Below are 57,318 nucleotides of genomic sequence, written 5' to 3' on the forward strand. Positions count from 1 at the left end.
GGGATTGCCCGCAGTTAACCCTCACTACTAGCCAATCACTTGACTAGCAGGGCTTACTGATATATTTAATTAACTTTGGTTATAATTGGTTAAATAAATCGTAACAGTTAGTTACCCTTTTTATTTTGTTTGAAAAAAGTGAGTCGGTAGTCATTTCGCTCCTAAGGAAATGTTGAGGAGAAGAGAAATAACTACCTACTCAAATGGTGGGCATATTCCTTCTGATTTTTTATATCTTGCGTATTGCCTCTTGAGGGAAGGAGGAGAGACGATGTACGCATGATATAAGTAAGGCACTTCTTTCAATATGAATGATGGAGTTTCATGTTGAGAGAAGTTTTTATTTTTTATTGCCTTTGTGAGTATATTATGAGGGAATGCTGAGAGGGTGTTTGTCCTGTTGAAAAAATGTTGAGAATTTCTCAACGGTAAAAAGAATTAGTGTTGACATGAAACTAAAAGGTGTTATATCATTCAAATACAACTAAAAGGTGTTATGTTTTAATGCCGGATAAAGGAGCTAAAAAAATGACTCAACAAAATACATTAAACGATATTAAACAAACAATCGTTTTTAACGCGTCTATTCAAAAAGTATGGAATGTAGTGTCAACTGCAGAAGGAATTGCATCATGGTTTATGCCGAATGATTTTGAATTAGAGGTAGGACATGAGTTTCATGTTCAATCACCATTTGGACCGTCACCATGTAAAGTGTTAGAAATTGATGAACCAAACCATTTATCTTTCTCATGGGACACAGATGGCTGGGTTGTTTCATTCCATTTGAGAGACTTAGGAGAGAATAAAACAGAATTTACATTAATTCACGGCGGTTGGAAACATCCTGATGAAATTCTGCCGAAAGCGAATGCGAAGAGCTCTATTATTCGCGATAGAATGAATGGCGGCTGGGTAGCGATTGTAAATGAAAAACTGAAAAAGGTTGTTGAAGGATAAATGTCTTCGTCAGCAGCGAAATATGATGTATTTCAAGCAATTGCTGATCCGACCCGCCGAGAAGTGTTACGGTTATTAAGTGATAAAGAGTTACCAATTTCAAAAATAACGGATCATTTTCCGATGAGTCGTACGGCTGTTGTGAAGCATCTTCATATTCTTTCAGAAGCGAATTTAGTAAGTGGAAGAAAGAGTGGAAGAGAGAAGATATATTGTTTGCAGCCGGAGCCGTTAGAAGAATTAAAGCAGTGGCTCTCATATTATGAACGATTTTGGGATAATAAATTGTCCGTGCTTAAACATATTGTGGAGAATGAAGAATAAAAGAGGATGACCATTTGGGTCATCCTCTTTATTATTGCTCACTTGTTTGTGTAGCTGGTTTTAATAAGAGCCAAGCAATAATTAATGTAAATACTGCTAATACGAAAGTACTCATATAAATAACGTGTACACTTGCTGCTAATGCAGATTGTGATTCAGTTGCTACGTTTGCTGTAGTTCCGCCGTGTCCGCCAGATACAAGATCAAGGTTTTTAATACCACGTGCGTGAATCATCGTATTGAAGATTGTACCGAATATTGCAGCACCTAACGTTTGACTAAATGTGTTAATAAATGTGTTTAAACCAACGGCTGTTCCGCGTGTATGAGCTGGTACGGCTGCTTGAATTGTTACCATGTAAATAGGTGTCACAAGCCCCATGCCTAAGCCGAATAATCCGACTGCAACATAAATAAGGAATGATGGTGAATTTGTTGACAATGTAAATAATAAGAAGGTGGCAACTGATAAAATGCTAGCTCCAAGTAAAATAATTTGTTTCGTTTGTAATTTGCCAACTAAGTTACCGGAGAACATAGCACCGAATGTCCACATAACAGGAATTGGCATTAAAATGAGTCCAGCTTCTGTCGCATTTTTTCCTAATACACCTTGGCTCCAAATTGGAAGGTACATTGTAATACTAATAATCATCGCACCGGCAATAAGAGTTAATATGTTTATCGTAGATAATGTACGGTTAGAGAAAAGTGCTAGCGGAATTAATGGTTCCGGAGATTTTTTCTCGATGTATAAGAAAATAATGAATGACACAGCCGCAAAGATTAATAGACCGATGATTGTAATGTCTCCCCAGTTTTGCTTACTGCTACCTGTTAATAATGCGTATAGTAAAGCAATTGTACTTAATGAGAAGACTGTCGCACCAAGATAGTCGATATGCTGCTTGGCGGCAGACTTAACAGATTCCTTATAAGAAGTGGCAAACATTAAGCAAGCGATAATTCCGAAAGGAACGTTTAAGAAGAAAATATAGCGCCAAGAAAGAGAATCAACTAAAAAACCACCTACTAACGGCCCGACAACACCAGATACACCCCAAACGGCACTCATCCAGCCCTGTGCTTTCGCGCGGTCTTTCGCTTCGCTATATAAGTCTCCAATAATCGTCATTGTGATTGGCATAACAGCGCCAGCGCCTATACCTTGAAGAGCACGGAAGAAGATTAATTGTTCCATCGATGTAACGACACCGCAAAGTGCAGAGCCGATTAAAAAGATTGTAGCTCCGATAAGCAGAACTTTTTTACGACCGAATAAATCAGCCAATTTTCCGTATATTGGAGTCGAAACCGCTGTGGCAAGCATATAAATTGCGTAAACCCAGCTAACAAGTTCGACGCCTGACAAATCACTCGTTATACGAGGGATTGCTGTACTAACAATCGTTCCTTCTACGGCAGAAAGAAACGTCATTAGCATTAAAGACACCATGACTTTTTTTCTCATATGTTTTCCCCTTACCCTTTTTTAAATATTCAACAATATAAAATATAAAGGTACTAAGGTATATAAAGCAACAAATAAGTAATGGGAAGTTAGGAGGAGTGTATATTTGTCGCTTATTGTCGGTAAGTCGATATATTTGAGAAATCGCCGATATAAGTTGCAGAATCGCTGATATTTTTGAAACATCGCTGATATAAGTCGTGGAATCGCTGATATAATTTCGTGTACCTATAAAAAAAGAAACAGGAATCCTGTTTCTTTTTTAATATTGCATTTTCGCATTTTCTCCAGCTGTAGTTCCAGCAATTCTACCAGTAACGAGAGCAGATGTAATGTTATAACCGCCCGTATAACCGTGAATATCAAGAACTTCTCCGCAGAAATATAAGCCATTCGTGAATTTAGAAGACATTTCTTTCGGATTAATTTCTTTAACAGATACGCCTCCGCCAGTAACGAATGCTTTTTCAATTGACTGCGTACCATTTACATTCACAGTAAATTCTTTAAAGTCTTTCACAAGTGCACGAATCTTTTCATGAGAAACTTGTCCAGCTTGTTCGCTACCGTCAATTTCATTTTTTTCTAATAAGAATAGGAAGTAACGCTCGGGAACGTATCCTTTTAACACATTTTTAATTCCTTTTTTCGGATCTTCTTTCATTTGTTTCAGCATGCGCTGGAATAGTTGTTCACTATTTTCTTCTGGTAATGCATCAATACTCATTTGTATTGTATTCGTTTTAAACTTTTTCAGTGCTTTCACGACGAATTGACTACAGCGAAGAGCAGCAGGACCAGATAGGCCGAAATGAGTGAAGAGCATGTCCATTTTGTGAGAAATGATAGCTTTTCCTTTCGGGTTTAATACGCTTAAGTTTATATCACGTAAAGCAAGACCTTGTAATGAGCGATCACGTATAAACGGCTCGTTTGAAAGGATTGGTACTTCTGTTGGAAATAATTCTGTAATTGTATGACCACCTTTTTCAGCCCAAGCGTATCCGTCTCCAGTAGAACCAGTTTGAGGAACAGATTTTCCGCCAACAGCGATAACGACGTGATTCGTTTCTAACACTTCGCCTGTTTGTAATACAACTGCTTTCGTTTGACCATTTTCATATTCAATCGTTTCAACAGGTGTATTCGTACGGATTTTTACACCTAAATCTTTTAATCGTGTTAAAAGTGCGTCTACTACCGATTGCGCTTTGTTTGATACAGGGAACATACGGCCATGATCTTCTTCTTTCAATTTTACCCCGAGATTTTCGAAGAATGTAATAATATCTTCATTATTAAAAATAGAAAAAGCGCTGTATAAGAAGCGGCCATTTCCTGGTATATGTTTAACGATTTCATCAAGTGGTAGACGGTTCGTTACGTTACAACGACCACCACCAGAAATCGCAAGTTTGCGCCCTAGTTTATTTCCTTTATCAAGAAGTAAGACATTTGCGCCTTCTTCTGCAGCACCGATTGCAGCCATTAGCCCAGAAGGCCCGCCACCGATTACAATAACATCATAATGCATAATATATCGACCTCATTTTCTACATTTCCTGCCTAAAAGAATAGCATGTTTTCCCTTAAAAGAAAAATAGAGTGAAGTACTGCTTGAGGGGAGAATTGTGGTACAATACAAAAGTTAGAGTTCAGCGTTATATAGGAAGTAGGAGGATTTTCGTATGTCCGATTCAAAATTTCTGCGCGGAACGCTTATTGTGACGTTAGGGACATTTTTAGTAAAGTTCTTAGGCATGATTTACGTCTTTCCGTTTCATGCATTAGTAGGCACAGAAGGCGGAACGCTCTATACATATGGATATATTCCATATACGATATTTTTAAGTATTGCAACGGCAGGGGTGCCGCTTGCTGTTTCAAAGTTTGTTTCCAAATATAATGCACTTGGAGATTATAAAACGAGCCGAAGAATGTTCCGCTCGGGAATGGTTATGATGATAGTAACAGGAGTTCTTTCCTTCTTAGTACTGTACATGACCGCACCATTATTTGCAGAAGCAATGCTTGGTAAACAAAGTTTACAAAATAAGGTAGAAGAAGTTACGACGATTATTCGCCTCGTAAGTTTCGCACTTATTGTTGTACCGGCAGCAAGTTTGATTCGTGGTTATTTCCAAGGTCACCAATCGATGGGGCCGACTACGGTGTCACAAATTATTGAACAAATTATTCGTATCGTCTTTTTATTAGCGGGTAGTTTCATCGTTATTAAAATACTTGGCGGTACAGTAGCAACAGCAGTCGGAGTTGCGACATTCGCTGCATTCGTTTCAGCAGTTGGAGCACTCGGCGTATTAATTTGGTACTGGTTAAAACGTAAAAAATATTTGGATCAATATTTAATTGAACAAACTGTACCAGAATCGACAGTAAGTACCGTTCAATTGTTTAAAGAGTTATTTGCGTATGCAATTCCTTACGTTGTAATTGGGTTAACAATTCCTTTATATCAACAAATTGATACATTGACATTTAACTCTATTATGCAGGCAATTGGTCAAGGTGATATCGCAGAGCGAGCGCTCGGTATTTTCACAATGTGGACGCATAAATTAATTATGATTCCAGTATCGCTTGCAACAGCGTTTAGTTTAACGCTTGTACCAGCGATTACAAAATCATTTACGGAAAAACAATATCGCTATTTAAAATTACAAATTACACAAACATTCCAGGCGAATATGTTTTTAACATTGCCAGCAGTTGTCGGTATTTCAACACTGGCTTATCCAATTTACACTGCGTTTTACGATTCAGATCCATTAGGTGGACAAGTGTTAATGTGGTATGCACCAGTTGCATTGTTATTTGCTTTATTTACGGTAACAGCCGCGATTCTGCAAGGGATTAATCAACAAAAACATGCGATTGTCGCACTTGTTATGGGTGTTATTTTGAAATTTGTATGTAACGTAATCTTTATTCGATATTTCGGTACAGTAGGAGCGATTTTAGCTACTGCAGTCGGTTTCTTAGCGTCCGTATGGTATACGAATAGACAAATCCAAAAACATGCACACTATTCATTTGGTGTTGTATATAAGAGAACATTCCAAATTGCGGTATTAACACTTGTAATGGTCGTGGCGGTAAAACTATCACAGTGGATTCTATCCTTCATGATTTCGCCAGATGGCCGTATTGGTGCTTTAATTACAGTTGCGATTTGTGCAGGTGTTGGTGGTCTTGTTTACGGTCTGTTAGCAATTCGCACAGGAGTACTTGAAAGAGTATTTGGCGGAGAAGCGTTAGAGAAAATCCAGCGTAAACTTGGCAGTAGATTCAAAATAAAGTTGAAATCAAAAGGGGCGTAAATACGTCCCCTTTTCTATGATAAATAAAGAAGGTGAAAAACGTGAGATTAGATAAATTATTAGCGAATATGGGATACGGAAGTAGAAAAGAAGTAAAGAAATTATTGAAAGACGGCGTTGTGAAGATTGATGGAACGCCGGTGAAAGATGCAAAGGTTCATGTAAATGTAGAAGAGCAAGAAGTTATGATTCACGGTGAAGTTGTAGAATATAAAGAGTTTGTTTATTTAATGCTGCATAAACCACAAGGTGTAATTTCAGCTACAGAAGATGATAATCACGAAACAGTAATAGATTTATTAGAACTAGAAGATGCAATCTTTGATCCGTTCCCAGTTGGACGACTTGATATCGATACGGAAGGTTTCTTATTGATAACAAATGACGGGAAGTTATCACATCAATTATTATCTCCGAAAAAGCATGTGCCGAAAAAATACTATGCACACGTTGCAGGAGTTGTAACGGAAGAGGATGTAAAAGAGTTTGCTAAAGGTGTTATTTTAGACGATGGTTATGAAACGAAACCAGGCGCACTTACAATATTAAAAAGCGATGATATTTCTGAAATTGAGCTTGTGATTACAGAAGGAAAATTCCATCAAGTGAAGCGCATGTTTGAAGCAGTAGGGAAAAAGGTTGTTTACCTAAAGAGAACAGAGATGGGTCCGTTAGTATTAGATGAAGAACTAGAACTTGGAGAATACCGAGAGCTAACAGATGAAGAAGTAGAAATGTTAAAAACATATCAAGTAGATACTGAGAAGTAGTCCTGTTTTTAGGCGCAGAAAAGACCCCTTTCTAATGAGTTAGAAAGGGGTATGTATTTATTTACATACAATTATTTTTTCGTTATGAGGTCATTCTCACTTTCTTTCCTGTTGTTGTCCACTTACCGCGGCAAGGGCTATACACGAGTTCATTAAACTGCAACACATTTAGATCACGTTGTATCGTTCGCGGTGTGATCCCGAACTCATCTACAAGGTCTTTCGTCGTTACCGTTCCGTTTTCATTGATGTACATATAAATTGATTTAATGCGTGTTAGCATACGAGTAGTTGTAGGTTTCAAGAGAAAACCACTCCTCTACTAGTTTTTTTGACCCCATTCAGGAAAGAAGGTCGTTACTACCATTGTACTCTACATGATAAAATTCATGCTTTAATCTACTTAAATTTTACAAAAGTTTAACAAAATTTCATATAGAAAAATATTGGTAGTTGACATTGTATATATGATCAGTCAACTAACACATAAAATTCTACGTAAAACGCCAAATTCCTGCAAAATTTTTTGAAAAAATAAAAGAAAAACTAATGGGAAATATCTGAAATATTACAATTGTTCGGTATTTGACTTTCGTGTATGGCATAAGGGATTTCGGTTTGCTATGATGAAAGAGATAATATAGCGAAGGATGGATGCGTGATGTCAGCGATTAATTGGACAGAAGAAGTTGCAAAACGAAAAGATGATTTAATTCGTGATACACAACAATTTTTGCAAATTAAAAGTGTGTGGGAAGAAGAGTCGGCGAAAGAGGGCGCACCGTTCGGTGAAGGTGTAGAAAAAGCTTTATCTTTCATGTTACATAAAGGAGAATTAGAAGGTTTTGCTTCTAAAAATTTAGAAGGTTATGCAGGTCATCTTGAAATGGGACAAGGAGAAGAACTAGTAGGTATTCTTTGTCATGTTGATGTTGTACCAGAAGGAGATGGCTGGACGACTCCTGCATATAGTGCAGATATTCGCGAAGGAAAGATTTTTGCACGTGGTGCAATTGATGATAAAGGCCCAACGATGGCAGCTTATTATGCGATGAAAATTGTGAAAGAATTAGGGTTGCCTCTTTCAAAACGCGTTCGTATGATTTTAGGAACAGATGAAGAAAGTAACTGGAAATGTGTAGATCACTACTTTAAAAACGAAGAAATGCCAACAATAGGTTTTGCGCCAGACGCGGACTTTCCAATTATTAATGCAGAAAAAGGAATTTCTGATATACAAGTTGTGCAAAATGGTAGTGAAGAGAAAAAAGGTGTATATGAACTCGTTTCATTTGAGTCAGGCCGCCGTTTAAACATGGTTCCTGATTTTGCAAAAGCGGTTATTACAGGAGAAGATGTAAATGCACTTACAGTAGCATATGAAGAGTATTTACAAACGGCTAAAAAAATAGGGAACTCAACTATAGAAGGAAATACAGTGACGTTGCAAATAGAAGGAATTTCAGCGCACGGATCTACTCCAGAAAAAGGAGAAAATGCAGGTTTACTATTAGCAAACTTCTTAACTACAGTTTCACTTGATGGAAAAGCAAATGCATTTGCGACATTTGCAGCAAAAACATTTACTGGTGATATTTTTGGTGAGAAAGCTACTATTGCTTATAAAGACGAAGTTAGCGGTCCGTTAACAGTGAATGTCGGTCGCCTTTCTTATACGAAAGAAAACGGTGGTAACTTAGGGTTAAACGTACGTTACCCAGTTACGACTAACTTTGAAGAAATGATTGCGAAGTTAAAAGAATACGTTAGTATTCATGGATTTGAAGTAGCGGATTATTCTAACTCTCGTCCGCATCACGTCGATAAAGACCACGTATTAATTCGTACGCTGCAGCGCGTGTATGAAGAACAAACAGGAGAAAAAGCAGAGCTATTAGCAATCGGCGGTGGTACTTACGCCCGTTCATTGAAAGCTGGCGTTGCATTTGGCCCGCTATTCCCTGGAAAAGAAGAACTTGCGCATCAAAAAGATGAGTACATTGAAATTGAAGACTTATTAAAAGCAACAGCAATTTACGCGCAAGCAATTCATGAATTAGCGAAATAAAGGATATATGAATAATGACCGCTCTCTACTTTAGAGGGCGGCTTCTTTTTAACTGAATGAGATAAGAAAGAAAAGCAACAATAAAAAGAAGGAGATGATGTAAATGGAGCCGCATTATTTTGTCGCAATTACTTTACCAAATTATATAAAAGAAGTGCTCTCTAATTATAAAGAGGATATGGAGGAGGAATTACCATTTCGCTCGTGGGTACATAAGGAAGACTATCATATTACCCTTTCCTTTTTAGGAAGTGCGACAGAGGAACAATTAGAAGGAATAAAGAATGGATTACAAACACTTATAGAAAAAAAGGAACTACCTTTCACATTACAAGGATTTTCAACATTTGGCATGGAAGACAGGCCACGTATTTTTTGGGCGAAGGTAAGTGAAAATCATGAGTTGTTTCAGTTACAAAAGCAAGTGCATGCGATTTGTGAAGGGAATGGGTTTTCTTTAGAAACACGTCCGTATCATCCACATATTACTGTTGCTCGTAAATGGATGGGAGAAAAAAAGTTTCATTTGGAAAATATAAAAGAAGTGCCTGAAATATCATTTCAAGCGGATACAATTACTTTATACGAATCTCACGTGAAGGAAACGCCGAAATATAAATCGATTGCTGAAATAAAACTACAAAAATAGAATGTATGAAAACGTTTTTTATACAGGTGAATATACTATAGAGAATAATGGAGTTACTGTATAGAGTCTTGCTAATAAGAAAAGTTTTATTATTTGCAGCTCGTATACTCACACAAAGGCCCGATTGGTGGGGGCTAATAATCAGCAGGGGATACTCCGAATTGATTAAATATTCACTTTATTTTAATTTTGAGAATGATGGTGATTTTTTTATGTTGAAAGTAAAACGTCCATTTGATGCCTATTTAGATGAAATGAATAAAATTACAATTTTGCTCCCACATGCGTATGGAACAAGTCGGACATTTCGTTTGCAAGAAGGAAATAATGTGAAAGATTTACCGATTGCTCATACTATTGCGCTTCCGGATGCAACAAAGTATGAGTGCTTTATAGAAGAGTCACTAGATGTGGGGAAGTATTATACAGTACGAGATGAACGGAACGAAGAAACGGATTTACAAATAGGCGCTGTTATTCGAACGGCAATTTTTGATGAGAAGTATTATTACGAAGGCACAGATCTAGGTGCTGTATACAAAAAAGAAGCAACAACATTTAAAGTGTGGGCTCCAACTGCGAGGCTTGCAAAAGTAAGATTTTATAAAAGTGATAAAGAATATACCGATTATGACATGCATAGAGAAGAAAATGGTGTTTGGGTTCATGCATTACAAGGGGATCATGATGGGGCTCGATATACCTTCCTCGTCTGTATTAATTTAATATGGAATGAAGCGGTGGATCCATACACAAAGTCAACGACTGCAAATGGGAAATACGGTGTTGTTATCGATTTGGAAAAGACGAATGTAACGAGACGAGAGGAATTACCACCATTACAGTCAATGACAGATGCTATATTGTATGAACTGCATATTCGTGATGCGACTATTCACCCAAATAGTGGAGTGAATAAAAAAGGAACATATAGAGGGTTGATGGAAGAGGGAACGACGGGACGGAATGGGACGTTAACAGGATTGTCTCATATAAAAGATTTAGGTGTTACACATGTTGAATTATTACCGTTATCTTGTTTCGGTGGTGTAGATGAGGCAAATCCTTCCGGCGCATATAATTGGGGTTACAATCCATTATATTACAATACGCCAACGGGGTTTTATGCTACAAACCTTTCTGATCCGTATAACAGGATAGTAGAGTGTAAGCAATTGATTGAAACATTTCATGAGAACGGTATCCGAGTAGTTATAGATGTTGTATATAATCACGTTTATGAAAGAGAACTATCATCATTTGAAAAGCTTGTTCCAGGTTATTATTTTCGCCATGGCGAAGATGGTATGCCTTCTAATGGGACGGGAGTTGGAAATGATATAGCGTCTGAACGAAAAATGATGAGGAAATTCATTATAGAGTCTATTTTATATTGGCTGACGGAATACAATGTTGATGGATTCCGATTCGACTTAATGGGGATTTTAGATGTTGATACAATGAACATAATAGAAAAAGAAGTGCGAAACATAAAGCGAGACGCATTGTTATTAGGAGAAGGATGGGATTTACAAACACCGCTTCCTCTTGAGGAAAAAGCAACGTTAAATAATGCAAGAAAAATGCCACATATCGCGCAGTTTAATGATCAATTTCGTGATGGAATAAAAGGTAGCACATTTAATGTAAATAAACGTGGTTTTGCGTTTGGTGGGCATGTAGACTGTCAGCATTTACAGTATATAGCATCAGGTAGTTTATTAAGTGTGAAAGAAACAGGATTATTTCTAGAACCGGTACAAAGTATTAACTATGTAGAATGTCATGACAACATGACGATGTGGGATAAACTAGTGCACAGTAATGAAGAACCGGAAGAGATTTTGAAAAAACGGCACCTTCTAGCAAGCGCAATAGTTATTCTTTCGCAAGGAATTCCTTTCTTACACGCAGGACAAGAGTTTTATCGTACGAAGAATGGAAATGAAAATAGTTATAATGCAAATGATGAAATAAATCGATTAGACTGGGATCAAAAAGAGAAAGAGATGGAGACAGTTAACTATATAAAAGGGTTAATTGCGATTCGCAAAGAGCACGGGGCATTCCGATTACAAAACGCAGATCTTATAAAAAAGCATATGACTTTTTTGCAAACATCTACAGAAGTACTTGCATACCACCTAGAGCATGTAGAATTGTTTGGGCCGTGGAAAGAAATTGTCGTTTTATTTAATAGCGGTTTGGAAGCTAAAACGGTGCAGCTTCCAAAAGAAGGAACGTGGCATGTGTTAGTAAACGAAAAGCAAGCGAAAATAGAGCCAATTTCTTCATTTAGAGGAAAGGAGCTTCAATTGGCTCCCATTAGCACGTATATATTGACGATAATGTGACAAATCGCTACTTGACGATGAGAATGTAATAAATGTAGAATTGACAAAGGTGACGATTTTGATAAGTTGTCATTCTATGAGTGGTTTTGTAAAATAAAATAGAGAGTTTTTGGCTTATGCCAAGTTTTCTTTTCATTTACAGTAAAATATATATGAATCCACAACATGTGTAGAAATGTTGCGGTTTTTCTTTTCATAACTATAAAAGATAAGGATTTGTTAACGGGTAATGAATATGGAATGGTTGGAACAATTATTAGGAAAAGAGTGGAGTCTTGTACCGGCTGGTGGAGTAACGGGCGATGCATATATTGCGCAAAACGGACAACAGAAGTTATTTTTAAAGCGGAATACATCGCCCTTTTTAGCGGTATTGTCAGCAGAAGGAATTGTTCCAAAATTACTTTGGACAAGAAGGGTAACGAACGGTGATGTGATTTCTGCTCAAAAATGGCTTCCGGGACAGAAGCTAGAGCCAGAGGATATGAAACTAGAACGTGTTGCGAAACTTTTGAAGAAAATACACTCCTCTAAAGCGCTTGTGCAGATGATTCAAAGACTTGGGAAGCAGCCGCTTCACGCCCAAGAGTTATTACAACAATTGCAACTTGTTTTAAGGGGAGATATAAGGGTAGATGAAACAATTCAGCAAGGCCTTCAATATTTAACGGATTCATTAAAAAGTATTGAATACAATGAATTCGTTGTATGCCATTGTGATGTAAACCATAACAACTGGATATTGTCGGACGAAGATGAGTTGTTTTTAATTGATTGGGATGGAGCTGTCATTGCTGACCCAGCTCTAGACCTCGGTATGTTATTATACTGGTACATTCCGCGTCATGAATGGAGTGAGTGGCTCGGGTATTATGATATTGAAATGGATGAATCATTGCTTAGGCGTATGAGATGGTATGTAATAGCACAAACGATTTTATCTATTCAATGGCACACAACAAAAAAACAGCAAGCAGAAGCTGAATATTGGCATCAATATTTACAGCAACTACTTGCTTCAGAATAATACTTAAGAAAAATTGTCCATTCCAGCAATCCACTGAGTAAGTTGTTCTTGATTATTGGAAATATGGTTGTCCAAATTAGAGGAAGATTTACCCGATTGACTATAAGAATATACATCGTTTAGCATTGTTTTAGCGTCATTACTTATATTATCGTTTGCGAGTAACGATTGAATGAGGCGCTCTAATTGCTCGCATTCAGAAACTGTCCCGCAGCAATCGCTTTGGTGATTGACTAAAATATCTTTCAGCACTTCTAATTGATGTTGTTGACTAATTGGCATGAACGGATCATCCTTTCGATTGTTTTTCTCTTCTCGGAATGTAAGAGAAAAAGCTACGTCGTCATGGAATGTTTAATGCTGTATGTAGTTTTTATCAAAATGGTACATCTTATACTTGAAAGAAACGGACCGAGTGCTCGTACGTACTTGGTTTTTTGTTTGGTAGATTGATTAAAACAGAAAAAAGGAATCATTCCTTTAAAATAGCTTTGTAAAGAGAGGGAGACATCTATGCGTTTAAGACATAAACCATATGCATTAGATCGAATTAATGAGTATTCACATATCGTAATTGGAAATCCAGAAGAGCGCGCGGGTAATTGGAAAGAAGTATTTGGAAATGAACAACCCATTCACATTGAAGTAGGTACAGGTCGTGGCCGCTTTATGTACGATATGGCAAAAGCAAATCCACATATTAATTATATTGGAATTGAAAAATTTACGAGTGTTGTTGTAGATGCACTTGATAAATTAATTGAAGAAGAATTACCGAACTTAAAGTTAATAAATAAAGATGCTGAAGATTTAACAGTTTTCTTTGCAAAAGGTGAAATTGATCGTGTTTATTTAAACTTCTCAGATCCATGGCCGAAGAATCGTCACACGAAGCGTCGTTTAACGTATAAAACGTTTTTACGCAATTATGAAGAAGTGTTAGTAGAGGGCGGAGAAATTCATTTCAAAACAGATAACCAAGGGTTATTTGAATACTCTCTAATGAGTATGGCTGAGTATGGTATGTTACTAACTTACTTAAGCCTAGATCTTCATAACAGTGATTTTGAAGGTAATATTATGACTGAGTACGAAGAGAAGTTCTCTAGTAAAGGTCATCGTATTTATCGAGTTGAAGCGAAGTATCGCACAGAGCCTATGCAGTAATGCATAGGTTTTTTTATAACTAAAATAATCAGAATTTTATGTTAAAATTAATGTAAAAGGGGGATGTGTGATGGAAGAATTACGAATTGGAGATATAAAAGTGACGTGGTTAAAAGGTGGGAACACACATTTAGATGGCGGGGCAATGTTTGGCGTTGTGCCGAAAGTACTTTGGTCACGAAAATATAAACATAACGATACAAATCATATATATTTACGAACAGATCCGTTACTTTTGCAAACGAAAGATGGAAATATGCTTATTGATTCTGGAATAGGAAACGGTAAATTGAATGAGAAAATGAAGAGAAATCAAGGAGTAACGGAAGAGTCATCGGTTTATGAATCTTTAGAAAAACTGGGATTAAAGCCTGAAAATATTCACTACGTCTTAATGACGCACCTTCATTTTGATCATGCATCTGGTTTAACGAAATGGGAAGGGGATCACCTTGTACCGGCGTTTCCGAATGCGAAAGTTTATGTAAGTGAGACAGAATGGAATGAAATGAGGAACCCAAATATTAGATCACGTAATACATATTGGAAGGAAAATTGGGAGCCAATTGCAGATACAGTTGTTACGTTTAGGCAAGAAATAGACATTACGGATGAAATAAAAATGGCACATACAGGCGGTCATAGTGATGGGCATGCGGTTGTGATCCTTGAAAGTCAGGGGGAAACGATGCTTCATTTAGCGGACCTATTGCCGACGCATGCGCATCAAAATGTATTATGGGTAATGGCTTATGATGATTATCCGATGACATCGATTGAAAATAAGCAAAAGTGGATGAAATATGGTGCTGAAAACGATGCGTGGTTTTCATTTTATCATGACGCATATTATCGTGCAGTGAAGTGGAATGAGGAAGGACATATTGTAGAAAAAATTGAGAGAAAAACGAGTATAGAAGCTTAAAAAAGGAGGTTGTTCCATCATATTTATTGGAGCAGCCTCTTTTTTATTGTCGGGTTTTGTCAGTAAGTCGATATATTTAAACAAACGCTGATATAATTTGAATTGCGCCGATATAATTGGGAAATCGCTGATATAATTTTAATCACTATCCGCAATTTTTCAAAAAAAAGAGGTTCACCTAATGGGAAACCTCTTTTTATGCTGCTATTACCTCTAAAACAGTACCTGTTTTAGCATCAACTAAAAATTCAAATCGTTCTTGTATATCATCTAACATTGTTGTAAGACCGCCGCGATAAACTTCATACGCAACATCATATTTTTCAAATGTCTCTGGAACCATATGTACCCAAGAGCCAGTAATTTCACCTTTATGATTTAATGCTTGTTTCACCATTTTCAATGCTTTTTCTGAAGAAATATGGGATTGTTCTTGTACTTTGTTTGCAACGAAATAACCAGCTGCAAATCCAACGCCAAGACCTGCTACTAAACCTTTCCAGCTCATATATTCACCTCAATTCTATAAAATAAAAATAGTGTACCGATAATAATTATAAAGCAAATGCAGCTAAAAAAGAAGAAACTAGAAACATTTCGAAAATTTCGTTACAATAAAAAAGGTATTCTACTAAGGTTTGAAAGAAGGGGACTTCGTGAATAAAGAGACATTACAATTATTTCGTGCGTTAACAGAATTACAAGGTGCGTCAGGTTTTGAACATGATGTACGCCGTTTTATGAAGCAAGAATTAAGCAAATATGCTGATGAAATTGTGCAAGACGGTTTAGGTAGCGTATTTGGTCTGAAAAAAGGGGACGAAACTGGCCCACGTGTTCTTGTAGCAGGTCATATGGATGAAGTAGGTTTCATGGTTACGCAAATTACGAAAAACGGAATGCTTCGTTTTCAAACGTTAGGCGGCTGGTGGAGCCAAGTGCTATTAGCGCAGCGCGTACAAGTGATGACGAAGAAAGGTCCTGTTATAGGTGTTGTTGGTTCTATCCCTCCTCATTTATTAAGTGATGCGCAACGTGCAAAAACGATGGATATAAAAAATATGCTAATCGATATAGGTGCAGATAGTTATGAAGATGCGATTGAAATTGGTGTAAAACCAGGACAACAAATCGTGCCAATCTGCCCGTTCACACCGATGGCAAATGAGAAGAAAATTATGGCGAAAGCTTGGGACAACCGTTATGGATGTGGCCTGGCAATCGAGTTATTAAAAGAATTAAAAGATGAAACATTACCGAATACATTATACTCTGGTGCTACTGTACAAGAAGAAGTAGGTCTTCGCGGAGCACAAACAGCTGCTAATATGATTCAACCAGACATTTTCTATGCGCTTGATGCAAGTCCAGCAAACGATGCTTCTGGTGATAAAACGCAGTTCGGTCAATTAGGAAAAGGTGCTCTTCTTCGTATTTACGATCGTACGATGGTAACTCATCGAGGAATGCGCGAATTCATTTTAGATACAGCAGAAACAAATAATATTCCGTACCAATACTTTATTTCACAAGGTGGGACAGATGCGGGCCGTGTACATACAAGTAACTCAGGTATCCCATCAGCAGTAATTGGTGTTTGTGCTCGCTACATTCATACGCATGCTTCTATTTTACATGTTGATGATTATGCAGCAGCAAAAGAACTTATTACAAAGCTTGTAAGAACAACGGACAAAACGACGTTAGAAACAATTAAGAATAACGCGTAAAGAGGAAGGGCTGCAGAGCTCTTTCTTTTTTTAGGTAGGAGAGATGACCCAGCGATGTGTAGTAGCGGTCAGTGCTTAATTAGTGCTCGAATAATGCATGAAGACCGCGGAAGAATGTTTTTGTGTTCGGGACCAAAAATATTGTGGGAAGTCACCTTCTACTATAGGTAGAAGGGGTTCCTTGGTGGTGTGTGGTAGTGGTTGGCACTTCATTTGTGCTGAAGTGGATATTAGAACAGAATAATGAATTCTTATAGAGGTGAATGAAATGAAGGTAGTAGTTGGATCGAAGAATAAAACGAAGGTTGGGGCTGTGGAGAAGGTATGGAAAGATGCTGAAATTACATCTCTTTCTGTCCCATCGGGAGTATCGGCACAGCCATTTTCAGATGAAGAGACGATGCAAGGAGCAATTAATAGAGCGAAGCGAGCATTGCAAGAAGGAGAAGCTCAAATTGGTATTGGGTTAGAAGGCGGCGTGATGAAAACGGATCACGGTTTATTTATGTGTAACTGGGGCGCACTCGCAACGAGTGACGATAAGATATTCGTTGCCGGAGGAGCACGTATTAAGTTACCAGACGATTTTTTAACGCCTCTTGAAGATGGTAAAGAGTTAAGTGAAGTGATGGAAGAGTTTGTAGAGCGGAAAGATATTCGTAGTCACGAAGGTGCTATCGGTATTTTTACAGACGATTATGTCGATCGAACGGAATTATTTGTACACGTTGTTAAGTTACTCGTTGGACAATATAAGTATGATAAAAAGCAAGCATAAACCTTGCACCGTGTACGATGTATGGTAGTATAAAGAAAAGATTATAGTGTGAAAAAAGTGCACGCATTAGAGGAGGAAATATAGATGAAATCATTAGAAAGCATGGAACAATTCCAAGAATTAAAAAATGAAGAGAATGTAGTCTTCATGTTCTCAGCAGAATGGTGCCCAGATTGCCGTTTCGTTGATCCATTTATGCCAGAAGTAGAAGAGAAGTATAGTGATTTCTCATTTTACTATGTAGATCGTGATGAGTTTATTGATCTATGCGTAAAATTAGACGTATTTGGCATTCCGAGCTTTGTAGCGTACAATAAAGGTGAAGAAACTGGACGCTATGTAAACAAAGATCGTAAAACACAAGAGCAAATCGAAGAGTTTATTGAAGGTTTAAAATAAAACAATTAGCCAATTGAATTGTAAAAACAACCTCTACCTTCGCGGGGGAGGTTATTTTTTTGGAAGGGAGGAAAAAGAGATGAAAATGACAAGTAAAAAGATGAAAGACGAGTTAATGAAGAAATTATCTCGACCAGAATGGGATTTTCATTATGATAGCGAGAAAGAAGTTCTTCGTATTGAACAAATAAACTCGAAAAAAGGTATTAACGTATCACTTCCAGGAGTAGTAGCGAAATGGGAAGTGAACAAAGAAAAGGCGATTGAAGAGGTTGCTTATTATGTACAAGAAGCGTTAATTGCAATGCATAGAGAAGAAAATAGCACGGCGAAAATTTTACCTGTTATTCGCTCTACTTCTTTCCCAAAACAATCAGAAGAAGGAAATCCGTTTATTATGACGGATCATACGGCGGAAACACGTATTTATTACGCGCTAGATTCTAATAAAACGTATCGCCTAATTGATGAGCGCTTATTACAAAAATTAGAGCTTACAGAGCAGCAAGTGCGCGAAATGGCATTATTTAATGCTCGCTCATTAGGTTATGAATTTAAGCAGGACACAGTAGCGGATAATACATTCTACTTTTTAAACACAAATGATGGGTATGATGCGAGTCGTATTTTAAACGAAACGTTACTACAATCGATGCGTGAAAAGATCTCTGGTGACATGGTTGTTGCTGTTCCTCACCAAGACGTATTAATTATTGCTGATATCGTCAACGAAATCGGTTATGATATTATTGCACAAATGACAATGAAATTTTTTGCCGAAGGGCATGTTCCGATTACATCACTTTCATTCGTTTATGAAGATGGGGACTTTGAACCAATCTTTATTTTAGCGAAGAATCGGAAGAAGACAGATGGAAAAGAGAAAGGATGAACGAAGTGAACGTTTTTTATAACCTTGAAGGAATTGGTGACACTTTAATTGTTGCCTTACAAGATATTACTTTAGAGAACCGTACTTTTGATCGCAAAGGAGATGTTGCACGCGTATACGATCGTGAAAGCAATGTAACAGCAGGATTCAACATCTTTAATGCATCTTCTTACTTAGAAGTAAAAGAAACAGGTAACCTGACATTAACGAAAGAGCTTGTAGAAACAATCAACGAAATTTTAGCGAAGAACGGCTTTGAAGAAAAAGTAGAAGCGGATCTTTCTCCAAAATTTGTTGTAGGTTATGTAGCTGAAAAAGAAAAGCACCCAAATGCTGATAAATTAAACATTTGTACAGTAGAAATCGGTACAGAAACATTACAAATCGTATGTGGTGCACCAAACGTTGATGCAGGACAAAAAGTTGTCGTTGCAAAAATCGGCGCTGTTATGCCAAGTGGTATGTTAATTAAGCCAGCTGAGCTTCGCGGTGTTCCTTCTTCTGGAATGATCTGCTCTGCACGTGAATTAGAGCTTCCAGACGCTCCACAAGAAAAAGGTATTCTTGTATTAGAAGATAGCTTTGAAGTTGGACAAGAGTTTAAATTTTAATTGATATAAGAAAAGAGAGGTTGTCCTTTTGGACAGCCTCTCTTTTCTTTTTATCATTCTTTGTCGGTAAGTCGAAATTTCGTATTGAATCGTTGATATATTGAGAGTTGTGATAGATATATTTAAAAAATCGTTGATATATTGAGAGTTGTGATAGATATACTCAAAAAATCGTTAATATGATAAGGGTGTCACCTTTTTTAAAAAAATCTATATTGTATTTTATAAACAATCTAGTTAAAATTTAGAAAAATAGAAGGGGATAAACGTATGAAACAACAACCAAAAATCGCAGAACTTCTAAAACGAATTGAAACTTCACAACAGCAAGATGTTGAGCTAGGTACTTATGAAATATATGTATTTAGTGAAGATGAACTGGAAAAAGGACAGATCGGTTATCGATATGATAAACATAAAAATTCATTAAGAAGCAATGAAAGTGGAAAATGGCAAGAAAAATGGATTGTTATTGGATATGAAACAGATATGGGTGATCCAGTTTTCGTGAATGTGGATGATGACGCTTATCCAGTCTATACGGCAGAGCGTGGTACAGAAACGTGGCAGCCTGTTTATATTGGAAGTATGGATGAGGTTATAAAACAATTATAAGAAAAACTTTGAGTCCGGTGCAAAGTGATGGGAGAGAAGCATGAAGTATATAAAAATAATGGTCATGACTGCATTCATTGGAATATATATGGGAGGTTGTTCACAAGAACAGTCGAAAAAAGAAACATTATCTTCTACACAAGAAAATAGTAAAGATGATAAGAAAGAAGCACCGGTAGAAAAGCAGCAAGAAGAACAAGAAAAAAAAGAAGAATCGCAAACAATTCAAACGAATGAACAAGCAGAAACTAAGCGGGAGGAAGTATCGGCCGAGGAAAAGAAAGAGGAAAATACGCCGGTGAAGCCAACTGAGCAACTTATGCAAAATAATGAACAAAAAGTAGAGAGTAATGAAAAACAAGGAAAGTTTCTCGTCGTTATTGATCCAGGGCATCAACAAAAAGCAAATTTAAATTTAGAACCGATTGGACCAGGGGCAACGACTCAAAAATATAAAGTGACAGATGGTACAACGGGTGTTGTGACGAAAAAGAGAGAGGCTGTACTTGTATTAGAAATGTCTTTTTTATTAAAAGAAAAGCTTGAAGCAAAAGGGATACAAGTAGTAATGACGAGAACGTCACAAGATGTTGATATAAGCAATAAAGAACGTGCGACATTCGCAAACGATCATAAGGCAGATTTATTTTTACGCCTTCATGCAGATGGCTCTGAAAATCCAAATCAAAGTGGGTTTGCTGTATTGACGCCAGCAGAAGGAAGTCCCTATACGAAAGAGATTTATGCAGAAAGTCTTCAAATCTCGCAAAAGATAGTAAATAAAATGAGAGAAAACAATCAGGTGAAAGTAAATGGGATTAAATTTAGGGATGACCTTTCTGGATTTAATTGGGCGAAAGTTCCTGGCGTACTATTAGAGCTCGGGTTTATGTCCAATCAGGATGAAGATAAAAAATTATCTGACCCGCAGTATGTAAATTCTTTACTGCAAAGTGTAACAGATAGTGTAGATGAATATCGGAAGAGTAAAGCTTAAAAGCAGTCTTACATGGAAGGCTGCTTTTTTCTATATGAAAACAATCGTAAATTAGAATGTTATGGATAAATATGACATGCTTAATTTTACCTGCACTTTTTGCCGAATGCTGATACAATAAAGGATGTTACTATTTAGTAGAAAGAGTGGTAAGCATGTTAGATTGGATGAAAAAGCTGTTTAACAAAGAGGAAGAACAAACAGCGATGAATAAAGAAGCAATGAAACAAATTGAAAGTCAGCCGAAAATTCCTCGTGTAAACCACTACACTGAAGCAAGAGAAGCACAGATGGCAAGCAGAAATGCAGGTAAATGCCGTTTTCCATTAATACCAGATGATGGATTTGATGAGGATGACGTAAGAGAATTACCTCACTTTGAAGAACAACCTGTTCAAAGAGGTATATACGAAGAGCAGCCTACTCAAAGAGGAATAAAAGTGGAGAGAAGTAGACGGCAGTATGTGGAGAATGCAGTTTCTACATACGAAGAGCCGGAAGTGCAATATGAACCGGATCCAGAGCCAGTCGTAAAAAAAGTATCTGTATCGCCGCAAGAAAGTAGCCGTAGACCATTTCGTCCAACAGAAATGATTTCGCCGATTTATGGATATAATCGTCCTTCAGTAGAGAAAAAGGAAGAAAAGCAGGAGGAAGAAAAGGAAAGAGAAGATCTTGAAATATCTGTAGAGGGCAAATCAGTCGTTGATGCATGGTTAGAGAAAAAAGGGTATACATTATCTTATTTCTCAGAAGGAAAAGCACCGACTTCTTCTAGTCATCAAGACGTTGATCAGCAAGGTCAACAGAGTAAAAAGGAAGAAAAGTCAGTTGTTGATCAATGGCTCGAGAAAAACGGTTATGAAATTGAGCGCCAAGAGCCAGTAGTAGAAGAAAAAGAAGTAATTCAAGAAATAAATACACCGCAGGAAGTTTCAGCGGATGAATTACTTCATAAAACGGTAGCTGAGCGTATGGAAGATGCAGAGCAAGAAAAAGATGTAGTGGTGCTAAACGAAAACATTTTACAAGAGGAATTAGTAGATTCCAAAGTAGAGCACGAGGATACAATATTATCAGAAGAAATTAAACGTAATACAGAGATAGAACAACCTATTATGGAAGTAGAAAAGCAAAATCCAGAAGAATCAGTGATTGTCAAAGTAGAAGAAAAACTTGAAGAAACAATCATTGTGGAAATACCAGAAGAGTTTGGAGAAGTTGCAGAAGTAATGGCGGAAGCAGAAGAAACTGAAGAAGCAGAAGTAGTGGTGGAAGCAGAAAAAACTGAAGAAGCAGAAGTAGTGGTGGAAGCAGAAGAAACTGAAGAAGCAGAAGTAGTGGTGGAAGCAGAAGAAACTGAAGAAGCAGAAGTAATTGCAGAAACAGAGGGGTCTGAAGTAGAAGCAATTGTAGAACTTGAGGAAACGCAGCAAGAAATGGTATTAGATGAAGCAATTGAACAAAAAAATGAATTCATACATGTTGCTGAGGCTGATGAACAAACGAAGGAAGATGTCCAAAGTTTTGCGAATGTTTTAATTGCAGAAACAGAGGAAAGTAAACTAGTTGTAGAAGAAGCGCCAGTCGCTGAAGAACAACCAGTTGTAGAAGAAGCGCTAGTCGCTGAAGGACAACCAGTTGCAGAAGAAGCGCTAGTCGCTGAAGAACAACCAGTTGTAGAAGAAGCGCCAGTCGCTGAAGAACAACCAGTTGTAGAAGAAGGGCCAGTCGTGGAAGAACAACCAGTTGCGGAAGAAGCGCCAGTTACTAAAGAACAACCAATTGTGCAAAAAGAAGAGCCAAAACGTGAGAAAAAGCGTCATGTACCATTTAATGTTGTTATGTTGAAACAAGACAGAAAGAGATTAATGGAAAGACATTCGGCTAGAGCAAATGCAATGCAATCTTCTATGAGTGAGCGAGTAGAGAATAGGCCTGTACAACAAGTAGAAGAAACACCAGTGCAACAAGTGGTAGTGGAACCACAGGTGGAAGAGAAACCAATGCAGCAAGTGGTGGTAGAATCACGAGTGGAAGAAATACCAGTGCAACAAGTGGTAGTGGAACCACAAGTGGAAGAGAAACCAATGCAGCAAGTGGTGGTAGAATCACGAGTGGAAGAAACACCAGTGCAACAAGTGGTAGTAGAACCACAAGTGGAAGAGAAACCAATACAGCAAGTGGTAGTAGAACCACAAGTGGAAGAAAAGCCAATGCAGCAAGTGGTAGTAGAGCCACAAGTGGAAGAAAAGCCAATGCAGCAAGTGGTAGTAGAACCACAAGTGGAAGAACAACCAGCGCAACAAATGGTAGTAGAATCACGAATGGAAGAACAACCAGTGCAACAAATGGTAGTAGAATCACGAGTGGAAGAAAGACCAGTACAACAAATGGTTGCAGGGCAAGTACAAAAGCCAAGTTCAAGTACAGAACCACAAGAGAAAGCATATGTTGTAAATCAAAGAGAGAACGATATGCGAAATGTATTACAAACACCACCAACATATACCGTTCCGCCATTAGCATTATTGTCAATCCCGCAACAGTCAGCGTTAGATAATACGGAATGGTTGGAAGAGCAAAAAGAATTGTTAGATACAACGTTTAATAATTTCCATGTTGGAGCACATGTTATTAATGTATCGCAAGGGCCGGCAGTAACTCGTTTTGAAGTACAGCCAGATCCAGGTGTGAAAGTAAATAAAATTACAAACTTAAGTGATGATATTAAGCTGAGTTTAGCTGCGAAAGATATTCGTATTGAAGCACCAATTCCAGGGAAGAGTGCGATTGGAATTGAAGTTCCAAATAAAGAAAGTAAGCCAGTATTTCTTCGTGAAATTTTAAGAAGTCCTGTGTTTACAAAGAGTGAATCACCACTTACTGTTGCGCTTGGACTTGATATTTCTGGTGATCCAATTGTAACGGATATTCGAAAAATGCCACACGGACTTATTGCGGGTGCAACGGGTTCTGGTAAAAGTGTGTGTATTAACGCAATTTTAACGAGTATTTTATATAAAGCGAAGCCACATGAAGTGAAGTTAATACTAATTGATCCGAAGATGGTTGAGCTTGCACCATATAATTCTGTTCCGCATCTTGTAGCACCTGTTATTACGGATGTAAAAGCAGCTACAGCTGCATTAAAGTGGGCAGTTGAAGAGATGGAACGCCGTTATGAATTGTTCGCGCATGCTGGTGCTCGTGATTTAACGCGTTATAATACGATTGTAAGCGAGCGAGAAATTCCGGGTGAGACATTACCTTACATTGTTATCGTCATTGACGAGTTAGCTGATTTAATGATGGTGGCACCTGGTGATGTTGAGGAAGCGATTTGTCGTATTGCCCAAAAAGCTCGTGCTTGTGGTATTCACTTATTAGTTGCGACGCAGCGTCCATCGGTAGATGTTATTACAGGTTTAATTAAATCAAATATTCCAACGCGTATAGCGTTTACTGTATCATCTCAAGTTGATTCGCGTACGATTATCGATATTGGTGGCGCGGAAAAATTACTTGGCCGTGGTGATATGTTATTCTTAGGGAACGGTACATCTAAGCCAGTTCGTGTACAAGGTGTATATGTATCGGATGATGAGATTGAAAAAACAGTTGATCATGTGAAAAAGCAAATGAAGCCGAATTACTTATTTAAGCAAGAGGATTTATTAGCAAAATCAGAACAGAGTGAGTCGGAAGATGAACTATTTTTAGATGCATGTCAATTTGTTGTAGAACAAGGGGGAGCGTCCACATCTTCTGTACAGCGAAAATTCCGCATCGGTTATAATCGCGCGGCACGTCTCATTGAAGAGATGGAATCGCAAGGGATTATTTCTGAAGGAAGAGGAACGAAACCGAGAGATGTCCTTATTTCTGAGGATGAATTCGCTGCTATGCAGGAAACAAATATATAGTAAACGGTTTTGCTGTATACTAAGAGAAAATGTTGGATAGTAAAGTAGGGAGTAAAGCGACATGAAAGAAATTGAATTAAAATTAAAAGGTGAAATAAATAGACTAACAAATAGAACATTTAAATTTGACGAACGTGTTGGAGAAGGTTGGTTCTCTGCCGTTTACTTTTTAAAGACTAGAGAAATCATTGAAGAATTTCGCCCGAAAAGTGTTGTAACGATGCAATTTTTCCAAAAGGAAAATGCAGTTCTTTGCGGAACAGATGAAGTAATTGCATTGCTGCAAACATTCGCTAAAAATCCTGAGGAACTTGAAATTAACTCTTTAAAAGATGGCGATAATATTAGTCCATTTGAAACAGTGTTAACAATTCATGGTCCTTATGAAAATTTCGGATTTTTAGAAGGTGTCATTGATGGGATTTTAGCTCGTCGTACATCGGTTGCGACAAACGTATATAACGTTGTCCAAGCTGCACGTAGTGTAGATAAAGAAAAACCAGTTATTTTCATGGGAGACCGTGACGATCATTATACACAACAAGCTGGTGACGGTTATGCAGCATACATCGGAGGTATGAGTGCACAAGCGACGCATGCGATGAATGAATGGTGGGGCAGAAGTGGTATGGGGACGATGCCTCACGCATTAATTCAAATGTTTAATGGTGATGTTGTGGAAGCCGCAAAAGCATATCATAAGAAATTCCCAGAAGATGAATTAGTTGTATTAATTGATTACAATAATGATGTCATTACAGATGCACTTCGCGTAGCGCGTGAATTTGGATCAACATTAAAAGGTGTGCGTGTCGATACGTCTCGTACAATGATTGATCAATACTTCATTCGTCACCCAGAAGTACTTGGAACATTCGATCCACGTGGTGTAAATCCATCGCTTGTATTTGCACTTCGTAAAGCACTTGATGAGGAAGGATTCCAGCATGTAGACATCGTTGTAACTGGTGGATTTGATGAGAAGCGTATTCGTGAATTTGAAGCTCAAAACGTGCCTGTGGATATATACGGGGTAGGAAGTAGCTTATTAAAAATGAATATTGGCTTTACTGGTGATAACGTAGAATTAAATGGAAAACCAGAAGCGAAAGCTGGCCGTAAATATCGTCCAAACCCACGTCTAGAGCGTGTTCAATTAGAAACAAGAGAAGATATGTAAAAGAGAGAAAAACTGATAGGTGATTGACCCTATCAGTTTTTCTGTTATCATAGTATAGCGGCTTCTTTTTTGCTATAATGGACTTGATATGGGCATACAAAGAAGTACGTACGAGTTTATCCTGATAAGTGAAGAGAAAGAATAACTTCACTACATCAAAATGTATGATGATTACCAAAATAAGAAAAGATTCATATACTGTCTTATAGATAGGCCGTTGTATTAGTTCGAAATGTTGGAGGTTCTTTAAGATGACAGTTTACCATTTTGTAGGAATTAAAGGAACAGGAATGAGTTCATTAGCACAAATTCTTCATGACATGAAGCATACTGTTCAAGGGTCTGATTATGAAAAGCGTTTCTTTACACAAACAGCGTTGGAAAAGCGTAATATCTCAATCCTTCCTTTTGATAAAAATAATGTTAAAGAAGGACAAGTGATTATTGCAGGAAATGCATTCCCTGATACGCATGAAGAAATCGTAGCAGCGAAAGAATTAAACATCCCAGTACATCGTTACCACCACTTTTTAGGTGACCTTATGAACCAATACACAAGTGTTGCTGTAACTGGTGCACATGGAAAAACATCAACAACAGGTTTGTTAGCCCATGTAATGCAAGGTGCACACCCGACATCTTACCTTATTGGAGATGGAACTGGGCATGGGGTAGAAAATAGTAAGTATTTTGTATTTGAAGCTTGTGAGTATCGTCGTCATTTCTTGTCTTACAATCCAGACTATGCAATTATGACAAATATTGATTTTGATCATCCAGATTATTTTGCAGACATCAATGATGTATTTGGTGCATTCCAAGAGATGGCATTGCAAGTGAAAAAGGGTATTATTGCATGTGGTGATGATGAAGAACTTCAAAAAATTCAAGCGAAAGTACCTGTTATTTTCTATGGATTTGGAGAAGATAATGATTTCCAAGCACGTAACATTCAAAAGAGAACAGATGGTACAATATTCGATGTATTCGTTCGTAATACGTACTATGACACGTTCAAAATTACAGGATACGGCAACCACAGCGTATTAAATGCATTAGCAGTAATCGCGATTTGCCATTACGAAAATGTTGATGTAGAAGCAGTTAAACATCAATTAACAACTTTTGAAGGCGTAAAACGTCGCTTTAATGAAAAGCCGATGGGAGAGCAAGTTATCATCGATGACTACGCACACCATCCGACAGAAATTAACGCAACGATTGAAGCTGCTCGTCAAAAACACCCAGAGCGTGAAGTTGTCGCTGTATTCCAGCCACATACATTCTCACGTACAGAAAAGTTCTTAGATGAGTTCGCAGAAAGCCTAAGCAAAGCTGACCAAGTATACTTATGTGATATTTTCGGATCAGCACGTGAAAACAAAGGTGACTTAACAATCGAAGATCTGCAAAAGCGTATTGACGGTGCAGAACTAATTACAGATACAACAACGGATGTATTAAAGAAACATAAAAACGGCGTTCTAATTTTCATGGGCGCAGGAGACATCCAAAAATTCGAAGCAGCTTACGTAAAAGAAGTTCAAGTTGCAGAGAAGTAATAGAAAAGACGCATAGCTTGGCTGTGCGTCTTTTTTGTTGTGTTCATATTTTATCCTGCTATTTGTGGGCAGTAAAACCCCCACTGATTAAAGTTTCATTTTATTTGCGTATTGACCTAGAGTTAACTCTAGGTTGTAAGATAAATATGTAAAAACAAGGGGGAGAGAGCATGTATAAAATCGGTGAAGTAGCAGAGTTAACAGGGATGGGGATTCATACTTTGCGCTATTATGAGAAGTTAGGTTTATTACCACCACCAACGCGAAATAGCGGCATTCGTCAGCAGACAGAAGGTGATGCGCGTCTATTAAAATTCTTATATTCATTAAAGCAAACTGGAATGTCATTAGAAGAAATCGCTCAAATTGGTGCAGCGAGAACATCTTTATTTTTTAATTTAGTGCCTGTTGTTACAATGCTTATTTCTTTTATAGAAGGAGTAAATATAACACCCGCACAATGTATAGGGATGATATTAGTTGTTACGGGAGTATTGTATTCTTCCGGTTTTATACAAATAAAATCAAAAGAAAGTGTGAATATTTAACATTATTTATTTTGATATGTTAGAATAATAAGAAAAATAAAAAGGGGTTAAAAAACATGTTCACACTCAGAGTAGATGATGAAATTGAACTACAACTATTAGAAAAACATCATAAAGAGGAATTATATGAATTATTAGATCAAAATCGTAACCATTTAAGAAGGTGGCTCCCTTGGGTAGATGGGACGAAATCCGCTGATGCTTATGATGAGATCTTTCCAATGTGGTTAAAGAAATTTGCAGAGGGAGACGGTTTTGAAAGTGGTATACGCTACAAAGGGAAGCTCGTTGGAATGGTAGGCATTCATCCGGTAAGCTGGGGGAAGAAAGCGACGAGTCTTGGATATTATCTTACAGAAGATGCTGGTGGGAAAGGCATTATGACGCGTAGCGTAAAGGCTGTACTTCATTATGCATTTGAAAATTTAAAGCTGAATAAAGTTGAAATCAGGTGCGGTGTTGAAAATGTGAAAAGCCGCGCGATTCCAGAACGTTTAGGGTTTACATTAGATGGTATTTTAAGAGATGATGAATGGATATATGATCATTTTCATGATATTGCTGTTTATAGTTTACTAGCTTCAGAATGGAAGGAAATTCGATGAACGAGCAGATTTGTATTATTCCTTATGAATATAAGTTTCAAGATGAGGTAGTAGATCTCATTGTTCATATTCAGCAAAAAGAGTACAATGTCCCAATTACGAAAGAAGAGCAGCCAGACTTACTTGAAATAGAAACGTTCTATCAAAGGGATTATGGAAACTTTTGGATTGCGACTTATGGTGGGAAAGTAGTTGGAACAGTAGCTTTGTTAGATATTGAGAATCAGCAAGTAGCGCTAAGAAAAATGTTCGTAAAAAAAGAATTTCGCGGAAAAGAATGGGGTGCATCACATAAGTTGCTCCAAACAGCAATTTCGTGGGCTGAGAATAAAAAGCTGAAAGATATTTACTTAGGAACGACAGTGAAATTTTTAGCAGCGCATCGTTTTTATGAAAAGAATAATTTCAAAAGTGTGAGTATAGACGAGTTGCCAAAAAGTTTTCCAGTGTTGCAGGTGGATAAGAAATTTTATAGATATATTGTTTAAAAAGGTCGTGTAAAAATGGCCTTTTTTTATGAACTAAAATGGTATAATTTAGGTTAGGGGGGTGCGTGTATGAACATTCCGATTCAAAGAAGTAAGTCAGTAGTAATTTTCGTTAGTCTCACGTTAGCTTTTATGTTTGTATATCCAATTGTCATGATTGTCGCAAATAAAGCGCAGTGGATGTCAGCATTAATTGGGATGGGTTTATGCTTTATTGTAAATGTACCACTCGTTTGGGAAGTGTTTATTAAAAAACATAAAGTAGAAAATGGCGTGCTAAAGTACGGTATTTTAAATGATGATATCGTATTGAAAGAGATAAGAATAATTCGTCAAGTTGGGAAGTCCCTTGAAATTACGACGAATGCATACAAAGTACATATGATTGCGATGCCGCAAGATATGACGCAGTTTGTATCACTTGTAGAAAAAGAAAATCCAAATGTGAAAATAGAAATGGTAGGGAAGAAATGAAATATGTAAAACCTTTGTTTTGCTTGGAAATTTTGTTCGTGATTGTTGGCTGCACTAGAGTATATATGAAATGGGATCTGCCTTTATATGTTCCGATATTGATTGGTACTATTGCAGTGGCGCTTTTGTATTATTTTCACTTCCAGCAAACAAAAAGCGAGAAAAGTAGCTCAATATAGATTGAAGATAAAAAAACGCTCGGAAAAAATCCCGAGCGTTTTTATTATTATTTTAAGTTCTCAGGATTTAAAGCTTCTAGTTCAGGTACAACGAAGCGTCCGTCTTTACGGATGAGTACGTCGTCGAAGTAAATTTCGCCGCCGCCGTATTCAGGGCGCTGGATGCATACTAAATCCCAGTGGATGTTAGAGTTGTTGCCGTTCCATGCATCGTCGTAAGCTTGTCCAGGAGTGAAATGGAAGCTGCCATCGATTTTTTCATCGAATAGGATGTCTCCCATTGGATGTAAGATGTATGGGTTTACGCCAATTGCGAATTCACCAACGTAGCGTGCACCTTCGTCTGTATCAAAGATTTTGTTAATGCGCTCTGAATCGTTTGCAGTTGCTTCAACGATTTGGCCGTTCTCAAACTTAAGTTGTACATTTTCAAATGTATAACCGTTGTAAGGAGATGGTGTGTTGTAAGAAACTGTACCGTTAACAGAATCACGAACTGGTGCAGAGTATACTTCACCGTCTGGAATGTTTAAATGACCTGAGCATTTAATAGCTGGAATGTCTTTAATAGAGAATGTTAAGTCAGTTCCAGGACTAGTTAAGCGAACTTTATCTGTTTTATTCATTAATGTAACAAGGCTATCCATCGCCTTATCCATTTTACCGTAGTCTAAGTTACATACTTCGAAGTAGAAGTCTTCGAAAGCTTCTGTGCTCATTTTAGCAAGCTGTGCCATAGAAGCATTTGGGTAGCGAAGAACAACCCAGCGTGTTTTCGGAACACGGATGTCTCTATGAACTTTTTTACCAACTGTTTGACCGTGAACTTTCATGCGCTCACTTGGAACGTCAGCTTGTTCGTTAATGTTGTCGCCAGAGCGAAGCCCGATATAAGCGTCCATATCTTTCATTACGCTCGCTTCATATGCAGCGATTTGTTCGAAATGTTCTTCAGTAGCACCCATTAATAAAGAGCGATCTACTTGATGATCTTTTAAAGAAACGAATGGGAAACCACCAGCTGCATATGCTTCTTTTACAAGTGCAGTTACAAGTTCCTTTTGTAAGCCAAAGTTTTCAATTAATACTTTCTCGCCTTTTTGTAAGCGAATAGAGTAGTTAATTAAATTGTATGCTAACTTTTCAATGCGTGGATCTTTCATATGTAAAGCCTCCCTACTAATTATGTATCCTTTCTTATTGTAACCTACTTAGTGGAATTTGTTGAATCATTTATGTTAAAGTTAACGAATAAGTATGAAAATTCTAATGAAAAGATAGGGATTAGAATGAAACGGAAAATGATTGTATAATAGGATAAAGTATGAAAAAAGATAAAGGAAGTGATGAAATGCAAGTTCTTTTATATGTAAGTGCGGCTATTATCGCGGTTGCTTTTGCCGTATTAGTAGTGTATGTATGTAGAACGTTGTTATCGGTTCAGAAGACGTTAGAAAACGTTGCGAGCACGTTAGAAGGTTTAGAAAAGCAAATGCAAGGAATTAGTGTAGAGACGGAGCAATTATTACATAAAACAAATGCGTTAGCTGATGATATTCAACAGAAGTCGCAATCATTAAATAAAGTGGTAGCAGGTGTAGATGGAATTGGAACAACAATCCATTCTTTAAATACGAAACTTCGTAATGTATCAGAGTCTGTTACGGACGAAATTGAAAATAATGCAGATAAAGTAGCGCAAGTTGTACAGTGGAGTAGTGCGGCGATTGAAGTATACAATCATTACCGTGCATCGAGACAAGAGAAGAAGGTTGAAAAAGAAGAGCGTAAATTAGAAAAAATTGAGAAAAAAGCTGAAAAGAACGAGAAGCGCTCTAGATTTCGTATGAGAGGTGAATCTTGATGAATATGACAAAACTTGAAACAATTGAAGAGCTTGAAGTCTTAGTAGAAAAGAACGAGCCTTATGTTCTTTTTAAACATAGTACGACATGCCCGATTAGTCATGGTGCATACACAGAGTTTCAAGCGTACTGCAATGAAGAAAGAGAAGTACCAGCGTATTACTTATACGTGCAAGATGCGAGAGATGTTTCGAATCGTGTTGCAGAACAGTACAGTATTAAGCACGAATCACCACAAGTGTTATACATAAAAGATGGGCTAGTAGTATGGAATACTTCTCATTGGAATATTAAAAAAGATGCTTTAGAAGAGAATATAAAGTAAAAAGAAGCAAGCTAAAGGTGCTTGCTTCTTTTTTTTGTTTTTGTTGAAATATATTTAATGGTACACTATGAATAGTTCAAACTAAATAATTAGATTGTTGAAAGTGGGTTTTAAGTAATGAAGAAAATGGCATTATCCTTCGCAGTCGTAAGCTTATTACTGGGAGCTTGTAGTAATAATACGATTAGCAAGAAGGATGAAGTTATACAAAAAGATACAAAAGAAAAAAGTATGATTCCGAGAACTGCTGTTTCTAAAGATTATTATAGAACTGTTATTCCTTTAAAAGAACAAAAGGTTATTAATACAGCTAATATAAAAACAAATTCTAAATTAGATTTAGCAGAGTATGAAAATGGTTTAATGAATATTGCAATGCAACAATTTGATACAGAAAATCACGTATTACAATTAAATCAGTATATTCCAGAGAAGTTAATTGATGAACTAGTCGCGAAAGTAGAAGCACCAGTTTTAACGAATATTATAGAACAAGACTATTTCGGGAAACAGAATTCAAATGAATTAAGTTTATCTGGTGTCATGATTGGTTTATCTATGTCTACAAGTGTATCAAATGAAGAAGCCATTTCTAAAGGTACTGAAGTTGCTAAACAACTTATAGAAGCTATTAATAAAAATGATAAATATAACAAATCTCCAATTACGTTTGCTATTTTCAAACAAGAAAGTACAAGTTCTTTAAAAAATGGTACGTATATTGCTAGTGCTACTGTTCAAAAGAATGATACGAACCTTGGAAGTTGGAATACAATCGATGAAAAAGCGTATTCATATCCTTCTGATGAATTTACACAAGCACATGGAGAAGATAATACAAAAATAAGTGAATTTGGTAAGGCAATAAAAGAGTTTTCTCCTGGAGATTTTATCCCAGTTAATGCTAAAGTTACTTATAAGAAAAATCAAATGGATACATTAAATATGAATATTGTTATTAAATATAATGGTAAAACAGAATTAATGGCTCTTACTCAAATGGCTGCTCAAGGTATGTTAGAGAAATTGCCTAAAGATGCGAAAGTACAATTACAAATAAAGTCCGAGAGTAAAATCGAGGCAGTTATTGTAAAAGAGAAAAACAGCGATAAACCGTTTGTTTCCTTCTTGTAAAAAAAGACAGTTTTAAACTGTCTTTTTTTATTGTGAGTGAAAATGTTCGATGTTTTTTTATAGTAATTCATTGCGGTATATCGTGTGATAATTGTATGTGTACCAGCTATAATAAGTTGCCTTTATGTGAACAAGGTATTCGCACGTATGAAAGAGCGACGTGTAATACGCTTAATATCTCCGCTGTATCGATTTTAAAGAAAGAAACACATTTACCTATCGTTGTCGATGTTACGCATTCTACAGGGCAACGTGACCTTCTGCACTAGCTGCAAAAGCAACGATGGCAATTGGTGCAGATGCAGCGCAGCAAATGAATATCTCCCAGTTCAATGACTTTATGAAAGAATTAAAAGTATTTGGAAGTAAATCAAAAAAAGAAATAAGCATTCCAAAAAACATTTTGGAACAGTTTCCTCTCTATTATATAGTGCCTGTTGTGTTCGATTTTTGTTGGTAAATCGATATGTTAAAAAAATTGCTCATATAATTTGAGTTGCAATCGATATATGCGAAAAATCGCTCATATAATTTGAGTTGTGGTCGAAATATGCGGATAATCGCCGATATAATTTGAGGTGTGGTCAATATATTTGAAAAATCGCTCATATCAATTTCATTTACTATCGTACGGTTTAAAATAAGGTTTCTACTTATGAAACATCTATATTTTTACAAAAAATACCCTTTTTTTCATAAAAAATACGAAAATACGAGAAAAGAAGCGAATTTTTTCGAAACTTTTGCGGGAAAATATTGTATGAGCCTGCGTTTTTATCGTATCATTAGTAAAAGGAAGAACTCGGGACGATTGGTGGCATCTGCAAATAGAGTTGATGTCTTTTTTTCATTCAAGTAACCGATACATAAAAATAGATAACAAAAATAGAAGGAGTGTGCGATGAGATGAACGTAACAATCTATGATGTAGCGCGCGAAGCGAACGTTTCAATGGCTACCGTATCTCGCGTTGTGAACGGTAACCCAAATGTAAAGCCTACAACAAGAAAGAAAGTATTAGAAGCAATTGATCGTTTAGGATACCGCCCAAATGCGGTAGCACGTGGACTAGCAAGTAAGAAGACAACTACAGTGGGTGTTATTATTCCTGATATCTCAAATACGTTTTATGCAGAACTTGCTCGTGGAATTGAAGATATCGCAACAATGTACAAATATAACATCATTTTAAGTAACTCTGACCAAAACAAAGAGAAAGAGTTCCATTTATTAAATACGATGCTTGGAAAACAAGTAGACGGAATTGTTTTCATGGGTGAAGATATTACAGACATTCACATTGAAGAATTTAAAAAGTCCCCAGTACCGATTGTATTAGCAGCATCATTTGATGAGCAAAATGAAACGCCATCAGTAAATATTGATTATACACAAGCAGCTTACGATGCAATGAAGCACTTTATTGAGCAAGGACATAAACGTATCGGTTTCGTCTCTGGTCCTTTCATTGATAAAGCGGGAAGCGCTAAAAAGTTACAAGGTTATAAAAAAGCTTTAGAAGAAGCAAGTATTTCATATGATGAAAATCTTGTAATCGATGGAGATTACACTTATGATTCAGGTATCGAAGCATTCGAAAAGCTTTGGAGCATGGATGAAAAGCCAACAGCTATCTTCGTATCTTCTGATGAAATGGCACTAGGTGTAATCCACGCAGCTCAAGATGCTGGATTAAACGTACCAACTGATATAGAAGTACTTGGCTTCGATAATACACGCCTTGCACTAATGGTACGCCCGCAGCTTTCAACAGTTGTACAGCCAATGTATGATATCGGTGCAGTAGCAATGCGTTTATTAACAAAGTATATGAACAAAGAAAAAGTGGAAGATCACACTGTTATCTTACCTCACCGTATCCAATTTAGAGATTCAACGAAGTAAGTATAAAAAAGCTCACAGCGATTGCTGTGAGCTTTTATTCATATTCAGGATAGTATTTTTTAACTACTGTATCTACAGTTTCATTTTTCTTAACGTGTAAAAATCTTGCGTACAATTCTTTTCCTGTCTCAAATGGCGTTTCATCTAACTCAAAAACATGAAGTACTTTTTGAAACTTCCATGTTACTTGTTGATCGTATACATTATCGTACGTATTTTCTGATTGTATAGCGATCTTTTTCCCTAGATCATGAGCTTCCTCTAAACTGTTCGCTTTAACGAGAATGATACTTTCTTCAAAAAGCGTATCGTGATTCTCTTCATAATGCTCATCTATCTTACTAGGATTAGGCTCACCTGAATGAACAGATTCAAACAATAATTTTACAGCGTACATTTGGGAAATCTCCTTATGCCGAATGTTTCACTTTATAAACAATACTTGCTACAAGTGAAGCTGGTATTGTAAATACGTTACTTTGATAATGGTAATGTACTTGGGATTCTTCATAAGACATTTTGTCGTATAGTTCATTTTGTGCGACATTCATTTTTTGCTGTTTTTCTTTGAACATCTTAATGTAGTTATACTGTATTGGGACGAGAATGATGAAATAGGCTAATACGATTAGTGAAATCCATATCATTATGAACACTCCCTTACAAAGAATATTTCTATATAACAATTATATTAACAAAAGGGAAAAACAACCATGTATTTGTAACGAAAATCGATTTTCTTCCTACAATGTTATTCTAGGCTATAATATAGAATAGGATCCCTTGTTATATGTCACATAAGTGCAAATTCAACTATTATAGGGCAATGTCATGTATAATAGAAAGAAAAGGTTTGTGAGGGGGGAGAAAAGATGATCATTCTTTGGATAATTACGCTTTGCACGACTGCTTTTTTTGCATATATGACGTTAAAACAAAATGGCTTAAAGCGATTTGTTCCAGGAAGTATTCTTGCAGGAATTGCCCTTATCACGTATGTAATTTCTATTTTTACTGAAAGTGTATCAGTGGACATGAGCACAAGTTTAATGTTCATCGGTATTACACTATTTGCAGGTAGTATTATGGTACTTATGGTTGCTGGTATTATTTTATTTATTCATATGAATTCGGAAACGTTATAACATATAAAAAAGGCACGTCCCGAGAGGGGCATGCCTTTTTATCCGTTCAATTATGCTCTATCTTTAGAAGAATTTTGTTGTTTTAATAAGTCGCGAATTTCGCCAAGAAGTTCTTCTTCTTTTGTTGGTTCTGGAATTTCTTCTGTTTTTTCTTCTTCTCTTTTAGAAGTTAGTTTGTTGAATACTTTAACAAACATAAAGATAGCAGCTGCAATAATTAAGAAGTCAAAAATTGTTTGGATGAAGTTACCATACATAATAGATGACTTACCAAATGTGATTTTTAAATCTGTAAAGTCAACGCCACCTAATACCATACCAAGTAATGGTGTGATGATATCTTTTACTAAAGAACTAACGATTTTACCGAATGCAGCACCGATTACAACCCCGACAGCTAAATCAATTACATTCCCTTTGAAAGCGAACTTTTTAAACTCGTTCCACATGTGTTAATCCCATCCTTTCCACGATTCAATATGAAATTTATAATTCCTATCAACATATTCTATAGAAATTTGCGAGAGAAATAAAGGGGAAATGGGAATGAAAGTAAATTCTGAAAAATGTATCCGTTTTAATTTTTATTTATTTTGTCAAGTAGAGTTTGTAGCATTTGTTGCGTTTTTAATCCTTCCAATCCATCTACAACAGGCTTCGTATCTCCGTGTACACATTCAATAAAATGATGAACAGCATCTTCAAAACCACGCTGCTTTAACGTCGTTTCCCATGAGGGAGAACCGCTTTGTGAAACGGAATTTTCCTGTTCGATTTCAAATGTATTCATATTTTTTACGCGAATGATTTTTCCTGCTGTTACAAGTTCAATTTGTTCTAAATTTGTACCAGCATGGCGGTGCATTGCTGTTGAAAGTAATAGTCCGTTTGTTGTTGTATATGTATGATGGCCGTAAAGAAGTTCATTTTTCTCATTTATTTGCATCATATTATGAACGACGTTAAGGTCATCATTAGCTAACCAGCGAGCAGTATCTACAATATGTAAATAATCATCTAACATAGTAAAGTCGTACGTATTTGGCCCCACTTTATTTGTACGGTGTTTTTCAATTCGAATCCATGAAATAGCATTAGCCTGTTCTTTTGCAGCAACGTACATAGGAACGAAGCGGCGGTTAAATCCGACCATTAATTTTCGATTGTATTTTTCGCTCAATTCGACTAGTTTTTCAGCTTGTTCTACTGTAGCTGCTAACGGCTTATCTACATAAACATCGATTCCTTTTTTCAGAAGTTCAGAAACGATTTCATAATGTGTAGCAGTGGAACTATGAACGAAAACTGCATCACATTCTGAAGCTAACGTTTCAATAGAATGAAAGTCTTGAATACGGTATTGCTGACAAATTTGTTTTCTTTTTTCCGCGTTAGGTGTAAATGCCCCAACAAAATGCCAATCTAATTCTTTCGTAAGTGTTGGAAGATATGCCTTTTGTGCAATACTTCCAAGTCCAATCATCCCAATTTTAGGTTTATTCATTTGTATTCCCACCTATCAATATTGATGTAACGGGTTAAATGTAGCATAGGGTGGGGGAGGAAGGCAAAAGTTAGCTTTTTACTTACGTCCTTCTACTAGAATCTTCTCTATCTCTTCAAAATTATGAGCACGAGCATGCTCTAGTGGGGTGACACCATCATTATCGGGAATGTTTACATCTGCGCCGTGTTCAATGAGCAGGCGAATGACTTGTTGTTGTGTTTCATCGCCGTTACTTAGTACGATAGCTTCCATTAAAGCTGTCCATCCGAGATTATTGACATGGTTTACATCGATATTTGTTCGCGTGAGGAGTTCTTTTATAACAGTAATATAGCCATGTTCTGAGGCTGGGATAAGAGCTGTTCCACCGTAACGATTCGTAAGAGCTGGATCCGCACCAGCATCAATTGTTAGTTTTAAAATGTCTAAGTAACCTTCCGCACCGGCGTATAGAAATGGATTGTTTTTTATATTATCTTGGATATTTACATCGGCGCCAGCATCGATAAGAGCTTTCGCGGTCTTTATATCATTTTTGTATGTGGCAATCATAAGCGGGGTGCGTCCTTGACTATCCGTTGCATTTATATTTGCTCCTTGTTTTAATAAAGATATAACAGTGTTCGTTTCGTTTTTTTCAGTAGCTGCTAGTAGTGCAGTCTCCATGTTTGTCATCTCCTTTTTTACTTCTTGTTCTTGCGAGCATCCTTGTAAAAAAATTACACAACATATCATGCTTAATGTTTTTTTGAACATGGAATTTCAACCTCCTAATTTCAACTGTAAAATAAGAACATTAAATTTTTATAAACTGACGCTAAAATTACTATAAAATCGCTTGAGTAATTGAACATATATTTTTATGCTTATGAATATGAAAGTTGAATCAATCGGGCGTTTACGGGTAGCCCGACTTTCATCTAACTTTTTGTTTTAACCGAATTTTGAGGTGAAAGTCTTACTGCCCACAAATAGCGTGATAAAGTGAGGATGTAAATGATGTCTATTAAAACAAGATTTTTATTTTCTTATATCGCTGTTATTCTCGTCTCCATTACGCTTATTTTAGTTGCGGGATTTTTAATTGTATTTTCCATAACAGGTGACTTGGAAGCAGTGAAAAATTTTTATAAAAGTTCTTATATTCAAAAGCCGCTGACTCCAGAAGAAGAGAATGCGTATCTTGAATTGAAAGGAGCGGCAAAGCAACATCAATATCAACTATTAGATGAATCGTTCGTTGCATCACTTGAAAAAGAAGGTGTGAAAATAGTTGTAAGAAAGGGAGAAACCATTTCTTATGCTACAAAGGGTTTTGAAAGTTCGACTGTAACAGAAGCCCTTCCGAAATTTGAAGCAGCAAATATTAATAGTCGTGGTACAACGGAACTAGGCGATACATTTTATCGGTATGTAAAATTTGATTTTTCTTTTCAAAATAATGAAGAAGGGAGTATATTTGTACTAAAAAAGCAAAGTTCGTTTGTAGATCTTACACAAAAATTATTTCCGATTTTGTTCGTAGCACTTTTACTGTTAGCCATTTTGCTCATTGGGTTAGTAAGCTATTTCGTCTCAAAAAGTGTGATAAAACCAATCTTTGTATTGAAAGATGCGACGGAGAGAATTAAAGAAGGGAATTTAGAATTTCAAATTCCAGTTACATCACATGATGAAATAGGTCAATTGAATCAAGGGTTTGAGGAAATGAGGAAGAAGTTAAAAGAATCGATTGAAGTACAAACGCAGTATGAAGAAAATCGAAAAGAGCTCATTTCAAACATCTCCCATGATTTGAAAACACCGATTACATCTATTATCGGATATGTGGAAGGAATAAAGGACGGGGTAGCAAATACCCCGGAAAAAATGGATAAGTATTTAACAACGATTCATACGAAAGCAAAACATATGGATACACTCATTGATGAACTATTTTTATTTTCGAAGCTCGATTTGAATCGAGTCCCATTCCAGTTTGAAACGGTTGAATTAAATATGTTTATGCAGGAATTAATAGAAGAGATGCAGATGGATTTAAGTGAAGAAGGTATAGAAGTGTACTTACAATTACATCCATCACCACTATATGTAACGGCTGATTGCGAAAAGATAAATAGAGTGATATCAAATTTAATTCATAATAGTGTGAAATACATGGATAAAGAAGAGAAAAAAATTGCTGTAACAGTATCGAGTGATAACGATAAAGTTATTGTGAAAGTGATGGACAATGGATCAGGTATAGAATCTGATACACTTCCTTATATTTTTGAACGGTTTTATCGTGCAGAGCAATCTCGAAACTCTAGCACAGGTGGAAGTGGACTTGGTTTAGCGATTGCGAAGCAAATTGTGGAAGAACATGGCGGAGAAATTTGGGCGGAAAGTGAGCCTAGAGAAGGCACAAGCATTTTCTTCTCATTGGAAAAAGTAGAGAAATGTGGTGAGTAAATTGAAAAGAATCTTACTAATAGAAGATGAAGTAAGTATTGCAGAATTACAGCGAGATTATTTAGAAATTAGTGATTTTCAAGTTGATGTAGAGCATTCTGGAGAAATAGGTTTACAAATGGCTCTGCAAGAAGACTATGATTTAATTATTTTAGATATTATGCTTCCGAAAATGAATGGATTCGAAATTTGTAAACAAATACGTGCTATAAAAGATATTCCGATTTTACTTGTTTCAGCCAAAAAAGAAGATATAGATAAAATTCGCGGACTCGGATTAGGAGCGGATGATTATATAACGAAACCGTTTAGCCCAAGTGAATTAGTCGCAAGGGTAAAGGCACATATTTCTCGTTATGAAAGATTATCAGGAAATGTAAGTAAGCAACGTGATACGTTATATATTCATGGAATCTCTATCGATCAACGAGCGAGGAAAGTTTTTATAAACAATGAAGAAATCGCGTTTACAACGAAGGAATTTGATTTATTAACATTCTTTGTAACGCACCCAAACCAAGTATTAAATAAAGAACAGTTATTTGAACGTATTTGGGGATTAGATTCTGCTGGCGATTTAGCTACTGTTGTCGTTCACATTAGAAAGTTACGTGAAAAAATTGAAAGAGATCCTGCCCACCCGCAATATATTGAAACGGTATGGGGAGCTGGTTATCGTTTTAATGTGTAGTAAACCTGTCAAAGTGTTGACAGGTTTTTTATATGCGTAATAGTGTATTACACTTATGATTTGAATTTGAAAGGGAATATTAGGTAATTCGTGTTAAAATATAAAGAGAAATAAAACGCAGGATGGTTTGAGAGGAAGTGTTAGGTTTTGGGGGATGTATTAAAGAATATTAAATCAAACAAGGCTTTAAAGATTGGGACTAATATCATACTTATTTTATTAATTATTGGTGCAATACAAATGTTTTATGATAAAGATTATACAAATGACCATTTAGGTGGATTATTTTTGGTGGCTTTTTGGATGGTTAGAAGTATGTTTGGTATTACGATCAGCGTAAAAGAAGGAGATAAAAAGTCAGTATTTATTGATTTAGGTTTAGTCCTTTTTTCTTTTTATCTTTTATTTTATTATAGTATGAAGTTTTTCTTCTAAAAAATAAAGCTCAAAGTCATATAGAGACTTTGAGCTTTTATTAGTACATTAGTCTGTGAATTCATATGTTATTTATTTAGTTTTTTTAATAGTAACTGAACTCAAAACTGGATTTTTCCTGTTATAATGTTTTGTAAAATTCTTGTGTGATAGAAATAAAGTGGGTAGCCTCTTCTAAAAAAGGATAATGGTTACTGTCCTCAAATGGAATAAAGATAGAATTACGTATACCCTCATGCATCTCGATAGAATATTGAATTGGGCACTGCACATCGTGTCGTCCGCACATAATAAGTGTCTTTGTTTTAATAGAAGGTAAAGACTCTCTTAAATCAAATGAAGAATATTCATGAGCGAAAGCGTTCATCCGGCTGGTGGACATTGTTTTTTTGATCGGTCTACAAAAATAAAAGTTATAGTTTTCTGGTTTATACAATGATAATTTTGTTCTCTGAGTAGATAGTTCTTTCCGTTCTTCACTTGTAAGGTAAGGGCTTTTTAAGTTTTCGATGAGCTCTTGCATATAATGAAACTGTGGATGTTCTGGATGATAAATGCAAAATGGTGTTTCGGCATAGTTACTTGCGGCAGATCCTGCTACGACTAATGATTGTAAGGGATTCGGATATGTAATCGCATACAAAAGTCCAAGCATACCACCTGTTGAATGACCGGCGAAATGCCATGTTGGAAGTTGTAATGCTTCTCGTATTGCTTCTAAGTCGTGGATTGTTTCAATCATGCTTAATTCGTTTTCTGACTGGGCGGTTACAGAGCTACCGGCATCTCGTAAATTAATGAGAAATACACGATGCGTAGCAGTAAAAACATCCGCAAAGTAATCGCCAGTTTCATTAAATTGCGAATAGTGATGTGTAATGCAAAGGGGTTCGCCAGTTCCTTTTGTAAAGAGTTCGAATGTACCACGTTTCGTGTGGATCATTTGTTGTTTCCACATAATATCACGACCTTTTCTCGTAAAAGTTGGGCGAGTCCATTAGTGCATAAAAATATATCAGCGATTATTAAAATATATCGACTTACCGACAGAAACCGACAATAAATAAAAGGAGGCTATTAAAAAACGAGCCTCCTTTTCGTTTAGTACAAAGATTTTGTCATATTATTCCGAATAATTTCAAGGGATTTCGCTACAGTTAATGCGTTCTTTTCTTCAATTTCTGGTTTACGAGGGATAGGTTTATACATGTTGTCTGGGTCTTCCCATGTGAGGGGAAGTTCTGTTTCTGCTTGTCCTTTCCAAGCGTCAATCCATTCTGGAGGGAGATAACCTGAGATGTTTTGGATGTTGTTCATTTCGAGCCAAATGAGTGCCCAAGCTCTTGGGACGACGCGCCAGTGGTCATAGCCACCGCCGCCGACAGCGATCCAGCGACCGTCGCAATATTCATTAGCGATTTCGCGAGCAAGCTTCGGTATTTCACGGTAAATATTCATCGTTGCACAAAGGTGTGTAAGTGGATCGTAATAATGCGCATCTGCACCGTTTTGCGTTAAAATAATATCCGGTTTAAAGTATGCGGCAACTTCTTTTACGACAGTTCGATATGATTCTAGAAACGATTCATCTTCTGTAAAAGCATCGAGTGGAACGTTAAAAGAATAACTATAGCCATTACCTTGTCCACGTTCATTTACAGCCCCAGTTCCAGGGAATAAATAACGTCCGGTTTCGTGTAATGAAATGGTGCATACGTTAGGATCATCGTAAAATGACCATTGTACACCATCACCGTGATGAGCATCAGTATCAATATATAAAACACGTAAACCGTATTTCTTTTGAATGTATTTCATTGCGATGGAGCTATCGTTATAAATGCAAAAGCCAGATGCCTTACCACGAAAGCCGTGATGTAAGCCGCCGCCTAAATTAAGCGCGTGCTTTACTTTCCCGGAAAGGACAGCATCGACAGCTGTTAACGTACCGCCAACGAGCAGTGCACTTGCCTCGTGCATATTTGGAAACATCGGTGTATCTTCTGTTCCAAGTCCATATGTCATCGCAATTGATTTTTCTAACTTACCTTCTCCAGCACGTTTTACCGCATTTATGTATTCCTCTGTATGAACGTAGGCAATCTCTTCATCTGTAGCCATTCGTGGTGAGATGATTTGGGAAGGAGAGATAAAACCGCCCTTTTGTAATAAATCATACGTAAGTGTGACACGCAGTTGGTTAAAAGGATGATCAGGGCTAAATGAATAGCCCCGAAAGTCATCCGAATAAATAAATGCGCTACTCATGCTTGCATCCCCATTATGTTCGGCCATAAGACGCGGTAGCCCTCTGCTTCAAGTGCATCAATTACTTTTAGAGGATTCATCGTTTGAATGCGGAAAACGAGTACTTTATCATTCTCGTCTTTTGCTGGATAGACGAGAACGCTCACGATATTTATTTGTAAATCACTAAAAATAGCAACGACTTTTCCGAGTATACCAGGTTCATTTTTTACCTGAATTTCAATTTGTGAACTCGGTTGATGTGCGCCTGTTAATTTTACTAACGTGTGCAGCACTGTAGATTCAGAAATGATTCCAACTAACTTTCCAGCCTTTGTAACAGGAAGACAGCCAATTTTATTTTCAAAAAATAAAGTAGCAATTTCCTCAACGAAATCGAGAGGATGGCAAGTCATAACAGGATGTTTCATAATAAGTTCAAGTGGTTGCTGTAGCATATCGAGTGAAACTTGTTCATCTAAAATAGACGGACTTGCATCTCTTACATCCCGATCAGAAATAATGCCTACGACATGGTTGTGTTGATCGACAATTGGAATGTGCCGAATGCCTTTTGTACGTATCGTTCGGATTGCTGTTTCGATTGTATCGTTTGGATGTAGTGTAACTACATTTTGATTCATAATTTCTTCTACAATCATTCCAGTTGCCCCCTTTATTAATACATAAAACGATTGTGAAAACGTAGACGGTCAAATGCTTGAATAGAATCCGTATCGACGCGATTACCGATGCGGACCATTAAACAGTTGGCAGGATGTGAACAAATTTCAGGATCATCTGTAGCCATCCATTGTAAACCACCAGCATTCATCATCTTTTCCATTACTTTTCGGTACTCCCAAACATTTAAACCTGTTTGTTTTAAATCCCAGTGCCAATAATATTCAGTCGTCAATATAATGTAATCTTCCATATAATCGTCCATCATAGACACTTCTAATAAGTTCTTTCCGACAGAGCACCCACGGAAGGCTGGGACGACTTCAATTGCCCCGAGCTCAATTAAGTTTTCCATTTTTCCTTCTGACCATCGTTCGAGCGGATCAGGATACAAATATGTAACATATCCAACAATCGTTTGGTCATGTCTAGCAATAATGAGACGTGCTTCTGGTAATTTAGAAATTTCGACAATTGCTTTATATTGCTGCTCGGCAGGACGAAACGCAATTAAATCTGGATGGAATTCATACATTTCAAGATTATGGGTAGAGACAGGACCTTCAATAATTAAAGTGCCTTTCGCTGTTTTCAAGTTTCTAGCATTATATATTTTTTTATGAATCAATGTATTGCTCACCACCTTGAGGGTTTGTGAATCTATTAATATCGTACTTTATAATATATGCGATGTGAATCGAATTTTGTCATTAAAAATTTGTCTAAAAATCAACAAATATACTGAAAATTTTAAATAATATCATTATAATAGATAATAGAATACATAGGAGGGGGATGTAAAGTATGAAAGTAGAAACGCTTCCTGTCATTAAAGGAGAAAATAATTTGCCGAATTATGAAGAGGCATACGCGAATTTTAACTGGGAAGAGGTTAATAAAAATTTTACTTGGAATGAGACAGGCCGAGTAAATATGGCGTATGAAGCAATTGATAAGCATGCGAAATCCGATCGAAAAAATAAAGTAGCCCTTTATTATCAAGATGGATCGCGAAAAGAGAAATATACATTTAAGGAAATGAAGGATTTTTCTAATAAAGCAGGAAACGTCCTAAAAAATTATGGCGATGTTGAAAAAGGCGATCGCGTTTTTATTTTTATGCCACGTTCTCCAGAATTATATTTCGTGCTTTTAGGTGCAGTGAAATTAGGAGCAATTGTTGGACCGCTATTTGAAGCATTTATGGAAGGCGCAGTTCGTGATCGTTTAGAAGATAGCGAAGCAAAGGTGTTAATTACAACTCCTGAATTGTTAGAGCGCATACCATTAAATGATTTACCAGCTTTAAAAACAGTCTTCCTTGTTGGAGATCATGTAGAAGAAGGCGGTAAAACGGTAGCGTTCAATCCTTTATTTGAACAAGCTTCAAAAGAATTACATATCGAATGGTTAGGCCGTGAAGACGGTTTAATTCTTCACTATACGTCTGGTTCTACTGGTAAGCCAAAAGGTGTGCTTCATGCGCAAAACGCAATGGTTCAGCACTATCAAACGGCGAAATGGGTATTAGATTTAAAAGAAGATGACGTGTATTGGTGCACAGCTGACCCAGGCTGGGTAACGGGAACTGCTTACGGCATTTTCGCACCGTGGTTAGTCGGAGCATCAAATGTTATTTTAGGTGGACGATTTAGTCCAGATGCATGGTATGAAGCACTGCAAGATTACGGTGTAACAGTTTGGTATAGTGCACCGACAGCGTTCCGTATGTTAATGGGAGCTGGACAAGATGCAATTAAAAAATACGACTTATCACAAGTACGCCACGTATTGAGCGTAGGTGAGCCATTAAATCCAGAAGTAATTCGCTGGGGTATGAATGCATTTGGACTTCGTATTCATGATACGTGGTGGATGACAGAAACAGGTGGACAAGTTATTTGTAACTATCCTTGTATGGAAATCCGTCCAGGTTCAATGGGTAAACCAATTCCAGGTGTGAAAGCAGCGATTGTCGATAATGAAGGAAATGAAGTGCCTCCATACACAATGGGTAACTTAGCAATTGGTAAAGGTTGGCCAGCTATGATGCGTGGAATATGGAATAACCCGCAAAAATATGAGTCATACTTTATGCCGGGAGACTGGTATGTATCAGGTGATTCAGCTTATATGGATGAAGACGGATACTTCTGGTTCCAAGGACGTATTGACGATGTAATTATGACGTCAGGTGAGCGCGTTGGTCCATTTGAAGTAGAAAGTAAACTAATCGAGCATGCTGCTGTTGCGGAAGCTGGTGTAATCGGTATTCCAGATCCAGTGCGCGGGGAAATCATTAAAGCATTTATCGCGCTGCGTGCGGGATATGAACCATCTGATGAATTAAAAGAAGAGATTCGTCAATTTGTAAAAAAAGGCCTAGCAGCTCATGCAGCGCCACGACAAATTGAATTTAGAGATAAATTACCGAAAACGAGAAGTGGTAAAATTATGCGCCGCGTATTAAAAGCTTGGGAGCTAAACTTACCAACAGGTGACTTATCGACGATGGAAGATTAAAAAAGAGAGGTCTGAACGAAACAACGTTCAGACCTTTCTTTTTTATGTTATGATATCGTTATTGAACTTATATATATAAGTTAAAGGGGATAGTATGATGAGAACAGAAAAAGAAAAGATGATCCAAGGAGAAATGTACATACCAGCTGATCCAGTTTTAGTACAAGAGAGAGAGCAAGCTCGTATATTAACGAGAAAATTAAATGATACACCAGAAGTACAATTAAAAGAGCGTAGCGAAATTGTTAAAGAATTATTCGGAACGACAGGAGACAATATTCATCTAGAATCTTCTTTTAGATGTGATTACGGTTATAACATTCACGTTGGCGAAAATTTTTATGCGAACTTTGATTGTACAATTCTAGACGTATGCCCGGTGACAATCGGAGTGAACTGTATGTTAGCTCCAGGTGTTCACATTTATACAGCAACACACCCGCTTGATCCAGTAGAGCGCATAAGCGGATCAGAATATGGAAAGCCAGTTACAATTGGAGATAACGTATGGATTGGCGGAAGAGCGATTATAAATCCAGGTGTAACAATTGGAGACAATGCGGTTATCGCATCTGGCGCCGTTATAACGAAAGATGTGCCGGATCATGTAGTAGTTGGCGGGAATCCTGCGAAGATTATTAAAAAAATAAAATAATATTTGAACGAAGTGCCTTCCTCGTCTGTATACATTTGTGAAAGAATAGATGAGGGAGGTTTTTATATGTCTAATAAGTTACTTCTTACCTTTGCTTTAATTGGAATTATAGTCGTATTTTCTGGTGGGTTATTTTTGCCAATACCAATTGGATTTAAAATTTCAATGATTACAGTTGGAGTCATAATGATTGTTATGTTTTCAATCATTATTCCGTTTGATAGAAAACATATAGTACGAAAAAAAGGATATAAAATTGATTTTACAAAAACAAAAGTGTATTTTCGCTGGAATGTATTTGATACGATTTCGGCTTGTCTTGCAGTGTATGCATGCATATGTGTGCAAGCAATAAATATTTTAGTGTTAAGTGGTCATACAATACAAAACTCATATGTTCAATTTTTTACGCTTCAATCACAAGCGTGGATTATTGTCGCAAGTGCATATTTAATTTCCCGCATTTCGTTAACGTTAAAAGGAATAAAGGAGATCAAAAATCATGGCGCAGATTGGGATTGAGGAGGACCTCATGCTTGCGTACCAAGAGGGAGATAAGCAGGCTGGGGAAAAACTATACGTTTTAATTAAACCAGCGCTCTATACATTTTTGTATCGCTTTAACCGAGATGAACAATTAAGTATCGACCTTGTGCAAGATACGTTTTTGACGTTAGAACGAAAGAAACATATGTATGAACCTGAAAAAGGTAAAATAAAAACGTATTTATTTCAAATCGGTTATCGTCTTATGATTAATAAATTAAATAGAAGAAAAAAGTGGAGGACGCTCTTACCATTTTTAGTACCAGTTCAGGAGGTAGAGTTTTCACAAGAAGACCGTCTTACTGTAAGGGACGCAATTTTGAAAGTTCCTGAAGACCAGCGAGCTGTCCTCATCCTTTTTTATTATCATGATATGCAGCAAAAAGAGGTTGCAGAGATATTAAACATTCCGATTGGAACAGTGAAATCGAGACTCCATAACGGGATAAAAAAATTGAAGCAATTGCTGGAGGTGGATGAAATTGAGCGAAAATCCTTTTAAGAATGAATATAAGTTAAAGCAGCATTTAGATAGTGATCATGTAGAAATACCGGACTTTCCAAAAACGGTAAGTCGCTTCGATCGATTAATTGGATTTCTTGGTTCTCCAGCGAAAGATCCTGTGGAGGCGACGATTGGGAATGATTTATCGGTTGTGTTTCATGTATCGTTATTAGTTGGAGTTCCAATTCTTTCTCTCATTACGATACTCTTTGCGACGTTGTAAAGGATTGGCAAGGGGAGAAATCCTACCTCTATTTGACACGCCTATATAAATGATGGTATAAAGAAAAGTATATGAATAATTGAGCGTGGAAAGGGAGAAGTAGTGATCATTTCCCTGTTTTAGAGAGCTGATGGTCGGTGGAAATCAGCACATAGATGATCGCGAATTACGCCCCTAGAGCATCTTTTTTCGATTGAGTTGTATTCAAAAGGGAAAAGACGGTGCTAAGCCGTTATGTAAATAAGGTGGTAGGCTTTTTTTGTCTGCAACTAGGGTGGTAACGCGATAATCAAAATCGTCCCTTATTTCAAGGGGCGATTTTTTTATGTTTTCAACATTCACGCCAGTAATGAACTTAAAGGAGAGTATGTAGGATATGGGTATTTTACAAGATCTTGAATTTCGCGGTCTAATTAATCAGCAAACAGATGCTGAGGGCCTTGAGCAATTATTAGAAAAAGAAAGCGTTAAATTATACTGTGGTTTCGACCCGACAGCAGATAGCTTACACATCGGTCATATGTTGCCAGTATTAATGTTACGTCGTTTCCAATTAGCTGGTCATCAACCAATCGCACTTGTTGGCGGTGGTACTGGTATGATCGGTGACCCAAGTGGTAAAAAAGCAGAGCGTACATTAAATACGAAAGATACAGTTGCTTACTACACAGAAAGCATTAAAAACCAACTTTCAAACTTCTTAGAGTTCGAAAACGTGGACAACCCAGCAACAATGGCTAATAACTATGATTGGCTTGGTAACTTAGATGTAATTTCATTCTTACGCGATATCGGTAAAAACTTCGGTTTAAACTATATGTTAGCAAAAGATACAGTAGCATCTCGTTTAGATACTGGTATTTCATTCACTGAGTTTAGTTATATGATTTTACAATCATACGACTTCTTAAACTTATACCAAAACCATAATTGCCGCTTGCAAATCGGTGGTAGTGACCAATGGGGTAACATTACAGCTGGTCTTGAATTAATCCGTAAATCAGAAGAAGATGCGAAAGCGTTCGGTTTAACAATTCCACTTGTTACAAAATCTGACGGTACGAAGTTTGGTAAAACAGAAGGCGGCGCAATTTGGTTAGACCCAGAGAAAACAACTCCTTACGAGTTCTACCAATTCTGGATTAACACAGATGACCGTGACGTTGTTAAATACTTAAAATACTTCACATTCTTATCTCATGAAGAAATTCTTGAGCTTGAGAAGCAAGTAGCTGAAGCACCAGAAAAACGTGCAGCACAAAAAGCATTAGGTTCTGAAATGACAAAACTTGTTCACGGCGAAGAAGCGTTAGAGCAAGCAATCAAAATTTCAGCTGCATTATTCAGCGGTTCTGTAGCAGAACTGACTGCAAATGAAATCGAACAAGGATTCAAAGACGTACCATCTGTAGAACGTACTGCAGAAGATACAGTATTAATCGACTTACTTGTAGAAAGCAAAATCTCTCCATCTAAACGTCAAGCACGTGAAGATGTAACGAACGGTGCAATCTACGTAAACGGTGAGCGTACACAAGCATTAGACTATGTTGTAACAGAAAACGACCGCATCGAAGGTAAATTCACAATCATTCGCCGCGGTAAAAAGAAATATTTCTTAATTCGTTACTAATTAGAAACGAATATAAACAAATAGTACCCCGAATTGTAGGCTGAAAAGTTTATGATTCGGGGTTTTTATGTATGAATTTAGATTACCTTACGAGTTCTTGTAAATAGAATATGAAGAATTAATACGAACATATAAAGTAAGCTAATGAGCATAACAATAAATGCTGTGGGATAGAATTTTGCTGCATATATAAAGAAATCGATTTGATAAATATCTTGGTAATTTGAAACGGTGCCTTTAAAATAATTCGTAAACTTAGCGCTATATTTCCATTCATCAGGGTAATCTATTAAATTACTCCCCTGATACCAACTCATAAGTGCTGAAGTAATAAAAAGCATACATGCACTGCCCAATTGAACCATTTGGTTTATCGTCAAAAGAAATCAACCTCCTATTTTATGGTTATTATAGCGTGCATTCGTATTCCTGTAACCTTTTTGTTGTAATCTCCTTTTCGAGTTCATACGGAAATCACATGTAAGCGGTATGATAAACGTATAACAAATAGAAAGGAGTGGTAAAACAAAATGTCACTAGAAGCGCTCATTATTTTTTCTTTGCTAAATGCGGGTCAGCTTGCAGAGAATTCGAAGGTGGATATACATAAAGAGCAAAAAGATGGTTATGTATATGTTCAAAAAGAGGAAAATAAATAACTTTATTTTATATATAAATGACAAAAAGCCAATCTAGAGGATTGGCTTTTTGTCATTACGTTGGAAAAAGAGGAGAAATCCCTCTTTTTAAACATTAGATAAAATTTAATCATAGCATGAAAGAATAAGTGGTTTCAAATCTTTTAAATCATTAACATTATCAATGAAAATTCTACTTACTCCCTGTGATTTTGGGGCTTGCTCAACAACGAAATTAGGGCATAGCTGTTTAGTAGCTTCTAGATCTAGTCTTACAACTAAGGATTTTGCATCTCCATCAAGGAAGAGACGTATAAACCATTTTGTGATTACACGATTCATGATGCAAAAATAACTAATAGTATCTTTATATTTAAGGTCACTGATGTCTCTTTGATTTTCTGTTAATATTTCTTTAACAATGTTAAAGGCAGTCAGTTCATCTTCGGTAGTGAAAACTCTATCTGTTTTGTCTTCTTTGCTAATGTCTTCCATTATTTCGGCAGAAGCGGCTGCAACTAGGCTTGTTTCTATTTTCTCCGATGTTTTTGTTTCTTTTGGTGTTAAACCATCACTGATTATTTCTAATAGTGTTCGATTAATTGCTTTTTTAACAATTGGTCGGAACCGCTCTAAAACGTTATTTGTAATTCTAGTTGAGCTAAAGTCTTTAATTAGAAAACGAAGGAAGTCATCTGAAGGATTTTTAAATAACTCTTTAATTGTGGAGTTTAAATTGGTCATATAAATAAGCTCTTCGGCATATTTTACGATCTCTTCAGCTTCAAAATTCTCTTTTGTAAAAGTTTCAATCGTTTCAATATCTAAATTACTTAAACTATCCATACTGAATGTGAAGAAAGGTTTTTCATCCATTACATTGTCATTTGTTAAATCAGTATAAAATTTGTATTCTACACCATTAGTTAGTACTCCTACTTTGACATCAGGTAAGGCATTGAAATACCTAGATAGTTGCGCATCGTGTTTAAGGAGATTTTCTGTTACAGATTTTGCCTCAATTAAAATAATTGGAACTCCATTTTTGAAAACCGCATAATCGACTTTTTCTCCCTTTTTAGTTCCAAAGTCTGCAATATACTCAGGTCTAACTTCTAAAGGGCTAAAAACGTCATAACCTAGCTTTTGAAGAAAAGGAATAATTAATGATTGCTTGGTCATTTCTTCATTAGTTATGTACTCTTTTCGTTCTAAAATTTGGTTAGCTATTTTGTTTATGTCATTTCTAAATTCCATATCAACGTCTCCTCGTTATAAAGTTTAAAAATCCTTAATATCAATACTATTATTTAAAAATTCATAATATAACATAAGTTATGTATGGAAATAGGGAGGTTATTTTTTTATTTGAATTTGATTAGATTAGATAAAACATATTTGTTTTAGGTGGGAGTATAGAGTATTGGGATCTTTATGTTACGTGGGATAAAAAAATTATGGTGAGAATTGAAAAAAGCCAATCCAGAGGATTGGCTTTTTGTCATTAACGAGAGTAGAACTCTACGATTAATGCTTCGTTGATTTCAGCTGCTAACTCAGAACGCTCAGCGTGACGAGTGTAAGTAGCTTCTAATTTATCAGCATCGAAAGTTAAGTATTCTGGTACGAAGTTGTTAACTTCGATCGCTTCTTTAACAACAACAAGGCTGTTAGATTTTTCGCGAACGCTGATAGTTTGACCAGGTTTAACGCGGTAAGATGGGATATCTACGCGAGCGCCATCAACCATGATGTGACCGTGGTTTACTAATTGGCGAGCTGCACGACGAGTGCGAGCTAAGCCCATACGGTAAACTAAGTTGTCAAGACGAGCTTCAAGAAGGATCATGAAGTTTTCGCCGTGCTTACCAGGCATTTTACCTGCTTGGTCAAATGTGCGACGGAATTGACGTTCAGTCATGCCGTACATGTGACGAAGTTTTTGTTTCTCTTGTAATTGTAAACCGTATTCTGAAAGTTTCTTACGTTGGTTAGGACCGTGAGGACCTGGTGCGTAAGGGCGTTTTTCTAATTCTTTTCCTGTGCCGCTTAGAGAGATTCCAAGACGACGAGACAGTTTCCAAGCTGGACCTGTATAACGAGCCATAGTTGACTCCTCCTTTAAAAATGTTTTTATTTACGTAAAATAAAAACAGACGTAATCGATATTTACGGGCATTTTGTTTTCATGTACCTTCGCTCCAGCAGCAGGGAGTTACGAGATACACCTCCGTAGAGGAACAAAATACAAACGATAAACTCACATTACAAGGCTGCCTTTTTATTTTACACAAACGCTATTATATCTTTTACCCAGAGTTTCGTCAAGCGAGTACGTTTTTGTTTTATGCATATAAATTTTGGAAATTAATATAAGAAGGAATTTAAAACAATATAAAAGAAGAGATAGAAACACAAATAAAACGCTTACATAAAATGTAGTAAAAACATTCATCAGTTTTTTAATGGTGAATATGCGGGATAAAAACATAAAGGGGATGTTTTTATGAAAAAGAAGCATATGGAGACAGCGTTAATTCATCACGGTTATACATCTGAGGAACATAAAGGAAGTTTAACACCACCGTTATTTCAAACGTCTACATTTACATTTGAGACTGCGCAGCAAGGAGAGGCGAGTTTTGCGGGAGTAGATCCGTCTTATATTTACTCAAGACTTGGAAATCCAACTGTAAAATTATTTGAAGAACGTATGGCTGTGTTAGAAGGAGGGGAAGAAGCACTTGCCTTCGGATCTGGTATGGCAGCCATTTCAGCAACTTTAATTGGTTTTTTAAAGGCTGGAGATCATATTATTTGTTCAAACGGATTATATGGGTGCACGTACGGTTTTTTAGAAGTGTTAGAAGAAAAGTTTATGATTACGCATTCGTTTTGTGATATGGAGACAGAGGTTGATATTGAAAATAAGATTCGCCCAAATACAAAGCTTATTTTCGTTGAAACACCGATTAATCCGACAATGAAATTAATTGATTTAAAACAAGTTATTCGGGTTGCGAAGCGAAATGGCCTACTCGTCATTGTTGATAATACGTTTTGTTCACCTTATTTACAAAGACCGCTTGAGCTTGGTTGTGACGCTGTTGTGCATAGTGCGACAAAATATATTGGTGGCCATGGTGATGTTGTAGCGGGTGTAACAATTTGTAAAACGAAAGTGTTAGCTGAAAAAATTCGTCCGATGCGAAAAGATATCGGCGGTATTATGGCGCCGTTTGATGCGTGGTTATTATTACGCGGATTAAAGACGTTAGCAGTAAGAATGGATCGTCATTGTGACAATGCAGAAAAAATTGTATCGTTCCTAAAAAACCATGATGTAGTAGAAGGGGTTTGGTACCCAGAAGGGGAGTTAGCATCTCGCCAAATGAAACGGGGCGGTGGCGTTATTTCTTTTTCTGTCAAAGGCGGGAAAGAGGAAACGCAAGCGTTTATCAATGACCTTCACTTTATTACGATCGCGGTAAGTTTAGGTGATACAGAAACGTTAATTCAGCATCCAGCAACGATGACGCATGCTGCGATTCCAGCGGAACTAAGAAAAGAAATGGGTATTTTCGATAATTTAATACGTTTATCTGTCGGTTTAGAATCGTGGGAGGATATCGTTTCTGATTTGGAGCAAGCGTTAAAGAAAATATCTACTGTTAGTAATCAATAAAAAAGAGTGAGCTATCGGTTTCGTACATTACGTACTTAATCGATAACTCACTCTTTTTCTTATATATGTTTTAACAGTGTTTCCACAAACTTTTCTAAATAGTGCTGATCTACTTCATCGAAACGATTTTTTTCAGGACTATCAATATCCAGTACACCAATGACATTTCCGTCTTTTATAATCGGTACAACGATTTCCGAATTAGAGGCACTATCGCAAGCGATATGTCCTGGGAATTGGTGAACGTCCGCTACAAGTTGCGTTGTTTTCGTTTCAGCTGCTACGCCGCAAACGCCGCGTCCGAATGGAATACGTACGCAAGCCGGCATTCCTTGGAATGGCCCAAGAACGAGCTGATTTCCTTCCGTTACATAAAAGCCAACCCAATTAACGCGATCTAAAAATTGGTTTAATAATGCGGACGCATTTGATAAGTTTGCGACTACGTTTAATTCGCCAGTTAATAATGCATCCAGTTGTTTAATTACTGTCTCATACTGCTTTTCACGAGAACCTGCATAACTTTCTTTTGTAAACATGGAAACAACTCCCTTTTTATCGAGATGTGTAAAATATTAGCAAAATACGATGTATTTCACATGACTTTGTCGATAGAAAATTAAAGGAATTTGTCTTAAAAGTCAAGAAATTTAAACTATAGCTGTTCAGTGAGAGGAAGTGAGCGCATGAAGCAGACGAAACAAAAAGTAATTGATGCGGCAATATCGTTGTTTAATACGAAAGGTTATGACGGGACATCAGTGCGAGACATTGCAAAGCGAGCGGATGTGAATGTAGCGAATATTTCATACTATTTTGCTGGAAAGCAAGGCCTATTAGAGCAGCTTATTACTGATTTTTTAGAAGGATATATTCATGTGATTGAAACGTCCTTTGAACAGAGAGAGTATTTGTCGGCTAAAGATGTGATGGTACAAATGGTGCGCGGGATTTTGCGATATCAATTTGAAAATAGGGAACTGACACGTTTTTTTTATAGAGAGCTTTCGCTTGATACGACATTAATTCGTGAAGTGATGACCGTTTATTTTTCTAAAGAAAGATATTATATCGAACAAATCATTAGAGAAGGACAAATGAAGAAAGAGTTTAGAAAGGTATCTTTTACAATGTTTATGACGCAATTAAAAGGCATGATAAATATGCCGTTTTTATATCCACAGTATATATCAGAAGTATTACATTCATTTCCATCCGAAACATTTTTCTTAGAAATGTATACGAAGGAAATTGAGCAATGGATGGAACAAGCATTATGTAAAACGAATATGTATCAGGAATGGCCAAGAGCTGTTCATATGTGAAAAATCCCCACCTAACGAACCGAGGTGGGGATTTTTGTAGTTTCTTTTCTTTGCCATAAATTGTTACATAATAGCGCAATAATTGTTAATGAGGCTCCGGCAAGTTCGATTTTGTCGACCGTATAACCTCGAAATATGGAACCGATAAGTGCAAGGACAGGAACTAAATTCATAAATAATATGCCGTTAATAGATGAAATATAGCGATTCCCCATATTCCAGCAAAATACAGCGATAACACCTGCAATAATCGACATATAAAAGAGTTCAAAACGAACGCTCACAATTGTGTGTAATGATGGTACAGTAATGACGTTTGTATAAGTTAATAAAGTGACAATAACGATGAGTGACATTGAGCCGAATAAACAAGTTAACGTTGTATATCGAAGTGGTGACCAAGATTGAAAACGAGCACCGCCATTTGTATAAATGACCCAGCAAGTAACGCCGCATAACATCAATATATTTGTAGATAAGTGACTTGCAGCTCCAAATAATAAGTGAATATTTCCTTTTGAAATGACAAGCATAACACCGAGTAATGCAACGAACATACAAAGGAAAGTGTAGTTTTGTGGACGCTTATTTTTTGTTATCCATTGTAATGACAAGGCAATTAGTGGCATGAGAGACTGAATCATCGCTGCATGGATTGCTCCAGAAGGTCCGGCAAGTTGTTGTCCGTAGAAAACGAGAAAACCATATCCAGCGAAACCGACTGTTCCGTAAAAGAATAAAGAAAGTGTTCGTTTTTCTAAGCGGAGCGAATGTGTCCCTTCAGTGATCAATAGCAAAATAAGAAAAATAATAGCTGCAGATCCGTAGCGGATAGTTGTGAAAAAGAACGGATCGATAAATTGTAAGGCATTTGCCATTACAGGAAACATAAATCCCCAGGCAGTTACGGCAAGTAAGCATAGGAGGGATCCGAAGAGCATTTGTTTTTTGTTCAAGAGTACCATTCTCCTTTACATTTCGTTATAGTAAGTTGATGAAATAAGTATAAAGATTAATGATTTATAGAAGGAAATATCGATTTTTTATAACAGTTATAACTTTTTGTTAGAGGTGTATATGATGGATTTAGAGGCAGTACGATCGTTTATGGAAGTAAAGCATACGCGCAGTTTATCAAAGGCAAGTAAGCTTT

General features: G+C 36.8%; 62 protein-coding genes, 3 pseudogenes and 1 other annotated feature (1 of these 66 only partly in view). Of the genes and pseudogenes, 45 read left to right on the forward strand and 20 right to left on the reverse strand.

Features of this window, described 5'->3' with window-relative positions; genetic code table 11:
* The first annotated feature begins 528 nt into the window (after positions 1-528).
* Together JDS95_RS09590 and JDS95_RS09595 are read left to right on the forward strand one after the other, a co-directional pair.
* Positions 529-960 (forward strand): SRPBCC family protein, encoded by a 432-nt coding sequence (locus JDS95_RS09590; RefSeq protein WP_033661377.1) that lies wholly within the window; start codon positions 529-531, stop codon positions 958-960.
* Positions 961-1,284, forward strand: a complete 324-nt coding sequence (locus tag JDS95_RS09595; RefSeq protein ID WP_000098843.1) for an ArsR/SmtB family transcription factor — start codon at positions 961-963, stop codon at positions 1,282-1,284.
* A gap of 31 nt (positions 1,285-1,315) precedes the next feature.
* Here the strand turns inward: JDS95_RS09595 and JDS95_RS09600 are convergent, their stop codons facing one another.
* Positions 1,316-2,755 (reverse strand): MDR family MFS transporter, encoded by a 1,440-nt coding sequence (locus tag JDS95_RS09600; protein ID WP_001228036.1) that lies wholly within the window; start codon positions 2,753-2,755, stop codon positions 1,316-1,318.
* Positions 2,756-3,017: 262 nt separating this feature from the next.
* The gene (locus tag JDS95_RS09605) at positions 3,018-4,289 is read right to left on the reverse strand and encodes a BaiN/RdsA family NAD(P)/FAD-dependent oxidoreductase (RefSeq protein WP_000558865.1); all 1,272 of its coding nucleotides are present in this window, start codon (positions 4,287-4,289) and stop codon (positions 3,018-3,020) included.
* Between the two features lie 154 nt (positions 4,290-4,443).
* Here JDS95_RS09605 and JDS95_RS09610 point away from each other — a divergent pair, with 154 nt between their 5' ends.
* Positions 4,444-6,096, forward strand: coding sequence for a putative polysaccharide biosynthesis protein (locus tag JDS95_RS09610; RefSeq protein ID WP_001284037.1), 1,653 nt, complete (start codon positions 4,444-4,446; stop codon positions 6,094-6,096).
* 41 nt (positions 6,097-6,137) lie between these two features.
* Entirely contained in the window at positions 6,138-6,866 is a 729-nt protein-coding gene (locus JDS95_RS09615) for a pseudouridine synthase (protein ID WP_001234942.1), read from the forward strand.
* Between the two features lie 82 nt (positions 6,867-6,948).
* Here JDS95_RS09615 and JDS95_RS09620 read toward each other — a convergent pair whose 3' ends face one another.
* Positions 6,949-7,170 (reverse strand): DeoR family transcriptional regulator, encoded by a 222-nt coding sequence (locus JDS95_RS09620; RefSeq protein ID WP_000805512.1) that lies wholly within the window; start codon positions 7,168-7,170, stop codon positions 6,949-6,951.
* Positions 7,171-7,527: 357 nt separating this feature from the next.
* Here JDS95_RS09620 and pepV point away from each other — a divergent pair, with 357 nt between their 5' ends.
* The 4 genes from pepV to JDS95_RS09640 all read left to right on the forward strand — a co-directional run bounded on the left by pepV (position 7,528) and on the right by JDS95_RS09640 (position 12,964).
* Complete coding sequence (gene pepV, locus JDS95_RS09625) at positions 7,528-8,934, forward strand: dipeptidase PepV (protein ID WP_001274243.1); 1,407 nt, start codon at positions 7,528-7,530, stop codon at positions 8,932-8,934.
* A gap of 103 nt (positions 8,935-9,037) precedes the next feature.
* Positions 9,038-9,583 (forward strand): RNA 2',3'-cyclic phosphodiesterase, encoded by a 546-nt coding sequence (thpR, locus tag JDS95_RS09630; protein ID WP_000433243.1) that lies wholly within the window; start codon positions 9,038-9,040, stop codon positions 9,581-9,583.
* Between the two features lie 212 nt (positions 9,584-9,795).
* Entirely contained in the window at positions 9,796-11,937 is a 2,142-nt protein-coding gene (pulA, locus tag JDS95_RS09635; RefSeq protein WP_085450535.1) for a type I pullulanase, read from the forward strand.
* Between the two features lie 229 nt (positions 11,938-12,166).
* Complete coding sequence (locus JDS95_RS09640; protein WP_002039786.1) at positions 12,167-12,964, forward strand: phosphotransferase family protein; 798 nt, start codon at positions 12,167-12,169, stop codon at positions 12,962-12,964.
* A gap of 3 nt (positions 12,965-12,967) precedes the next feature.
* On the opposite strand, the gene JDS95_RS09645 is transcribed toward JDS95_RS09640, so the two are convergent.
* Positions 12,968-13,246, reverse strand: coding sequence for a YtzH-like family protein (locus tag JDS95_RS09645; RefSeq protein ID WP_001122853.1), 279 nt, complete (start codon positions 13,244-13,246; stop codon positions 12,968-12,970).
* 231 nt (positions 13,247-13,477) lie between these two features.
* Between JDS95_RS09645 and trmB the strand changes: the two genes are divergently transcribed.
* Both trmB and JDS95_RS09655 read left to right on the forward strand, forming a co-directional pair.
* The gene (trmB, locus tag JDS95_RS09650; protein WP_001239372.1) at positions 13,478-14,131 is read left to right on the forward strand and encodes a tRNA (guanosine(46)-N7)-methyltransferase TrmB; all 654 of its coding nucleotides are present in this window, start codon (positions 13,478-13,480) and stop codon (positions 14,129-14,131) included.
* Between the two features lie 70 nt (positions 14,132-14,201).
* Positions 14,202-15,056 (forward strand): YtnP family quorum-quenching lactonase, encoded by an 855-nt coding sequence (locus JDS95_RS09655; RefSeq protein ID WP_000391956.1) that lies wholly within the window; start codon positions 14,202-14,204, stop codon positions 15,054-15,056.
* A 196-nt stretch (positions 15,057-15,252) separates the two neighbouring features.
* Here JDS95_RS09655 and JDS95_RS09660 read toward each other — a convergent pair whose 3' ends face one another.
* Positions 15,253-15,564, reverse strand: a complete 312-nt coding sequence (locus tag JDS95_RS09660) for a PepSY domain-containing protein (RefSeq protein ID WP_000118536.1) — start codon at positions 15,562-15,564, stop codon at positions 15,253-15,255.
* Positions 15,565-15,712: 148 nt separating this feature from the next.
* On the opposite strand from JDS95_RS09660, the gene JDS95_RS09665 reads away from it, so the two are divergent.
* From JDS95_RS09665 to JDS95_RS09740, 16 genes and pseudogenes are all read left to right on the forward strand, one after another.
* A complete protein-coding gene (locus JDS95_RS09665) occupies positions 15,713-16,786 on the forward strand; it encodes a M42 family metallopeptidase (RefSeq protein ID WP_001031501.1) in 1,074 nt (357 codons plus the stop codon).
* Between the two features lie 268 nt (positions 16,787-17,054).
* Entirely contained in the window at positions 17,055-17,564 is a 510-nt protein-coding gene (locus JDS95_RS09670; RefSeq protein ID WP_000869945.1) for a DUF84 family protein, read from the forward strand.
* An 84-nt stretch (positions 17,565-17,648) separates the two neighbouring features.
* The gene (locus JDS95_RS09675) at positions 17,649-17,963 is read left to right on the forward strand and encodes a thioredoxin family protein (protein WP_000838192.1); all 315 of its coding nucleotides are present in this window, start codon (positions 17,649-17,651) and stop codon (positions 17,961-17,963) included.
* 79 nt (positions 17,964-18,042) lie between these two features.
* The gene (locus JDS95_RS09680) at positions 18,043-18,855 is read left to right on the forward strand and encodes a DUF1444 domain-containing protein (RefSeq protein ID WP_000784590.1); all 813 of its coding nucleotides are present in this window, start codon (positions 18,043-18,045) and stop codon (positions 18,853-18,855) included.
* Positions 18,852-19,466, forward strand: coding sequence for a YtpR family tRNA-binding protein (gene ytpR / locus JDS95_RS09685; protein WP_001006772.1), 615 nt, complete (start codon positions 18,852-18,854; stop codon positions 19,464-19,466). The genes JDS95_RS09680 and ytpR overlap by 4 nt, the downstream gene beginning before the upstream one ends.
* A 270-nt stretch (positions 19,467-19,736) precedes the next feature.
* Positions 19,737-20,081: a hypothetical protein gene (locus JDS95_RS09690; protein ID WP_000813354.1), complete on the forward strand. Its 345-nt coding sequence runs from the start codon at positions 19,737-19,739 to the stop codon at positions 20,079-20,081.
* 40 nt (positions 20,082-20,121) lie between these two features.
* Positions 20,122-21,078 (forward strand): N-acetylmuramoyl-L-alanine amidase, encoded by a 957-nt coding sequence (locus JDS95_RS09695; RefSeq protein ID WP_000874073.1) that lies wholly within the window; start codon positions 20,122-20,124, stop codon positions 21,076-21,078.
* Positions 21,079-21,233: 155 nt separating this feature from the next.
* The gene (locus JDS95_RS09700) at positions 21,234-25,004 is read left to right on the forward strand and encodes a DNA translocase FtsK (protein ID WP_144467198.1); all 3,771 of its coding nucleotides are present in this window, start codon (positions 21,234-21,236) and stop codon (positions 25,002-25,004) included.
* 61 nt (positions 25,005-25,065) lie between these two features.
* Positions 25,066-26,184 carry a nicotinate phosphoribosyltransferase gene (locus JDS95_RS09705; protein WP_000658381.1) on the forward strand — a complete coding sequence of 373 codons (1,119 nt, stop codon included), beginning with the start codon at positions 25,066-25,068 and terminating at the stop codon, positions 26,182-26,184.
* Between the two features lie 251 nt (positions 26,185-26,435).
* Entirely contained in the window at positions 26,436-27,746 is a 1,311-nt protein-coding gene (gene murC / locus JDS95_RS09710) for a UDP-N-acetylmuramate--L-alanine ligase (protein WP_000219458.1), read from the forward strand.
* Positions 27,747-27,916: 170 nt separating this feature from the next.
* Positions 27,917-28,120, forward strand: a pseudogene (locus tag JDS95_RS31825) (MerR family transcriptional regulator); the annotation flags it as partial.
* A pseudogene (locus JDS95_RS31830) lies at positions 28,103-28,294 on the forward strand (EamA/RhaT family transporter); the annotation flags it as partial. The pseudogenes JDS95_RS31825 and JDS95_RS31830, both read left to right, overlap by 18 nt.
* Before the next feature lie 56 nt (positions 28,295-28,350).
* Positions 28,351-28,899, forward strand: a complete 549-nt coding sequence (locus JDS95_RS09725) for a GNAT family N-acetyltransferase (protein WP_000494650.1) — start codon at positions 28,351-28,353, stop codon at positions 28,897-28,899.
* Entirely contained in the window at positions 28,896-29,387 is a 492-nt protein-coding gene (locus tag JDS95_RS09730) for a GNAT family N-acetyltransferase (protein ID WP_001005258.1), read from the forward strand. Before JDS95_RS09725 ends, JDS95_RS09730 begins: the two co-directional genes overlap by 4 nt.
* A 69-nt stretch (positions 29,388-29,456) precedes the next feature.
* Positions 29,457-29,861, forward strand: a complete 405-nt coding sequence (locus JDS95_RS09735) for a PH domain-containing protein (protein WP_085450537.1) — start codon at positions 29,457-29,459, stop codon at positions 29,859-29,861.
* Entirely contained in the window at positions 29,858-30,040 is a 183-nt protein-coding gene (locus JDS95_RS09740) for a hypothetical protein (RefSeq protein WP_081339638.1), read from the forward strand. The genes JDS95_RS09735 and JDS95_RS09740 overlap by 4 nt, the downstream gene beginning before the upstream one ends.
* A gap of 47 nt (positions 30,041-30,087) precedes the next feature.
* Here the strand turns inward: JDS95_RS09740 and JDS95_RS09745 are convergent, their stop codons facing one another.
* Positions 30,088-31,203, reverse strand: a complete 1,116-nt coding sequence (locus tag JDS95_RS09745; RefSeq protein WP_199690438.1) for an aminopeptidase — start codon at positions 31,201-31,203, stop codon at positions 30,088-30,090.
* A gap of 188 nt (positions 31,204-31,391) precedes the next feature.
* Here JDS95_RS09745 and JDS95_RS09750 point away from each other — a divergent pair, with 188 nt between their 5' ends.
* The 5 genes and pseudogenes from JDS95_RS09750 to ccpA all read left to right on the forward strand — a co-directional run bounded on the left by JDS95_RS09750 (position 31,392) and on the right by ccpA (position 35,269).
* Positions 31,392-31,904 (forward strand): DUF948 domain-containing protein, encoded by a 513-nt coding sequence (locus JDS95_RS09750; RefSeq protein WP_033657337.1) that lies wholly within the window; start codon positions 31,392-31,394, stop codon positions 31,902-31,904.
* A complete protein-coding gene (gene ytxJ, locus JDS95_RS09755) occupies positions 31,904-32,230 on the forward strand; it encodes a bacillithiol system redox-active protein YtxJ (protein WP_001057464.1) in 327 nt (108 codons plus the stop codon). The genes JDS95_RS09750 and ytxJ overlap by 1 nt, the downstream gene beginning before the upstream one ends.
* A 117-nt stretch (positions 32,231-32,347) precedes the next feature.
* Entirely contained in the window at positions 32,348-33,364 is a 1,017-nt protein-coding gene (locus JDS95_RS09760) for a CamS family sex pheromone protein (protein WP_000738035.1), read from the forward strand.
* A gap of 110 nt (positions 33,365-33,474) precedes the next feature.
* A pseudogene (locus JDS95_RS09765) lies at positions 33,475-33,734 on the forward strand (bifunctional 3-deoxy-7-phosphoheptulonate synthase/chorismate mutase); the annotation flags it as partial.
* A gap of 536 nt (positions 33,735-34,270) precedes the next feature.
* Positions 34,271-35,269 carry a catabolite control protein A gene (gene ccpA / locus JDS95_RS09770; protein WP_001103299.1) on the forward strand — a complete coding sequence of 333 codons (999 nt, stop codon included), beginning with the start codon at positions 34,271-34,273 and terminating at the stop codon, positions 35,267-35,269.
* A 34-nt stretch (positions 35,270-35,303) separates the two neighbouring features.
* On the opposite strand, the gene JDS95_RS09775 is transcribed toward ccpA, so the two are convergent.
* Positions 35,304-35,666 (reverse strand): DUF4288 domain-containing protein, encoded by a 363-nt coding sequence (locus tag JDS95_RS09775; RefSeq protein WP_000271416.1) that lies wholly within the window; start codon positions 35,664-35,666, stop codon positions 35,304-35,306.
* Positions 35,667-35,679: 13 nt separating this feature from the next.
* Positions 35,680-35,916, reverse strand: coding sequence for a DUF3949 domain-containing protein (locus tag JDS95_RS09780; protein WP_000637896.1), 237 nt, complete (start codon positions 35,914-35,916; stop codon positions 35,680-35,682).
* Positions 35,917-36,141: 225 nt separating this feature from the next.
* On the opposite strand from JDS95_RS09780, the gene JDS95_RS09785 reads away from it, so the two are divergent.
* Entirely contained in the window at positions 36,142-36,414 is a 273-nt protein-coding gene (locus JDS95_RS09785; RefSeq protein ID WP_000585028.1) for a DUF3917 domain-containing protein, read from the forward strand.
* Between the two features lie 50 nt (positions 36,415-36,464).
* Here JDS95_RS09785 and mscL read toward each other — a convergent pair whose 3' ends face one another.
* The 3 genes from mscL to JDS95_RS09800 form a co-directional block, all read right to left on the reverse strand.
* Positions 36,465-36,863, reverse strand: a complete 399-nt coding sequence (gene mscL / locus JDS95_RS09790; protein ID WP_000267005.1) for a large-conductance mechanosensitive channel protein MscL — start codon at positions 36,861-36,863, stop codon at positions 36,465-36,467.
* Positions 36,864-36,991: 128 nt separating this feature from the next.
* Positions 36,992-37,918: a Gfo/Idh/MocA family protein gene (locus JDS95_RS09795; protein ID WP_001039682.1), complete on the reverse strand. Its 927-nt coding sequence runs from the start codon at positions 37,916-37,918 to the stop codon at positions 36,992-36,994.
* A 78-nt stretch (positions 37,919-37,996) separates the two neighbouring features.
* Entirely contained in the window at positions 37,997-38,677 is a 681-nt protein-coding gene (locus tag JDS95_RS09800) for an ankyrin repeat domain-containing protein (RefSeq protein WP_000475135.1), read from the reverse strand.
* A gap of 243 nt (positions 38,678-38,920) precedes the next feature.
* On the opposite strand from JDS95_RS09800, the gene JDS95_RS09805 reads away from it, so the two are divergent.
* From JDS95_RS09805 to JDS95_RS09815, 3 genes are all read left to right on the forward strand, one after another.
* Positions 38,921-40,375, forward strand: coding sequence for a sensor histidine kinase (locus JDS95_RS09805; RefSeq protein ID WP_000023853.1), 1,455 nt, complete (start codon positions 38,921-38,923; stop codon positions 40,373-40,375).
* A gap of 1 nt (position 40,376) precedes the next feature.
* Positions 40,377-41,066, forward strand: a complete 690-nt coding sequence (locus tag JDS95_RS09810) for a response regulator transcription factor (protein WP_002039721.1) — start codon at positions 40,377-40,379, stop codon at positions 41,064-41,066.
* Positions 41,067-41,213: 147 nt separating this feature from the next.
* Positions 41,214-41,501 carry a hypothetical protein gene (locus tag JDS95_RS09815; RefSeq protein ID WP_000503071.1) on the forward strand — a complete coding sequence of 96 codons (288 nt, stop codon included), beginning with the start codon at positions 41,214-41,216 and terminating at the stop codon, positions 41,499-41,501.
* A 121-nt stretch (positions 41,502-41,622) separates the two neighbouring features.
* Here JDS95_RS09815 and JDS95_RS09820 read toward each other — a convergent pair whose 3' ends face one another.
* From JDS95_RS09820 to acuA, 4 genes are all read right to left on the reverse strand, one after another.
* Positions 41,623-42,444 (reverse strand): alpha/beta fold hydrolase, encoded by an 822-nt coding sequence (locus tag JDS95_RS09820; protein WP_134853408.1) that lies wholly within the window; start codon positions 42,442-42,444, stop codon positions 41,623-41,625.
* A 158-nt stretch (positions 42,445-42,602) separates the two neighbouring features.
* Positions 42,603-43,769 carry an acetoin utilization protein AcuC gene (acuC, locus tag JDS95_RS09825; protein WP_000092822.1) on the reverse strand — a complete coding sequence of 389 codons (1,167 nt, stop codon included), beginning with the start codon at positions 43,767-43,769 and terminating at the stop codon, positions 42,603-42,605.
* A complete protein-coding gene (locus tag JDS95_RS09830; RefSeq protein WP_000634576.1) occupies positions 43,766-44,410 on the reverse strand; it encodes an acetoin utilization AcuB family protein in 645 nt (214 codons plus the stop codon). Before JDS95_RS09830 ends, acuC begins: the two co-directional genes overlap by 4 nt.
* Positions 44,411-44,427: 17 nt before the next feature.
* A complete protein-coding gene (acuA, locus tag JDS95_RS09835; protein ID WP_000581385.1) occupies positions 44,428-45,060 on the reverse strand; it encodes an acetoin utilization protein acetyltransferase AcuA in 633 nt (210 codons plus the stop codon).
* A 176-nt stretch (positions 45,061-45,236) separates the two neighbouring features.
* Between acuA and acsA the strand changes: the two genes are divergently transcribed.
* From acsA to tyrS, 6 genes are all read left to right on the forward strand, one after another.
* Positions 45,237-46,955 carry an acetate--CoA ligase gene (acsA, locus tag JDS95_RS09840; protein ID WP_000862063.1) on the forward strand — a complete coding sequence of 573 codons (1,719 nt, stop codon included), beginning with the start codon at positions 45,237-45,239 and terminating at the stop codon, positions 46,953-46,955.
* Between the two features lie 94 nt (positions 46,956-47,049).
* On the forward strand, positions 47,050-47,610 hold the full coding sequence (locus JDS95_RS09845; protein ID WP_002045230.1) for a maltose acetyltransferase domain-containing protein: 561 nt from the start codon (positions 47,050-47,052) through the stop codon (positions 47,608-47,610).
* Positions 47,611-47,676: 66 nt separating this feature from the next.
* Entirely contained in the window at positions 47,677-48,132 is a 456-nt protein-coding gene (locus JDS95_RS09850) for a hypothetical protein (protein WP_000066447.1), read from the forward strand.
* Positions 48,113-48,658 carry an RNA polymerase sigma factor gene (locus JDS95_RS09855; RefSeq protein WP_000057167.1) on the forward strand — a complete coding sequence of 182 codons (546 nt, stop codon included), beginning with the start codon at positions 48,113-48,115 and terminating at the stop codon, positions 48,656-48,658. The genes JDS95_RS09850 and JDS95_RS09855 overlap by 20 nt, the downstream gene beginning before the upstream one ends.
* Positions 48,639-48,884 carry a hypothetical protein gene (locus JDS95_RS09860; RefSeq protein ID WP_001293773.1) on the forward strand — a complete coding sequence of 82 codons (246 nt, stop codon included), beginning with the start codon at positions 48,639-48,641 and terminating at the stop codon, positions 48,882-48,884. Before JDS95_RS09855 ends, JDS95_RS09860 begins: the two co-directional genes overlap by 20 nt.
* A gap of 77 nt (positions 48,885-48,961) precedes the next feature.
* Positions 48,962-49,190, forward strand: a binding site (T-box leader).
* Positions 49,191-49,260: 70 nt separating this feature from the next.
* Positions 49,261-50,517 (forward strand): tyrosine--tRNA ligase, encoded by a 1,257-nt coding sequence (gene tyrS, locus JDS95_RS09865; protein WP_000512074.1) that lies wholly within the window; start codon positions 49,261-49,263, stop codon positions 50,515-50,517.
* A 77-nt stretch (positions 50,518-50,594) separates the two neighbouring features.
* Here the strand turns inward: tyrS and JDS95_RS09870 are convergent, their stop codons facing one another.
* Complete coding sequence (locus JDS95_RS09870; RefSeq protein WP_144467195.1) at positions 50,595-50,897, reverse strand: YjdJ family protein; 303 nt, start codon at positions 50,895-50,897, stop codon at positions 50,595-50,597.
* Between the two features lie 150 nt (positions 50,898-51,047).
* Between JDS95_RS09870 and JDS95_RS09875 the strand changes: the two genes are divergently transcribed.
* Positions 51,048-51,176: a hypothetical protein gene (locus JDS95_RS09875; RefSeq protein WP_000050942.1), complete on the forward strand. Its 129-nt coding sequence runs from the start codon at positions 51,048-51,050 to the stop codon at positions 51,174-51,176.
* A 105-nt stretch (positions 51,177-51,281) separates the two neighbouring features.
* Here the strand turns inward: JDS95_RS09875 and JDS95_RS09880 are convergent, their stop codons facing one another.
* Entirely contained in the window at positions 51,282-52,412 is a 1,131-nt protein-coding gene (locus JDS95_RS09880; RefSeq protein ID WP_000395710.1) for a type I restriction endonuclease, read from the reverse strand.
* 247 nt (positions 52,413-52,659) lie between these two features.
* A complete protein-coding gene (gene rpsD, locus JDS95_RS09885) occupies positions 52,660-53,262 on the reverse strand; it encodes a 30S ribosomal protein S4 (protein ID WP_000135316.1) in 603 nt (200 codons plus the stop codon).
* 399 nt (positions 53,263-53,661) lie between these two features.
* Between rpsD and megL the strand changes: the two genes are divergently transcribed.
* Complete coding sequence (gene megL / locus JDS95_RS09890) at positions 53,662-54,840, forward strand: methionine gamma-lyase (protein ID WP_000726607.1); 1,179 nt, start codon at positions 53,662-53,664, stop codon at positions 54,838-54,840.
* A 59-nt stretch (positions 54,841-54,899) separates the two neighbouring features.
* Here megL and JDS95_RS09895 read toward each other — a convergent pair whose 3' ends face one another.
* Positions 54,900-55,379, reverse strand: coding sequence for a GAF domain-containing protein (locus tag JDS95_RS09895; protein ID WP_000494323.1), 480 nt, complete (start codon positions 55,377-55,379; stop codon positions 54,900-54,902).
* Positions 55,380-55,526: 147 nt separating this feature from the next.
* On the opposite strand from JDS95_RS09895, the gene refZ reads away from it, so the two are divergent.
* On the forward strand, positions 55,527-56,165 hold the full coding sequence (gene refZ / locus JDS95_RS09900; RefSeq protein WP_000814925.1) for a forespore capture DNA-binding protein RefZ: 639 nt from the start codon (positions 55,527-55,529) through the stop codon (positions 56,163-56,165).
* Between the two features lie 11 nt (positions 56,166-56,176).
* On the opposite strand, the gene JDS95_RS09905 is transcribed toward refZ, so the two are convergent.
* A complete protein-coding gene (locus JDS95_RS09905; protein WP_085450541.1) occupies positions 56,177-57,121 on the reverse strand; it encodes a DMT family transporter in 945 nt (314 codons plus the stop codon).
* A gap of 124 nt (positions 57,122-57,245) precedes the next feature.
* Between JDS95_RS09905 and JDS95_RS09910 the strand changes: the two genes are divergently transcribed.
* A protein-coding gene (locus JDS95_RS09910) for a LysR family transcriptional regulator (RefSeq protein WP_000362577.1) crosses the window boundary here: on the forward strand, positions 57,246-57,318 show its 5' end (the start). The gene runs 767 nt beyond the window's last position; only the first 73 of its 840 coding nucleotides appear in the window; the start codon lies at positions 57,246-57,248; its stop codon lies beyond the right edge, outside the window.

The organism is Bacillus cereus group sp. N24 (assembly GCF_016483345.1).
Lineage (GTDB): Bacteria > Bacillota > Bacilli > Bacillales > Bacillaceae_G > Bacillus_A > Bacillus_A toyonensis.

Excerpts from the sequence above, each read along its gene's own strand:
- JDS95_RS09590 (WP_033661377.1), top strand. The coding sequence starts at position 529 with ATGACTCAACAAAATACATTAAACGATATTAAACAAACAATCGTTTTT.
- JDS95_RS09595 (WP_000098843.1), top strand. The coding sequence starts at position 961 with ATGTCTTCGTCAGCAGCGAAATATGATGTATTTCAAGCAATTGCTGAT.
- JDS95_RS09600 (WP_001228036.1), bottom strand. The coding sequence starts at position 2,755 with ATGAGAAAAAAAGTCATGGTGTCTTTAATGCTAATGACGTTTCTTTCT.
- JDS95_RS09605 (WP_000558865.1), bottom strand. The coding sequence starts at position 4,289 with ATGCATTATGATGTTATTGTAATCGGTGGCGGGCCTTCTGGGCTAATG.
- JDS95_RS09610 (WP_001284037.1), top strand. The coding sequence starts at position 4,444 with ATGTCCGATTCAAAATTTCTGCGCGGAACGCTTATTGTGACGTTAGGG.
- pepV (WP_001274243.1), top strand. The coding sequence starts at position 7,528 with ATGTCAGCGATTAATTGGACAGAAGAAGTTGCAAAACGAAAAGATGAT.
- thpR (WP_000433243.1), top strand. The coding sequence starts at position 9,038 with ATGGAGCCGCATTATTTTGTCGCAATTACTTTACCAAATTATATAAAA.
- pulA (WP_085450535.1), top strand. The coding sequence starts at position 9,796 with ATGTTGAAAGTAAAACGTCCATTTGATGCCTATTTAGATGAAATGAAT.
- JDS95_RS09640 (WP_002039786.1), top strand. The coding sequence starts at position 12,167 with ATGAATATGGAATGGTTGGAACAATTATTAGGAAAAGAGTGGAGTCTT.
- JDS95_RS09645 (WP_001122853.1), bottom strand. The coding sequence starts at position 13,246 with ATGCCAATTAGTCAACAACATCAATTAGAAGTGCTGAAAGATATTTTA.
- trmB (WP_001239372.1), top strand. The coding sequence starts at position 13,478 with ATGCGTTTAAGACATAAACCATATGCATTAGATCGAATTAATGAGTAT.
- JDS95_RS09655 (WP_000391956.1), top strand. The coding sequence starts at position 14,202 with ATGGAAGAATTACGAATTGGAGATATAAAAGTGACGTGGTTAAAAGGT.
- JDS95_RS09660 (WP_000118536.1), bottom strand. The coding sequence starts at position 15,564 with ATGAGCTGGAAAGGTTTAGTAGCAGGTCTTGGCGTTGGATTTGCAGCT.
- JDS95_RS09670 (WP_000869945.1), top strand. The coding sequence starts at position 17,055 with ATGAAGGTAGTAGTTGGATCGAAGAATAAAACGAAGGTTGGGGCTGTG.
- JDS95_RS09675 (WP_000838192.1), top strand. The coding sequence starts at position 17,649 with ATGAAATCATTAGAAAGCATGGAACAATTCCAAGAATTAAAAAATGAA.
- JDS95_RS09680 (WP_000784590.1), top strand. The coding sequence starts at position 18,043 with ATGAAAATGACAAGTAAAAAGATGAAAGACGAGTTAATGAAGAAATTA.
- ytpR (WP_001006772.1), top strand. The coding sequence starts at position 18,852 with ATGAACGAAGTGAACGTTTTTTATAACCTTGAAGGAATTGGTGACACT.
- JDS95_RS09690 (WP_000813354.1), top strand. The coding sequence starts at position 19,737 with ATGAAACAACAACCAAAAATCGCAGAACTTCTAAAACGAATTGAAACT.
- JDS95_RS09695 (WP_000874073.1), top strand. The coding sequence starts at position 20,122 with ATGAAGTATATAAAAATAATGGTCATGACTGCATTCATTGGAATATAT.
- JDS95_RS09700 (WP_144467198.1), top strand. The coding sequence starts at position 21,234 with ATGTTAGATTGGATGAAAAAGCTGTTTAACAAAGAGGAAGAACAAACA.
- JDS95_RS09705 (WP_000658381.1), top strand. The coding sequence starts at position 25,066 with ATGAAAGAAATTGAATTAAAATTAAAAGGTGAAATAAATAGACTAACA.
- murC (WP_000219458.1), top strand. The coding sequence starts at position 26,436 with ATGACAGTTTACCATTTTGTAGGAATTAAAGGAACAGGAATGAGTTCA.
- JDS95_RS09725 (WP_000494650.1), top strand. The coding sequence starts at position 28,351 with ATGTTCACACTCAGAGTAGATGATGAAATTGAACTACAACTATTAGAA.
- JDS95_RS09730 (WP_001005258.1), top strand. The coding sequence starts at position 28,896 with ATGAACGAGCAGATTTGTATTATTCCTTATGAATATAAGTTTCAAGAT.
- JDS95_RS09735 (WP_085450537.1), top strand. The coding sequence starts at position 29,457 with ATGAACATTCCGATTCAAAGAAGTAAGTCAGTAGTAATTTTCGTTAGT.
- JDS95_RS09740 (WP_081339638.1), top strand. The coding sequence starts at position 29,858 with ATGAAATATGTAAAACCTTTGTTTTGCTTGGAAATTTTGTTCGTGATT.
- JDS95_RS09745 (WP_199690438.1), bottom strand. The coding sequence starts at position 31,203 with ATGAAAGATCCACGCATTGAAAAGTTAGCATACAATTTAATTAACTAC.
- JDS95_RS09750 (WP_033657337.1), top strand. The coding sequence starts at position 31,392 with ATGCAAGTTCTTTTATATGTAAGTGCGGCTATTATCGCGGTTGCTTTT.
- ytxJ (WP_001057464.1), top strand. The coding sequence starts at position 31,904 with ATGAATATGACAAAACTTGAAACAATTGAAGAGCTTGAAGTCTTAGTA.
- JDS95_RS09760 (WP_000738035.1), top strand. The coding sequence starts at position 32,348 with ATGAAGAAAATGGCATTATCCTTCGCAGTCGTAAGCTTATTACTGGGA.
- ccpA (WP_001103299.1), top strand. The coding sequence starts at position 34,271 with ATGAACGTAACAATCTATGATGTAGCGCGCGAAGCGAACGTTTCAATG.
- JDS95_RS09775 (WP_000271416.1), bottom strand. The coding sequence starts at position 35,666 with ATGTACGCTGTAAAATTATTGTTTGAATCTGTTCATTCAGGTGAGCCT.
- JDS95_RS09780 (WP_000637896.1), bottom strand. The coding sequence starts at position 35,916 with ATGATATGGATTTCACTAATCGTATTAGCCTATTTCATCATTCTCGTC.
- JDS95_RS09785 (WP_000585028.1), top strand. The coding sequence starts at position 36,142 with ATGATCATTCTTTGGATAATTACGCTTTGCACGACTGCTTTTTTTGCA.
- mscL (WP_000267005.1), bottom strand. The coding sequence starts at position 36,863 with ATGTGGAACGAGTTTAAAAAGTTCGCTTTCAAAGGGAATGTAATTGAT.
- JDS95_RS09795 (WP_001039682.1), bottom strand. The coding sequence starts at position 37,918 with ATGAATAAACCTAAAATTGGGATGATTGGACTTGGAAGTATTGCACAA.
- JDS95_RS09800 (WP_000475135.1), bottom strand. The coding sequence starts at position 38,677 with ATGTTCAAAAAAACATTAAGCATGATATGTTGTGTAATTTTTTTACAA.
- JDS95_RS09805 (WP_000023853.1), top strand. The coding sequence starts at position 38,921 with ATGTCTATTAAAACAAGATTTTTATTTTCTTATATCGCTGTTATTCTC.
- JDS95_RS09820 (WP_134853408.1), bottom strand. The coding sequence starts at position 42,444 with ATGATCCACACGAAACGTGGTACATTCGAACTCTTTACAAAAGGAACT.
- acuC (WP_000092822.1), bottom strand. The coding sequence starts at position 43,769 with ATGAGTAGCGCATTTATTTATTCGGATGACTTTCGGGGCTATTCATTT.
- JDS95_RS09830 (WP_000634576.1), bottom strand. The coding sequence starts at position 44,410 with ATGATTGTAGAAGAAATTATGAATCAAAATGTAGTTACACTACATCCA.
- acsA (WP_000862063.1), top strand. The coding sequence starts at position 45,237 with ATGAAAGTAGAAACGCTTCCTGTCATTAAAGGAGAAAATAATTTGCCG.
- JDS95_RS09845 (WP_002045230.1), top strand. The coding sequence starts at position 47,050 with ATGATGAGAACAGAAAAAGAAAAGATGATCCAAGGAGAAATGTACATA.
- JDS95_RS09850 (WP_000066447.1), top strand. The coding sequence starts at position 47,677 with ATGTCTAATAAGTTACTTCTTACCTTTGCTTTAATTGGAATTATAGTC.
- JDS95_RS09855 (WP_000057167.1), top strand. The coding sequence starts at position 48,113 with ATGGCGCAGATTGGGATTGAGGAGGACCTCATGCTTGCGTACCAAGAG.
- tyrS (WP_000512074.1), top strand. The coding sequence starts at position 49,261 with ATGGGTATTTTACAAGATCTTGAATTTCGCGGTCTAATTAATCAGCAA.
- JDS95_RS09875 (WP_000050942.1), top strand. The coding sequence starts at position 51,048 with ATGTCACTAGAAGCGCTCATTATTTTTTCTTTGCTAAATGCGGGTCAG.
- JDS95_RS09880 (WP_000395710.1), bottom strand. The coding sequence starts at position 52,412 with ATGGAATTTAGAAATGACATAAACAAAATAGCTAACCAAATTTTAGAA.
- rpsD (WP_000135316.1), bottom strand. The coding sequence starts at position 53,262 with ATGGCTCGTTATACAGGTCCAGCTTGGAAACTGTCTCGTCGTCTTGGA.
- megL (WP_000726607.1), top strand. The coding sequence starts at position 53,662 with ATGAAAAAGAAGCATATGGAGACAGCGTTAATTCATCACGGTTATACA.
- JDS95_RS09895 (WP_000494323.1), bottom strand. The coding sequence starts at position 55,379 with ATGTTTACAAAAGAAAGTTATGCAGGTTCTCGTGAAAAGCAGTATGAG.
- refZ (WP_000814925.1), top strand. The coding sequence starts at position 55,527 with ATGAAGCAGACGAAACAAAAAGTAATTGATGCGGCAATATCGTTGTTT.